The 57671-nt window shown below is 51.4% G+C and carries 48 protein-coding genes and 2 pseudogenes; 31 read left to right on the forward strand and 19 right to left on the reverse strand.

Features of this window, described 5'->3' with window-relative positions; translation table 11 throughout:
• Window positions 1-367: 367 nt before the first annotated feature.
• A pseudogene (locus VIJ98_RS24730) lies at window positions 368-1003 on the reverse strand (transposase); the annotation flags it as partial.
• A gap of 623 nt (window positions 1004-1626) precedes the next feature.
• Complete coding sequence (locus VIJ98_RS24735) at window positions 1627-2700, reverse strand: RepB family plasmid replication initiator protein (protein WP_323275992.1); 1074 nt, start codon at window positions 2698-2700, stop codon at window positions 1627-1629.
• A 1255-nt stretch (window positions 2701-3955) separates the two neighbouring features.
• Here VIJ98_RS24735 and VIJ98_RS24740 point away from each other — a divergent pair.
• The 3 genes from VIJ98_RS24740 (at window position 3956) to VIJ98_RS24750 (ending at window position 6922) form a co-directional block, all read left to right on the forward strand.
• Entirely contained in the window at window positions 3956-4561 is a 606-nt protein-coding gene (locus tag VIJ98_RS24740) for a hypothetical protein (RefSeq protein WP_323275994.1), read from the forward strand.
• Between the two features lie 238 nt (window positions 4562-4799).
• A complete protein-coding gene (gene sopA / locus VIJ98_RS24745; protein WP_323275996.1) occupies window positions 4800-5966 on the forward strand; it encodes a plasmid-partitioning protein SopA in 1167 nt (388 codons plus the stop codon).
• Window positions 5966-6922, forward strand: coding sequence for a ParB/RepB/Spo0J family plasmid partition protein (locus VIJ98_RS24750; protein ID WP_323275998.1), 957 nt, complete (start codon window positions 5966-5968; stop codon window positions 6920-6922). Before sopA ends, VIJ98_RS24750 begins: the two co-directional genes overlap by 1 nt.
• Before the next feature lie 1011 nt (window positions 6923-7933).
• Here the strand turns inward: VIJ98_RS24750 and umuC are convergent.
• Window positions 7934-9205, reverse strand: coding sequence for a translesion error-prone DNA polymerase V subunit UmuC (umuC, locus tag VIJ98_RS24755; RefSeq protein ID WP_323276000.1), 1272 nt, complete (start codon window positions 9203-9205; stop codon window positions 7934-7936).
• A gap of 1 nt (window position 9206) precedes the next feature.
• On the reverse strand, window positions 9207-9647 hold the full coding sequence (gene umuD / locus VIJ98_RS24760; protein WP_323276002.1) for a translesion error-prone DNA polymerase V autoproteolytic subunit: 441 nt from the start codon (window positions 9645-9647) through the stop codon (window positions 9207-9209).
• Between the two features lie 902 nt (window positions 9648-10549).
• Between umuD and ssb the strand changes: the two genes are divergently transcribed.
• The gene (gene ssb / locus VIJ98_RS24765) at window positions 10550-11119 is read left to right on the forward strand and encodes a single-stranded DNA-binding protein (RefSeq protein WP_323276004.1); all 570 of its coding nucleotides are present in this window, start codon (window positions 10550-10552) and stop codon (window positions 11117-11119) included.
• Between the two features lie 116 nt (window positions 11120-11235).
• Window positions 11236-11775 (forward strand): conjugation system SOS inhibitor PsiB family protein, encoded by a 540-nt coding sequence (locus tag VIJ98_RS24770; protein ID WP_323276006.1) that lies wholly within the window; start codon window positions 11236-11238, stop codon window positions 11773-11775.
• 632 nt (window positions 11776-12407) lie between these two features.
• On the opposite strand, the gene VIJ98_RS24775 is transcribed toward VIJ98_RS24770, so the two are convergent.
• Entirely contained in the window at window positions 12408-13283 is an 876-nt protein-coding gene (locus VIJ98_RS24775; RefSeq protein WP_323276007.1) for a transposase, read from the reverse strand.
• A 290-nt stretch (window positions 13284-13573) separates the two neighbouring features.
• Window positions 13574-17413 (reverse strand): anti-phage defense-associated sirtuin Dsr1, encoded by a 3840-nt coding sequence (dsr1, locus tag VIJ98_RS24780; protein ID WP_323276008.1) that lies wholly within the window; start codon window positions 17411-17413, stop codon window positions 13574-13576.
• 692 nt (window positions 17414-18105) lie between these two features.
• Here dsr1 and VIJ98_RS24785 point away from each other — a divergent pair.
• The 4 genes from VIJ98_RS24785 (at window position 18106) to VIJ98_RS24800 (ending at window position 20883) form a co-directional block, all read left to right on the forward strand.
• A complete protein-coding gene (locus VIJ98_RS24785; RefSeq protein ID WP_323276010.1) occupies window positions 18106-20103 on the forward strand; it encodes a ParB N-terminal domain-containing protein in 1998 nt (665 codons plus the stop codon).
• 48 nt (window positions 20104-20151) lie between these two features.
• Entirely contained in the window at window positions 20152-20301 is a 150-nt protein-coding gene (locus VIJ98_RS24790) for a hypothetical protein (protein WP_323276013.1), read from the forward strand.
• 93 nt (window positions 20302-20394) lie between these two features.
• Window positions 20395-20667 carry a plasmid SOS inhibition protein A gene (locus VIJ98_RS24795; protein WP_323276014.1) on the forward strand — a complete coding sequence of 91 codons (273 nt, stop codon included), beginning with the start codon at window positions 20395-20397 and terminating at the stop codon, window positions 20665-20667.
• Window positions 20668-20709: 42 nt separating this feature from the next.
• Entirely contained in the window at window positions 20710-20883 is a 174-nt protein-coding gene (locus VIJ98_RS24800) for a hypothetical protein (RefSeq protein ID WP_323276016.1), read from the forward strand.
• Window positions 20884-21706: 823 nt separating this feature from the next.
• Here the strand turns inward: VIJ98_RS24800 and VIJ98_RS24805 are convergent.
• Complete coding sequence (locus VIJ98_RS24805; protein WP_323276018.1) at window positions 21707-21940, reverse strand: hypothetical protein; 234 nt, start codon at window positions 21938-21940, stop codon at window positions 21707-21709.
• Between the two features lie 162 nt (window positions 21941-22102).
• Between VIJ98_RS24805 and VIJ98_RS24810 the strand changes: the two genes are divergently transcribed.
• Entirely contained in the window at window positions 22103-22756 is a 654-nt protein-coding gene (locus VIJ98_RS24810; RefSeq protein ID WP_323276020.1) for a hypothetical protein, read from the forward strand.
• 55 nt (window positions 22757-22811) lie between these two features.
• On the opposite strand, the pseudogene VIJ98_RS24815 reads toward VIJ98_RS24810, so the two are convergent.
• A pseudogene (locus tag VIJ98_RS24815) lies at window positions 22812-23492 on the reverse strand (SOS response-associated peptidase family protein).
• A gap of 546 nt (window positions 23493-24038) precedes the next feature.
• Between VIJ98_RS24815 and VIJ98_RS24820 the strand changes: the two are divergent.
• Window positions 24039-24608, forward strand: coding sequence for a JAB domain-containing protein (locus tag VIJ98_RS24820; RefSeq protein ID WP_323276022.1), 570 nt, complete (start codon window positions 24039-24041; stop codon window positions 24606-24608).
• 833 nt (window positions 24609-25441) lie between these two features.
• On the opposite strand, the gene VIJ98_RS24825 is transcribed toward VIJ98_RS24820, so the two are convergent.
• From VIJ98_RS24825 to VIJ98_RS24845, 5 genes are all read right to left on the reverse strand, one after another.
• Entirely contained in the window at window positions 25442-26668 is a 1227-nt protein-coding gene (locus VIJ98_RS24825) for a Shedu anti-phage system protein SduA domain-containing protein (protein WP_323276024.1), read from the reverse strand.
• Between the two features lie 595 nt (window positions 26669-27263).
• Entirely contained in the window at window positions 27264-27461 is a 198-nt protein-coding gene (locus tag VIJ98_RS24830) for a general stress protein (RefSeq protein WP_323276026.1), read from the reverse strand.
• A gap of 470 nt (window positions 27462-27931) precedes the next feature.
• Window positions 27932-28642 (reverse strand): helix-turn-helix transcriptional regulator, encoded by a 711-nt coding sequence (locus tag VIJ98_RS24835; RefSeq protein WP_323276028.1) that lies wholly within the window; start codon window positions 28640-28642, stop codon window positions 27932-27934.
• Entirely contained in the window at window positions 28639-29031 is a 393-nt protein-coding gene (locus VIJ98_RS24840) for an amino acid-binding protein (RefSeq protein WP_323276030.1), read from the reverse strand. Before VIJ98_RS24840 ends, VIJ98_RS24835 begins: the two co-directional genes overlap by 4 nt.
• Window positions 29024-29347, reverse strand: coding sequence for an antibiotic biosynthesis monooxygenase (locus VIJ98_RS24845; protein ID WP_323276032.1), 324 nt, complete (start codon window positions 29345-29347; stop codon window positions 29024-29026). The genes VIJ98_RS24840 and VIJ98_RS24845 overlap by 8 nt, the downstream gene beginning before the upstream one ends.
• Window positions 29348-30031: 684 nt before the next feature.
• Here VIJ98_RS24845 and VIJ98_RS24850 point away from each other — a divergent pair.
• From VIJ98_RS24850 to VIJ98_RS24860, 3 genes are all read left to right on the forward strand, one after another.
• A complete protein-coding gene (locus VIJ98_RS24850; protein WP_323276034.1) occupies window positions 30032-31732 on the forward strand; it encodes a DUF4942 domain-containing protein in 1701 nt (566 codons plus the stop codon).
• A gap of 104 nt (window positions 31733-31836) precedes the next feature.
• Window positions 31837-32208, forward strand: coding sequence for a hypothetical protein (locus VIJ98_RS24855; protein ID WP_323276036.1), 372 nt, complete (start codon window positions 31837-31839; stop codon window positions 32206-32208).
• A gap of 542 nt (window positions 32209-32750) precedes the next feature.
• Entirely contained in the window at window positions 32751-34082 is a 1332-nt protein-coding gene (locus VIJ98_RS24860; RefSeq protein WP_323276037.1) for a DUF1173 family protein, read from the forward strand.
• Between the two features lie 448 nt (window positions 34083-34530).
• Here the strand turns inward: VIJ98_RS24860 and VIJ98_RS24865 are convergent, their stop codons facing one another.
• The gene (locus VIJ98_RS24865; protein ID WP_323276039.1) at window positions 34531-35634 is read right to left on the reverse strand and encodes a membrane-associated sensor domain-containing protein; all 1104 of its coding nucleotides are present in this window, start codon (window positions 35632-35634) and stop codon (window positions 34531-34533) included.
• Between the two features lie 628 nt (window positions 35635-36262).
• Here VIJ98_RS24865 and VIJ98_RS24870 point away from each other — a divergent pair.
• The 7 genes from VIJ98_RS24870 to VIJ98_RS24900 all read left to right on the forward strand — a co-directional run bounded on the left by VIJ98_RS24870 (window position 36263) and on the right by VIJ98_RS24900 (window position 43578).
• Window positions 36263-38239, forward strand: coding sequence for an alkyl sulfatase dimerization domain-containing protein (locus VIJ98_RS24870; RefSeq protein WP_323276041.1), 1977 nt, complete (start codon window positions 36263-36265; stop codon window positions 38237-38239).
• 82 nt (window positions 38240-38321) lie between these two features.
• Window positions 38322-39107, forward strand: coding sequence for a hypothetical protein (locus tag VIJ98_RS24875; RefSeq protein ID WP_323276043.1), 786 nt, complete (start codon window positions 38322-38324; stop codon window positions 39105-39107).
• A 30-nt stretch (window positions 39108-39137) separates the two neighbouring features.
• Entirely contained in the window at window positions 39138-39440 is a 303-nt protein-coding gene (locus VIJ98_RS24880; protein WP_323276045.1) for a YicS family protein, read from the forward strand.
• A complete protein-coding gene (locus VIJ98_RS24885; RefSeq protein WP_407330513.1) occupies window positions 39440-40651 on the forward strand; it encodes an OmpP1/FadL family transporter in 1212 nt (403 codons plus the stop codon). Before VIJ98_RS24880 ends, VIJ98_RS24885 begins: the two co-directional genes overlap by 1 nt.
• Before the next feature lie 87 nt (window positions 40652-40738).
• A complete protein-coding gene (locus VIJ98_RS24890; protein ID WP_323276048.1) occupies window positions 40739-41014 on the forward strand; it encodes a YdgH/BhsA/McbA-like domain containing protein in 276 nt (91 codons plus the stop codon).
• Window positions 41015-41113: 99 nt separating this feature from the next.
• Window positions 41114-41917 (forward strand): hypothetical protein, encoded by an 804-nt coding sequence (locus tag VIJ98_RS24895; protein ID WP_323276051.1) that lies wholly within the window; start codon window positions 41114-41116, stop codon window positions 41915-41917.
• Between the two features lie 65 nt (window positions 41918-41982).
• Window positions 41983-43578, forward strand: coding sequence for a mechanosensitive ion channel domain-containing protein (locus tag VIJ98_RS24900; protein ID WP_323276053.1), 1596 nt, complete (start codon window positions 41983-41985; stop codon window positions 43576-43578).
• 294 nt (window positions 43579-43872) lie between these two features.
• On the opposite strand, the gene VIJ98_RS24905 is transcribed toward VIJ98_RS24900, so the two are convergent.
• Entirely contained in the window at window positions 43873-44094 is a 222-nt protein-coding gene (locus VIJ98_RS24905; protein ID WP_323276055.1) for a general stress protein, read from the reverse strand.
• 589 nt (window positions 44095-44683) lie between these two features.
• On the opposite strand from VIJ98_RS24905, the gene VIJ98_RS24910 reads away from it, so the two are divergent.
• Window positions 44684-45031 (forward strand): cupin domain-containing protein, encoded by a 348-nt coding sequence (locus VIJ98_RS24910; RefSeq protein WP_323276154.1) that lies wholly within the window; start codon window positions 44684-44686, stop codon window positions 45029-45031.
• A gap of 133 nt (window positions 45032-45164) precedes the next feature.
• Here the strand turns inward: VIJ98_RS24910 and VIJ98_RS24915 are convergent, their stop codons facing one another.
• Entirely contained in the window at window positions 45165-45896 is a 732-nt protein-coding gene (locus VIJ98_RS24915; protein ID WP_323276056.1) for an aspartate/glutamate racemase family protein, read from the reverse strand.
• Between the two features lie 308 nt (window positions 45897-46204).
• On the opposite strand from VIJ98_RS24915, the gene VIJ98_RS24920 reads away from it, so the two are divergent.
• On the forward strand, window positions 46205-47107 hold the full coding sequence (locus VIJ98_RS24920) for a pyridoxal-phosphate dependent enzyme (protein WP_323276059.1): 903 nt from the start codon (window positions 46205-46207) through the stop codon (window positions 47105-47107).
• Window positions 47108-47402: 295 nt separating this feature from the next.
• Here VIJ98_RS24920 and VIJ98_RS24925 read toward each other — a convergent pair whose 3' ends face one another.
• The 3 genes from VIJ98_RS24925 to VIJ98_RS24935 are packed head-to-tail and all read right to left on the reverse strand — an operon-like array spanning window position 47403 to window position 49323.
• The gene (locus VIJ98_RS24925; protein WP_323276061.1) at window positions 47403-47948 is read right to left on the reverse strand and encodes a CpmK protein; all 546 of its coding nucleotides are present in this window, start codon (window positions 47946-47948) and stop codon (window positions 47403-47405) included.
• Window positions 47945-48493, reverse strand: coding sequence for a carbapenem self-resistance protein CarG family protein (locus VIJ98_RS24930; RefSeq protein WP_323276063.1), 549 nt, complete (start codon window positions 48491-48493; stop codon window positions 47945-47947). The genes VIJ98_RS24925 and VIJ98_RS24930 overlap by 4 nt, the downstream gene beginning before the upstream one ends.
• Complete coding sequence (locus VIJ98_RS24935) at window positions 48490-49323, reverse strand: SUMF1/EgtB/PvdO family nonheme iron enzyme (protein ID WP_323276065.1); 834 nt, start codon at window positions 49321-49323, stop codon at window positions 48490-48492. Before VIJ98_RS24935 ends, VIJ98_RS24930 begins: the two co-directional genes overlap by 4 nt.
• Window positions 49324-49755: 432 nt before the next feature.
• Here VIJ98_RS24935 and VIJ98_RS24940 point away from each other — a divergent pair, with 432 nt between their 5' ends.
• From VIJ98_RS24940 to VIJ98_RS24975, 8 genes are all read left to right on the forward strand, one after another.
• Entirely contained in the window at window positions 49756-50619 is an 864-nt protein-coding gene (locus tag VIJ98_RS24940) for an alpha/beta hydrolase (RefSeq protein ID WP_323276068.1), read from the forward strand.
• Between the two features lie 204 nt (window positions 50620-50823).
• Complete coding sequence (locus tag VIJ98_RS24945) at window positions 50824-51234, forward strand: ASCH domain-containing protein (protein ID WP_323276157.1); 411 nt, start codon at window positions 50824-50826, stop codon at window positions 51232-51234.
• A gap of 1138 nt (window positions 51235-52372) precedes the next feature.
• On the forward strand, window positions 52373-52876 hold the full coding sequence (locus VIJ98_RS24950) for a hypothetical protein (protein WP_323276070.1): 504 nt from the start codon (window positions 52373-52375) through the stop codon (window positions 52874-52876).
• 84 nt (window positions 52877-52960) lie between these two features.
• The gene (locus VIJ98_RS24955) at window positions 52961-53284 is read left to right on the forward strand and encodes a hypothetical protein (RefSeq protein WP_323276072.1); all 324 of its coding nucleotides are present in this window, start codon (window positions 52961-52963) and stop codon (window positions 53282-53284) included.
• Between the two features lie 42 nt (window positions 53285-53326).
• Entirely contained in the window at window positions 53327-53887 is a 561-nt protein-coding gene (locus VIJ98_RS24960) for a hypothetical protein (RefSeq protein WP_323276074.1), read from the forward strand.
• A gap of 46 nt (window positions 53888-53933) precedes the next feature.
• Entirely contained in the window at window positions 53934-54164 is a 231-nt protein-coding gene (locus tag VIJ98_RS24965; RefSeq protein WP_323276076.1) for a hypothetical protein, read from the forward strand.
• Between the two features lie 869 nt (window positions 54165-55033).
• A complete protein-coding gene (locus VIJ98_RS24970; RefSeq protein WP_323276078.1) occupies window positions 55034-56338 on the forward strand; it encodes a hypothetical protein in 1305 nt (434 codons plus the stop codon).
• Between the two features lie 693 nt (window positions 56339-57031).
• Complete coding sequence (locus VIJ98_RS24975) at window positions 57032-57622, forward strand: hypothetical protein (protein WP_323276081.1); 591 nt, start codon at window positions 57032-57034, stop codon at window positions 57620-57622.
• Window positions 57623-57671: the final 49 nt, after the last annotated feature.

Raw genomic sequence — 57671 nt, forward strand, 5'->3', positions numbered from 1 at the left:
CGCCAGGGCCTCGCGGATGTTCCGGTGTAGGGCCGGACCTCATCGCATCCCGGCCTTTTATACATCTCTTCAGCCCTGTCAGCACGTCCTCCCGGGTCAGCTGTACAACGAAAGGGTATTATTGACGCCAGTGGTGGTTTATTCAGAAGTCTTACACCAGGACTCGTATGCCTACATCCCATCCACACCGTATTGACACGCTTTTAAGTCGCTTCAGTTTCAACTTTGCAAAGAGACAGGGAAAATGAAGTGCTGCCGCTGAAGTCGCGCTCAAAAGAAGTCTTTAAACAGGACATTTATGCTGCCGTTTTCGTTAATCAGCCGCTACAGGACAGGCTCAATAAGCCGGGCCTGCTTGCGCATGATAGTTAGGAGTGATTACTGACGGACGTCTCCATGTTCCTCGCAGGATTTGATAGGCATGCACGGCCTTTCTTCTGTTATCCCGCATAATTTTCGCTACCCTGTTTTTACTGCATATCTCTCCGATTTCTCGCAGGTCACTGTAAACCCGCCGGGATCCATAAACGCCGCCACTCAGGGTATAAGAGTCGCATATAAGCGTGAGCAAGCGCTTATTATCCTGCTCTCCAGCTGATACCGAGCAGTGTAGTCAGACGTACAAATCGAAAAGTGCAACCTTCAAAACCCGTATCATCAGTGTGATCAACCAGACCTGACGGTGATCGTTAATGAAGTGGTACTTTAGTCTGGGCCCCTTTCAAAGTAACGCGCCTCCTTTTTCAGGATATCCCGCTCCTCCTCAGTTCGCTTGAGCTGTGTTTTCGGTCGGAGGGTCTGCGTCCAGACATCCAGCAGATCCTGAGCCTGGTGCCCGCCGGCAGCAGGTTTTATGGAACGAACACATGTGTAAAGGGTATGTTGCGAGACGCCAGGACGTTCAGCAACGTCAGCGACGGAATAAGCCCCGCTCGGTGATCTGGTGGACAACTTCTTCTCTAAACTCAGGGGTAAATCGTGGTGGGCCATAGACTCCGACGATGCTCAAAATATTGAGTAGAGTTGTCTATGGGACCAGGGTGACTCCACTTGTGAGTAGTAACTCGTAATTAGCATTGACCGCTATAGAGAGTAACGACTGCTGTAGTGAGTAGTTGGAACGGAGATCTACGATGACCGCTATAGCGAGTAAGTGGTAATGACTGCTGTGATGAGTATTAGTAGAATATAAAGACTCGATTCCAAATAGATAGCTGTATATCAACTGAAGTCCCTGATGGAAATATAAAAAGTTAGTGATCACTAACACCCATTGTAACAAGGGATTGAAGGTTAGTGATCACCAGGGTGCTGTGCAAAACGTTAACCATACGATGTAATGCCTACTCGCTACAGCAGTCATACCCAACCATACATTTATCGGCGTTTCCTCACTATAGCGGTTGGTGTTGATGCGAGATAAAAGACTGCTATAGAGAGAGGAGTTCAATTCAACCCTCCGACAATTCGATCAAATGACCGCTGTAGTGAGAGTGATGACGGTCACAGTTATGGCGCACATAAAGACCGCTATAGCGAGTGAGCTTCTCACTACAGCGGTCATTGTTATCTAGAATATAAAAAAGGCACTCATGGTTGAGTGCCCTCTCCTGTCATTTTTTGACGTTACTTCTTCTTGCTCTTCCTGATGGTTTCCAGCATAGCCAGCTCTTCCTCTGACAACATGACCATCTTGCCGGCAGCTTCCTTCTTGGCTTTAGGAGCTGCTCTCGGCTTCACGGGCTTCTTAGCCGGAGCAATTTCATTGTCATTATCCAATTCATCATCTTCAAGTTCCGGAAGACTGATTGGGATGTTTGCAGGCCTAAGCTTAGGTTGCCGATAGTGGATCGAGAAGTAGATCGTTGATCCTCGTTTGAACTCTGTGTAATCGAGATACCCAATCTCTTTAAGCTGCTCCATTGCCCTTCTGACGGTGGCATATTGGGTATTAGGCCGCGAGGTCAAATTTAAGCGCGCCTGAAGGCGCTGCATGGACACCGGGGCGGGATCTGGGGGTAAGCTCTCGATGAAGGTGTAAAGTGCCTGTGCAGACTCCTTACGCGCTAATTCGTTGATAGCTCGGAGCTGAAGCAACACCTTGCGATCAAATTGATAGAGTTCAAAGATCTTAGGATCGGCTTGCAGGGTCACAGTGTCATTCTTAACACTGTATTTTGCTGACTGAACCAGGTGCGTCACGTAGTACTCACCCTCTTTGTTGGCAAAGTGGATGGTATTCGTTGCGATGCGTGTCAGAGAGGCCTCCAGACGCGCTCTAAGCTTCGCAGACGAGCGTAATGATGGAATACCGCAGAGTTTAGCGAAATCAACGAAGGGAAGCGTTACGCTATCTCCCAGCACTTTATATTTCGCAAAGGCATGAATGATCCCGACCCATGCTTTGAAGTCGTTATCCATATCAAGACGTGCACCGGTGATCTTGATATTTTCATACCCTTCCGCCTTTACGATCGTTAGCTGTTTCAGCTCATCGGTGACGTCCATGGAAGACATCTGATTTTTACGACCGTTTGCGGTTGATTTTAATGTGGGGACGAACAGCCCCAGCCTCATCAACGCAACAGGCTGAACAGTATTATTACTGTTAGGCGTGAGGTGAACAACTTCACCAGTTCGTTTGTCCGTTTCACTGAATGCTTCAGCTATCAGATTGATTTCTTGTTCTTTTTTCGGCATTTGGAAAATCCGTGATTTGAACAAGCGATAGTCGCCGTTACTCGTTACAGTGGATACTATCACTCACTACAGCGGTTATTCTACTCACTATAGCGGTTTAATTACTCTCTATAGTAGTCTTTTTACTCTCTATAGCAGTCAGCGATCATAGTTAGAACCAATACTATCAAGGCTTCACAGGGTGAAGGGATCTGTTAGGAACATTTAGGGCCTAGTAAGGATCTGTTACTGAATCTATCCAGTTGATAACTTCAAAACCAATTTACTGCTCATTTCGGATGCTATTTTCGGTGCATAACTATTTTAAACCTCAGGCACAGGCAATCTAACTATTGAGTAAGGGCCAGTGGCGACAAAGGATTGTTCTAAATAAAAACAAAATGACTTATTAACAAGCAAATCAGCCCGTTACTCACTATAGCGGTCATCACCCGCTCTCTTCATGAGTCATTGGTACTCTCCATAGCGGTCAAGTTGCTTGCTATAAAGGTCATTATGCTCACTACAGCAGTCACTGATAGGCGTTTTATCCAATAGCAGCAAGGGTTGCGGCGCTACCGGGATCTATTTAGGATCTCAATGGGATCATACTAGGATCAAGTTATTGGATCTGACCTGTGGATAATGTGGAAAAACGCACAAAAAAGTGTTCTTAGAGCATCATGTCAAATATGCGCAATACGATATCTAAATCCTTGAAAATAGCCCCGCTAGAAGTACGATCATCGTATTAAACTTGCGATTACTGACGAGTGAACTGTGAATTGGAACTTTTTACCCTGTAAAAGCGTACCCACTGAACTGTTGCTGATCTGTCAGCAAAGCTGGAGAGAGCCAAGGTTACAAGTTCTTAATTCAGATGTGAACATAGCGGTTTGATACACAGAAGGGTCAGACTAACGTTTAGCCTAGACACCTTCTGACCGCTATAGTGAGAGACTGACCATTATGGCGAGAAAATAATTTGATTCCATTGGCTTAGATGGCGCAGCATCCGTTGTTCAAACGAGCCACTACGCGCCATAAGACTGCTGTAGTGAGTAGGTTACTCACCATAGTAGTCATTGAGATTAAACTAATAGATCTTTTTTTTCTTTTCTAATCGCTTCTAAAACTAATGTGTATCCCAAATTTCGTTGTCAGGCGGGACTTACTCCATGATTTACATAAAAGTGGTGGAGTATGTAGCATAAATTGGCTAGCCAAAATCACGAATAAGTAAAGTATAAAGTTCGTTCATGGCTGCTCATTACCAATGGCTAAAGCCTTGTCTTCAGGCAGGACCGTCGACGGAGACAACTACTATCTGCTTCATGTCAAAGTCGTGTGTAATAAAGGTCTTGATGAATCGACCTATCTTCAACTCATCTTTAATATTAAGATCAACAAGCACCGTCAAGACGAAACGTCGCTACGTGAATTCTGGGAAAGTATCGGGGCCATTCCCCTGCAGAATTCACGCACCGTCGTCAGACATACACCGAGTCTTATAACGCTTCCCACCCTGAGCACCCTCGCCGCCACGGCCCCGTTGACCGCACTGCCGGACTTCGGGTGGACGCTGGCGCGACTTTCGGCTCAACAAGACCATCCCCCGCACGTGGTGATCCGCACCGCCAGGCAGCGGCGGGGGAAGAGCGCCAACCGCGTGGTGCCTCTCTCCGATCCGGCCTACGTTGACGAGATGAGAACGCTGTTTCCGTGCACCAGGAAGGAGTTGGAAGCGGACACGGAGATCGGCGAGCGCTGCGCCCTGCCCGTCTGGACCGTCTCCGACCGCACGGTGCGTAACTGGCTGACCCAGCTGTGGACTGCCCAGCGCATAGTGGTATTCGGCTCAGCACCGAGGTGTATAGGATAGTTTTTACGCTGGACATGGCCGCCGGGCAGCAGGTGCGGTTCTGGATACCGGTGCGGCAGCTGCTATGCGCGACGCCCGCGCCCTAACGGGCGATGCCGTAGTGAGGCAGACATACGGCACCGGTCTGGGGGTAAATTTAGAAACTTTGCACTCAGTGCCGCTATTTGCAAGTTTGGTATTGCTTTGCAATAAACATCAAGATTTAATGTGTTGATGCAAAGTTAATAAGGAGAAGTGTGTGGGACTGATGAATACGCTCGACCAGTGTATCGCCGCCGGACATGAAATGACCCGGGCGATTGCCGTAGCGCAGTTTAACGACGACAGCCCGGAGGCACGGAAGATCACGCGTCGCTGGCGCGTCGGCGAAGCGGCCGATCTGATTGGCGTATCGCCTCAGGCTATCCGCGACGCCGAAAAGGCCGGGCGGCTGCCCTACCCCGATCTGGAGATGCGCGGACGGGTGGAGCAGCGCGTGGGCTATACCATCGAGCAGATCAATCATATGAGGGATGTTTTCGGGACCCGCCTGCGCCGGCCCGATGAAAGTATCCCTCCCGTAATTGGCGTGGCCGCGCACAAAGGCGGCGTCTATAAAACCTCCGTGTCGGTTCACTTGGCGCAGGATCTCGCGCTAAAGGGCCTGCGGGTGCTGCTGGTTGAAGGGAACGATCCTCAGGGAACGGCTTCCATGTATCACGGCTGGGTGCCCGACCTGCACATTCACGCCGAAGATACGCTGCTGCCCTTTTACCTCGGTGAGCGTGATGACGCCTTCTATGCCATCCGGCCGACCTGCTGGCCGGGGCTGGATATAATTCCGTCCTGCCTGGCGCTGCACCGTATTGAAACCGAACTCATGGGACGCTACGACGAGGGCAAGCTGCCCACCGAGCCCCACATGATGCTCCGGCTCGCCATCGAGTCGGTGGCACAGGACTATGACGTGGTCGTTATCGACAGCGCACCAAACCTCGGGATCGGGACCATCAACGTGGTGTGCGCGGCCGACGTGCTTATCGTGCCTACGCCTGCCGAGCTCTTTGACTACACCTCTGCCCTGCAGTTCTTTGACATGCTCCGCGACCTGCTGAAAAACGTCGACCTGCAGGGGTTTGAGCCGGACGTCAGGATCCTGCTCACCAAATACAGCAACAATAACGGCTCGCAGTCGCCGTGGATGGAAGAGCAGATCCGTGACGCTTGGGGCGGCATGGTGCTCAAAAACGTCGTTCGCGAAACCGATGAGGTAGGTAAAGGACAAATAAGGATGCGCACAGTGTTTGAGCAGGCCATCGACCAGCGCTCTTCCACTGGCGCGTGGCGAAACGCGCTGGCCATCTGGGAGCCCGTCTGCAACGAAATCTTTGACCGTCTGATTAAGCCGCGCTGGGAGATCCGCTGATGAAACGTGCACCCATTATTCCAAAAACATCGCCCTCTTCTTCTGCGGCAGTTCCGTCCGCCGCGCCTGCTGCCCCGATGGTGGATTCGCTGATAGCCCGCGTTGGCAGTATGACCAAAGGAAATTCGATTGTCCTGCCCGTGTGCGGACGGGACGTTAAGTTTACCCTGGAAACCGTGCCAGCCGGTCAAGTCGAAGAGTCCACCCGAGTCTGGGGCGGAAACGAGCGTGTGCAGGCGTTTCTGACGGAAGACGCCCTTGACGATCTCATCCCCTCCTTCCAGCTGAACGGCCAGCAGAACCCGGCGTTTGGTCGTCAGGTGAAGGACGGGATAGAAGTGGCCGACGGCAGCCGCCGCCGTATGACGGCCATCCTGACGTCGTCTGAATATCGCGTGCTGACGGGCGATCTGGACGATGAACAGATGGACGCACTGTGCAAGCTCGGCAATGATTACCGGCCCACCAGCGCGTATGAACGCGGCAGGCGCTACGCGATGCGGCTGGAAAAAGAGTTTGCGAATAACATCTCGGCGCTCGCCAATGCGGAAGGCATTTCCCGTAAAGTCATTACACGCTGCGTCAACACATCAAAGCTGCCTCATGACGTGCTCTCGCTTTTCTCGCATCCGGGTGAGCTTTCAGCCAGAGCGGGTGATCAGTTATTTAAGGCATTTGAGGGCAAAGAAGCTTTGCTGGATGAACAGGCGCAGACCCTGATGGCAGGCCGCAAAAACGGCCTGCTTTATGATTCAGAAGAGATCCTGCAGGAACTGAATAAGGCGCTGTCGAAAAACGCCCCTTTAGTTCGGGAGCCTGCCATTAAGAAAGATTTTGCGCCTGGTGCCTCGGCCCAGTATAAGGGGAATAAGGTGTTATTCAGTCTTGATAAAACCAAGGTCCCTGAGTCACTTATTGCCCGGTTTGAAGAACTGCTGACACAACTGCAGCCCTGATGATTTTGCTGGGACCACGGTCCCAGCACAGGAACGTCGTTTACACCTGGGACCGTGGTCCCAGCCTCTTTAAGCATGCAATCCACTGCTCCGGATAATATTCGGCGCTGTACAGTCAGTGGCGACATACCTCTTCCCTCCCTGGGACCGCGGTCCCAGTCTGCATTCCGGCCGCCCTTCTCATGCCCCGGCACCCGCTTCAGACTTTCTTTTCATGTTCCTGCTGCTGAGCACAACACGTTATTGTTCAGGTCACCGTTACCCTGATCCAAATTATTGCCCTTCTTTGTGAATCCCGGAACATGATCGGCGCCTGGCTGGGACCACGGTCCCAGCCAGGCATCGCGCATTTTTCCCTGCCGTGGATGGATACCCGACATATCCCCGATAAGGATAATTATCTTAGCGTCTGTATTGTGATCGAATCATCACTTGGGCATCAACATGTCAGTCATGCTTGATTGTGTCTGGGACCGTGGTCCCAGTTCGCAGGTAGGCTTCACGGTAAGTCTTTCCGGCTAGTAAAAAGAGGTTTTTTGACCGAGGGGCCGGGATATAACTTTTCCCCGCTGCGGCGACGGAGTCCGGGTTCCCACATGCGGATTATTTGGATATACCATTCAGCCTGCATGTCGATCATAGCCGGGGAACGATTCACATAATGGAGCAGCCATCACCTGTTGCCATTGGTCTGCGACACAACGTACGACGGATGGTTAAGCCGTCAGTTATCCAGTGACAGAGCCATGTCTTGTTGGTGAACGCGGCGACAGTATGTAACGGCTCTCTTGCTGGGACCGCGGTCCCAGATAAATAAAAGCCGATCTCATTTCCGGATGCCGCTCTCCAGTTCAACAATTCTGGAGGAATATATGCTGAATCGTCCCGGCACCTGATGTTTGCCCAGGTGGTAAACGGTGGTGTCAACCCGTGACAGCCCGCCTGGGACCGCGGTCCCAGTTACCAGAGCACGGTGACTTTGGTTGATCGATTCGTCAGGAGGCTCGCTACCTAACAGACTTTTGCCACAGGGATCTGCTCCCAGTTTGTTGTCCATGCCTGACTGAGCATCTCCCGCTTCATCCTCCATTCTGGCTGGATACCTTTACCGGCAAACCCAATGTTGTATCGTCCTTTCCTGTTCATTTTATCCATCAGATTCATCAGCGCCTCACTGCCGGGACGCGGTGTTTCTTCATCGAAAAGATTGAGTTGTGCAATGCCGTTCGGTCTCAGCTCATCTAGCATGATGCCAGCTTTTGCGTAACGTAAGCCGGGCCGCCAGATAGTATCGAGCGACTTTACGGCGGCCTCAATAATGTCACGAGTGTCCTGAGTGCCGACCCGCAGCCTGACATACGCCGTGCTGGCGTAAGCGGGCTGCCCGGTATCAAAGGGTGACGTGCGGATAAAAACTGACACGTGATGGCAGAACTGCCGATCAGCACGCAGCTTTTCGCCAACGCGTTCTGCGTAGGTACATATAGCCTGGCGCATCGCATCATAGGTTGTAATACGTTCTCCGAAACTGCGGCTGACAACGATTTGCTGCTTTGGCGGAGGGGCATCCTCCATCTCAATGCAGGCTTCGCCTTTGAGTTCCCGCACGGTCCTTTCCATCACGACGCTGAAGTTTTTACGGATGAAAACAGGGGAGGTGCGGGCGAGATCGAGCGCGGTTTTAATGCCTAGAAGATTAAGTCGCTTGCTTATCCTGGAGCCAACACCCCAGACTTCTTCAACCGGCTGTCGGGAAAGCATCGCCTCTATGCGCCCGGGGTTATCGGGCGTTAATGCCAGCACGCCGTGAAACTGAGGCCATTCCTTGCTCGCCCACTGGGCAGATTTTGCGAGCGTTTTCGTTGGCGCCAGCCCACATCCCACCGTCAGGCCGGTGCACTGAAGGACGTGGGCACGGATCATTCTGCCAAAGTTTTCATAGGTCATTGTCAGATCTATCCCCCGGCAGTCACAGAATCCTTCGTCGACGGAGTAAACCTCCAGCCGGGGAACCATCTCCTCAATACAGGACATCACGCGCGTGCTCATGGAATGATAAAGGGCGTAATTACTGGAGAAAAAGTGGATCTTCTCGGGGTACTGCTGGTTCTTAATTTTGAACCAAGGTTCGCCCATCTTAATGTATTTCTTAGCCTCTTTACTGCGAGCGATTACGCAACCGTCGTTATTTGAAAGAATGCAGACAGGTGCATTCCTCAGTGATGGCTGGAATGCTTTCTCTACGCTCGCGTAAAACGAGTTCACATCGATCAGGCCAAACACGTCAGTTTCTCCGACGCGTCGTATGAACAAAATGGATCACGACGCCAAAGATCTGAAGCGTCTCAGGGTCAGGAGTAATGACCGGATAGGCAGGATTCATGGGCTGAAGGACCGGGCCGTGCGACTTTATGAGCAGGCGCTTGACGGTAAACTCACCAAAGACCTCCGCAATAACAACGTCGCCGTGCTCTGGTTTCAGTGAACGATCAACGATAAGCAGGTCGCCATCGTACAGTCCGATATCCTGCATGCTGTTACCCTCAGCCCGCAGAAAGAAAGTGCTTGAGCGATGGGCTATCAGATGTTCATTGAGGTCCAGCTCCTGTTCAGCATAATCCTGGCAGGGGGACGGGAACCCGCAGGGCACGCGCTCCAGAAAAAGTGGACGGAAGCTGGGGGGCGGATTTTGTGCCGGATTAATAAGCCTGAGGGTGTGAAACATAATCAAATTTCCTGCCAGTGTGCTGTATATAATTACAGTAGTATTAACTGACTTTAACCACGGCGCAAGATGCTGCGGGCAGGGGAGGGGGGATAATTTTCACGAGCCCTGAAATGTCTCATGTTATTGCGCACTGAGTGTTCAAAAAATCACCATGATGCTTCGGCCTTCCGTCAGCGGACGATGCAGCAGATTATCCACAGCTTTCTTAGCTGTATGTGCAGCGCAGATGTGGATAATCCTCCTCTTTAATTCGACTCCGGATTGGTTGACTCCTTTTACCGGCTGCATATTCGGTGAGCTTCTGCGGTGTATTGTTAAAGGTTTTGCATAAGGGGCAGGTTTGTAGCCCGCCTCTCTCGATTATCTCACTTCACGTATCCCTGCACGGCACTGTCGGGCGCATATAAACCTGAACCCTGACGGCTGACTTTACTCACAGTTGGCCGGAGGCGCGCACGCCTTCCGGTTCACTACCGCGTCACCCCGGTTCCCAGATAACCGCGGCGGCCAGACTTCCCACCGCTCTGAGGTGCAACGTCGTTTGGCTGCCGCTCAGCCACCGTTGCCGCTGCATCATGCTGTTCATTCCTTCAGTCATCACCGTTTAAGTCCTTTCTCAGGGGCTGAGACAAGCACAGGCGACCTGGTCGTCCAGGATGGGATGAACGCCGGGAAAATTTTTGTCCGGCCACTGCGTTAGACCAGAAAAAAATGTCCCCGGCGCCCCGGACGCCTGCCATCCCCCGCGCTGGTTGACGCCCTCGCGGCGAAGGATCTCAAACGGGTGAAGTGAATACCGGGGGATTGAACCAGTCGAGTTCCACAAAAACGTCAACACCGCGGCTCCCGAAACTCAACGGGTGATGGGGTGAACAACTCAGTTCAAGAGGAGAAGAAGTATGGCAGCACGAGGCGTCAATAAAGTCATTCTGGTCGGCAATCTGGGACAGGCTCCTGAGGTGCGCTACATGCCAGACGGTGGGGCTGTGGCAAACATCACGCTGGCAACGTCTGAAAACTGGCGGGATAAGCAGACCGGTGAAAATAAGGAGATCACGGAGTGGCATCGCGTGGTGCTATTCGGAAAGCTCGCTGAAGTGGCAGGAGAATATCTGCGCAAAGGCGCGCAGGTCTACATTGAGGGGCAGCTGCGCACCCGTAAATGGCAGGGCACTGACGGACAGGATAAATACACCACGGAAGTGGTCGTCAACGCAGCCGGTACTCTACAGATGCTGGGCGGACGCGGTGGTAATGCCGACGCGAGGCAAGCGCCGGCTAATCAGATTCAGCCCCCGGCTGCGAAGCCTGAACGTTCAGAATCCATGGGGGGTGAAAGAGGCCAGGGCAGAGGGGGTAAGGGCGCGTCGCGGCCAGTAAAGCCGCAGACAACACCGCAGGCTATATGGCCAGAGCTCGGGAACTATCCGCCACCTCCCGAAGACTTTGACGACTCGATACCTTTTTAAACATGGCAGGGTCCACGGAAGCGGGACCGTTAAGAACCGCGACTACTCGAAGAGAGCGCCCTGGCGGAGCTGCAACTCCGCACAGGGCGTGACAATCAAATTAAAAGGAACCCGATATGTCAGTTATTCAGTCTAAAGAAAATATTCGTGGCGGCAAGCTATCCCGCTATTACGGTCGGCTGGCTGGCGGTGACATGAGCAGCCACAGCGGTGAGATGACCCGAGATGAGCCGTTGACGCTTGCCCGGCTACGGGCGTTATCTCCCTGTGAGTACGAATCCTATTGCGCGCGAGGCGAAGAGTTTCGTCAGCGTATGACTGGTGCCGTCCTGCACGCGCTTAAGCCCGGTGATGCCTGGCGTACGGAGTGTGAAATCCGGGGAGAGTGGGGCGGCGTGTTTCCGGTCCACCTGCGGCTGACGCACCGCAAATGCCGGCACGTCACCCTTGATATTCTGAGCCCAGGCGGAGAGTCGCCTTTCTGGCACGGATTAATGTGGCTGAACCCCGATCACACGGGTTTGTACTTCTGGATCAGCGAGCAGCTGGCAACCGACATCATCCGGAAACTGCTGCAGCGTATCGATGAGATGGTGAGAGCGGGATATACGCCAGGGCAGATTGCCGTTGTTTTGCGCCGCGGGGGGATCAACTGATGCATACCCGGTTTATTCCCAGTATTTCCAGCGCCACGAAACTGCCTGTGGGGCTAAGTATGATGGCTTAGGTGGCCGACCTTAAGTGCTCTCACTACCATCCGGTGACGTCAGAAGTGCAGGGAGCTTCATATGCACCCGGAGATAAAAGCCCTCGCACCGCGCAGTTAAGTGTTAAATCAGTGACAGATAATGAAGTAACCCGTGTGTGCGAAGTAAAGACGCCATTGGCGTTAATACTGACTCAGCCGGAGGTTGCCTGGTGCAAAGCCGCCACACATATGGAGACGCTCATCTGCGAAGCGGAAGTCTCGCTAGCCTGGCAGACACCGTCTTCGTACAGACGATGGTTCTCCTGCTGGCGGGGAAGGGGAGTGCGGGTAAACGATCTGCTGAATATGACATGGATCTGGCGCGTGCGTGCATCGTACTGATACTGTGAATGCAGTTTCAGTGAACGTTGTTGATGGTTCAGCCCGGCAGGTCTATGTTCGGGCATTCTGGGCCCGGAGCTGATTTAGAGTCAATCCCGGAAGACATGTATCTGAGATGCTGACGCAGGGTACCTTCATCGGGGTACCCCGTGCTTTAGGCGTTACGGCTTCAAACATTTAGCTTCCAGAAAACCCGGCTCACAGCACAAAGACCCTCACGCTGACTTCACCCTCTTTAGAAGTATGTTCTCCCTGAAGATCAGCGATCAATCCGGACGGATTGGTGATGAATTTGTTTGGATCATAGATAACACACCACAGGTTTTTACAGTCCCCGTGTTTACGGTAATGCGCTATATCGATCGTAAGTTCATCTCCAATTTTTTTGGAGTGGTGGCGGTCACGTACAATTTTTGTTTCAAGCACCAGGTTGTGCGCTGGTAACAGAAAGTCCATTCGGGTGCTTACACCAGCGTAGCTGGGTGTGAACTCCTCCGGGCGTATATCCTGAACCCACGGTCTGAGCAGTGAGTGAAGGAGATCCTGAACATCGTATTCACTCTCGAACGACAGGCGTTGGCTGCCTTTCCTGCGGTTTGTGAGGGGATGCATTGCACGTTGCAGGCCTTTTACGAGTCGTTCTAACAGGGCCTCTACTTTCTCAGGGATGACGGGCTGATGAAAACTACTGACGTTTTCTTCTGCTGCTATATCAGTGACGGGAATATGCCCAACGGGCAATATTTGACCAAACCGATAATAGCGCAGACTATTATCGTGCAAAACGGACTCGATCCGTTTCCTTTTTTCGCTCCATTCCACAAATTCAGGGCTGCCCGCAGGAGGAGAAATGTCCATAAATTCTTCAATGATTCCCCCTAAAGCAGCCAGACTGTCCGTCCCGGGATCCTGACCGATTAAATAAAGCCAGTCTTTCCAACGGGTACTGTGGGGACCCGTCGGTGCAACTCCAGGCGCGCCAGCAGAGTGGAAGAGTGACTCAAGTGATGCATGTGATCCGGTCGTAGAGATGATATCCCCGACTACCTTGCATAATGATCTTGATAATCTCATTCAAGCTCCTTTTGAAACGAGCTATTACGTTCTTGCCATTATCGTTGATATGACAGAGGGAACAATCATCAGTGCGAATAAAAATTACGGGTAAGCGTGGTACAGAAGAAAGACATCGAACGTCGGATCCTGCCAACTAATCGGATCGTCATCAGTTTGTGGCTGGCATTGCCAGGGGAGTGACCGTACGGGTCATCACCCTGACCTTACTGGACAGCCATGACATTGCCGATGGACTGCAATACAACACTGGCCTCGGCAGGAAGTGAATAATTTGCTGAGGCCTAAGTTTATGGGCGCTTACGACGTAAATATGTATTCAGGCGGGCATATTGTGGGTTTCTTTCAAGGCTGGGATCGCTGGCGATTATCTCTCTGAGGCCAGTCTGAAGCTGCTCCGGTGGGAAAGGCTGATCGGTGACGAGAGCAGCTAGCAAGTCGAGAGATTCTTGTGGGAATGCAGAGCACACACCGGAGCGCTCCATTTCGTTCAACAAGTAATGGAGAAATTCTACGGGACGTACCCACCCTTTTACGAGCCTATAACCCGATGGAAAGGCATCTCCAGCAGACAAAATCATCTGTACCAACAGTTCGGAAATACGAGGAGTGATTCTGTCTTTTGATTTTGGCCACAGGTTATTCCAGAAGGGCTCAATTCGATTTCTCCAGTATGCCTCACGCTGCTCACCAGCAGCATCGAGCGCTTGTGTCAGTGCCTGAAGAACGGTTTCAAGTTCCTCATTAGACAGAGCATTGAACGCATCCCTTAGTTCAGCATCAGTAAAATCTTTAGCCATATCAAGGGCAACATAAGTCAGCACACTAATGTACTGATTCTGATGCTCACCCAGCATATCCAGGTGCACAACCGTGCGAAGGAAATCCTGCCTGAAAAGGTCAAACAGGGGTTTGTACAAACGGGGGGACCATAAAAAGCCCGCCCACACCGATCTTGCCTCTTCTGCGTTGCTCCAGTTAAAGAGTGGCAGGAGGTTTATCGTCGTCCAGACGGGATCAATGCGTAACAGTGCGATGACGTTTGCCGCCAGGATTACACGCCCGTGCCGGAACCTGAGTGTTTGGGCATCACAAAGAGTGGTAAACGACGTTTCAGCCCAAGCAGGAAGCAGATCGTTATCCTTCATATCATTGCTGAAAAGATGGTTCATTAAAGCTTGAGTTACGTACCCTACAGGATGGTTTATGGCTTCGCTGACGGGATTATCAATCGGCTTGCCATTAACCAATGTGCCTGACTTCACCTCAAAGGATATTGCCAGCATGCGCGAGCATAAGCTCTTAAAGATGTCCTGATGGGTTGACAGAACTTTTGAGCAGGACTCCAGCCACCAGCCAAAAGTATGGGATAGGGCATGCAGAAGACTTTCTGACATATCCTTAATCAGAGGGGCAGCAGCATCCCAGCTTTTAAGAGGCATATCGTCCTGACTCCAGGTCTGCAGTGCCTCCCGCCATCGTTGCTCTGGCCAGAACCCATTTTCAGAAAGATGCCAGAGCGCTTCAAGGCTAACGTCAAAATGGCTTCTGCACACTTCTCTCCAGCCATCATCACCCGGTGTCCATTGTTTTCTGGGGTCTTTCCTGAGCCACTTAATCAGAGCCATTAATTGTTTAGGTGCTCGATTGTTGCTGTAGCGCGCTTCGAATTCACTGTCACCCACAGCACCCGTCCACATGCTGAATTCGTCTCGTTCATCAGATGCCAGCTTGAGTTTTGGATATTTCGCAGAAATCGCCTGTAAGCGAGAAGAAGCGGCTTCTCCCAGTTGAAGTCCCGATGATTCAAGCTTAGCGAGTGCGCGCCAAATTTTATTGCTGAGGTATCCCTGTCGTTGTTCATCGGTTTCAAAACTACCGTATCGAGGAAGGGGAGGGCCGGCCAGTATCGCGTCTTCAAGCTGTTGTTGTGCGCCCTTGTGGAGGTTATTTCCCCTCAAAACGAGCAATCTGTAAACTTCGCGAGCGGTTTCAACTGACCATAGCCAGTGTGCGCCGTCATCCGTTAGCCAGGAGACCCATGTTTTCCCGTGGATATCGTCGTCCTGGCTCGCGGCAAACAGCGCAAGCCTTTTGAATAGTGGATAAGGCAGTTGGTACCAGCCGATTGCAGCCTGGGTCGCGCGGATTCTCTCGGTATTTAAGATCGCCAGCCATGCATCCCGCAACAGTTCGATAAGCAGCGTCCAGTCTCTGTGTCCGCGATTCTGCGGATGATGTGAAATTGACGGCTGGTACCAGTGAGAGTGGTCAGAATCGTCTGCTTCCTCAGACATCATTTTCAACAAGTCGAGAGCATCCCTGAGTAAGAGCTGAAAATCGTCAAACAGCGCAGGCAGAACCTGTCGGAGGTGTTTATCCGAGGCGGGGTTTAGCATGGAACGCGCATGGCTTAGTGAGAGCACAAGATCCCATTGCACAAGCTGTTTCATGGTAGGCGGAGTATTGTCTGTTGAGTCGCCATAAAGTGAAGAGATGTCGTAAGGTTCAGTGAGGCGAATATGTGGTGCCAGCAATTCACGCAGCTCAAAGCGTAATGTTGGAGAGAGTTGCCCGGATCCTAACCGGCGTTTCCATGAGATAATGTCACCGTTCATATATGAAGGCTGAACCCGGCTGCTCAGAAATAACTGCCATAGCACCTGCATCTGCGGGCCGGGAATGGCTGTAGGGGAGTTCTCCCTGATGGCATCGAGTTCTGAAGTTTTACCCTCCCTATCAAGCCTTGCATATAACGCGATCTTTTCAGCGATCATGTTCCTGAAAGAGGGATGCAACCGGGTGCCTCCCTTTGCAAAACTCACCAGCAACTTAGGGTCATCCAGATACCTCAAAAGCCATCGTGCCAGGTGCAGCATGACCTCATCCCACTGTGTGGGATAATGTTCGCCCGCGAAGAGCATCATAAACGGCGATAAATGATAAGGAGAAGGCCGGCTGAGTAAGCTGAAGTTTAGTTTTTCATCGCCGCTGTCGCGAGGAGTAATGCCAAACCGTCTCAGGTCCGCTTGCCTGAAACGGTTCTCATTTAGCCCTGTGAAATACCATTCAAGGGGTGGTGCGGGGTTGTGCTCTGCCAGACGCCGGGCTGGCAACCCTGATTTATCAGACAGCGCCCACAACATTCTTCCGATAAAGTCGTCCTGCACCGTACTTTTGGATGGTAAGGATGAAGCATTGTCCAGCACAATGCGCTCTTTACCTGTTACCCCATCCCGATATGTATTCGCCCAGGCGATAAGGGTTTTATGCAGCAGGGAGTGATCTTGGTCCTTATTCTTTAATATTTCGACCTGGTAAAGGAGTGGTGTCACGCCTTTTGCCTGCCACTCCGTGCGTTTATCTTCCATTTCCCCGCTTTTGTAGCTGGCGAAGGCCCAGGTCGGCTGCGTAGTTTCACCCTGAAGTTTATCGGCCGCCAGCGCATCCATCATGTAGCGAAGCACCGGGTCATTAATACCGTACCCGACAAAACAGACAACATAGTTTCTGAACAACTCGCTGACAAAACGTGCTGCCCAGCGTTCCGTCAGATAGGCCTGACCAAAATCGCCAGAGGTCACAACCAGCCGGTTCAGGGCGGTGTCATCCATTTTCCGGGTTATGGCTCCGTGTAAATACACGAGGCCATTCCAGCGGCTGTTTTTGGGGACAGGCAGCATGGGGGCACAGAACACCGGAAATTTGTAGCTGTCTCGTTTGCCCGCCAGCTCAAACAGCGAATCAAAGTTGGTTGTGACCAGTCGCATCCTTTCGTCATGTGTTCTGGATAAGCACAGCAAGGCGGAATGTGTTTCTGTTGCAGAATGAGGAAATGAACGACGTGTCAATGCCGAGACCAGCGCTCGCCTGATGGTTATTCGCCCATCCGGCAGTCGATGTTCCAGTAAATTGAGGGTGGCGTCATACTGACAAGCATTAAAGGTGGCCTCCTCTTGTGGCGTTTTACGGGGATCTGTCTGTTTAAAAATATCCTGAACGAGTTTTTTGAAGTCAGGCAATTTCGCAGGAACAGAAACGCCGGCACCGCAGAAAAATACGACTCGTCCTTCTTCATGTGCCTGCAGCAATGAATCAGGAATGTCCGGTCCGTTGGTTACAAACTGCATTGCATCAGTCTCCTGTCAAATTTAATGCGGCGCGTGAGATAACAGGTGACATATACCAGATTTCCTCCTGCTTACAATTACATATAACGTTGTTATCGATATTATTTTATCGGTCATTTTATTCATGCAGAGGGGGCTTCAACTTTATAAGCGATCGTCTTGTGCCATTATTGCCAGCTGAAAAATGATCCTGAAACTGCCACAGTTGTAAGACATCTCATACTTGAGAGCGGGCCTCCTTCGGCTCCCCGGTATATCGGGTCGTCAGCCCGACTGCGCTAACCGGCCTTGCCAGTAAGCTCCGCCGAATCGCGCGAAGATGCGTTTCGGGCCTGACGGCTGGGGTCTGAATGCGAATGCCAACCCTGCAGCTGGCTGAGCGCCAGCGCGTCCACTGGCCACAGAATGACATGGCCGCTAAGGACCGGGCCGGCGTAAAGCTGCCGTCCGGGGCTGTGCCCTGTTCACTACCTGTTGTCCTGTTTCGTTCTCCTGAGCCCCTTCGCCGTGCAGAAACCTGCCACACGGGCGGCCTCAGGCAAGGGCCGCTTTGCTAACCGTCTGCACCCGGTCCCTCCGGGCTGCGGCTTTGTCGTTTTCTCCTGCGTTCTGCCTGATGCCCGCGCGCCAGTTCTGCCCTCACGGCGAGGAACTCAGAGAAACATCACTTAAACGCAAACAGGAGAAACAACATGTCACAGCAGAACGTCAACACCCCGGCTTCAGAATCTAAAGAATCATCGGTTTTAAAGACAAAACCCGTTCGTTGTCCCGCGAAAGCGAAGGCTGATAAGGCGGCAGCGGTGGCGGTTGAACAGGCGCTGGAGAAAGTAGAAATCGAGATGATCCCGCTGTCGCGACTGGCGGTGTCACCGCTCAATGTGCGCAGTAAGGTTTACGTGCAGTCGCGCATTGAGTCACTGGCGGCGACAATCAAAAACGTAGGTTTGCTGCATAACCTGATCGCGCATGATATGCCTGACGGCCTGCTGGGCGTTGCCTGCGGCGGTCGTCGCCTGACAGCGTTGCAGTTGCTGCTGGCACAGGGCGTTTATCAGCCCGATCAGCCTATTCCCGTTAAGCGCGTGTCTGAGGATCTGGCCCGTGCGGCTTCAATGGTTGAAAACGGCGAGCGCGAGAGCATGCATCCTGCCGAGCAGATTGCAGGATTCCAGGCGCTGGCTGACGAAGGTAAGACGCCTGCGCAGATTGGAGATCTAATGGGCTATGGCTGGCGCCACGTGCAGCGCTGCCTGAAACTCTCCGGCCTGGCGCCTGCCATTCTTGACGAGCTGGCCGCCGATAAGATTACGATTGAGCAGTGTCAGGCGCTGACACTCGCCGACTCGCACGAGCGCCAGATTGAGGTGTGGGATCAGGCTTCCAGCTATTACAACCCGTCAGCCGACACCATTCGTAACCTGGTCACCTCGTCAGAGACTGAAATCAGCCGTTCCCATAAGTTCGCTTTCGTGGGCAAAGATGCCTACCTGGCGGCAGGCGGCACTATTCGTGCCGATCTGTTCAGCGGTGAGGAGGATGGCTACATCGACACCGCGCTTGTAGAAAGCCTGACGCTTGAAAAGCTGCAGCAGATAGCGGAAGCCGTGGCGAAAGAGGAGGGGTTTGCCTGGACGGAGGTCAGGGCAGACGGGCGCATGCATTCCTGGGACAGTAAGGTGAAACGCTCCTATGCGGTGCCACAGGAACGCTGCCCGGACTATACCCCGGAAGAAGATGCGCAGGTGAGCGATCTGCGTGCGCAGTGGCGTCTCACCGACGATGAAGCGCTCAAGCCGCAGCTGAAAAAGCAGATTGCCGCGCTGGAAAACGCCGCAGACAAACGTCACTGGTCGGCGCTCGATAAAGACAAAACGGGCGCGGTGGTCTGCTATGAGTCCGGCGTGTGCTTCATTCAGCGCGGCGTACAAAGAGTGGCGGACCTGCCGAAGAAAAACAAACCTGAAAACAAAGATTACGTGCAGGCGATGTCTGAAGGCTATTCCACCGCGCTGGTGCGCTCGATGTCCTGCGAGCGATCGCTTGCGGTACAGGCCGCACTCTGTTCAAAACCGGATATATCGGTCGCGATGCTGACCTGGACGCTGTGCCGTTCAACGTTCAGCCATAGCAGTTATGACAACACCCCAATGAAAGTCAGCCTGACCGACAACAGCTCTTCGCTGGTTTCTGACTCCGCTTCTAAGGAGGAGGGCAAAGCCTGGCAGTTTATGCAGCAGCAGAAAGCGGAGTGGCAGGCGAGATTGCCGGATCGTTGGGCGCAGGACTTCCGCTGGCTGCTGGAATGGAGCACTGAAGATGTGCTCGGTATTCTGGGGTTCTGCAGCGCCGCAACTGTCTGCTGCTTTCAGGACAGGGTCTATGGCAAAAGCCAGACCAGCAACCTCGATATGCTGGAGACGGCGATGGGCTTTGATCTCGCTGACTGGTGGCAGCCTTCAGCCGAAGGGTTCTTCAAGCGCATGAGCAAAGATCAGATTGTGGGCGCACTGACGGAGGCAGGTAAGACAGGTAACGCCAGCGATGCGGAGAAAATGAAAAAAGGTGACGCCGCCGAGTTTGCGGAGGAAGCGCTCAAAGACGCCCGCTGGGTTCCTGCGTGGATGCAACCACTTAAAGACGATGCGGCAGAAAGCGACAGGGAAAGTACTCAGGACAGCGAAGACTGACAGCAGTAGACCGCCCGAATGGGCGGTCATTACATAAGGAGAAAAGCCATGAACACGATCTCCCGTCACCTCTCGCTCGTGCCTGCCTGTCCCTATACGCTCGCTGTCAGCCTCGCCATTGCCGACGTTGAAAAGCGCCAGCAGGACAGGGCGGCACGCGGTGCGCATCCTTACGCCAGCGCCGTTGTGCGCCATTAATGCGATATCCGGACGATCAAAGCAGACCATTTGCGCCGGGTAATGCCAGAATATTCCCTGCGTGACCGCTTTGCGCCTACAGCAGTAGAGTACATGACAGCGCTCAATACGCTGATTGCTTCCCGGGGGGAGCGCTGTCCGTCGCCGCTTTCGCAGGACACCGGATACAGGCTGTTTCCGGTGACTGCGTTAAGGCTGCGCGAGCGCCTCGATAAGCGCAGTTCTCACCGGGTTAACCCCCAAATTAATCAGGAAGTAAGGCTGCATGATCAGAAGCTCAGGCGTTATCAGCAGCGTCTGGCGCAGGCGAAAATCGATCTGACGTTTCACACGCCGCTGACTGTTTGTGTATGGTACACACAGTAGCAGGAACAGGAGTTCTTCGAATTCGACATTCTGCACATGGTGATGGCGTGGCTGCCGCAGTTTGCATCCTGCCAGTATCTCGATCCTGCCTGGTACTGGGAGGAGCCGCTCTGGCGGCTCATGCTGGACATTCAGGTCGAGGTAAAAGGCGCGACGGTGGAGGCGCTGAATGCTGACAGGCTGGCGCTGCCGAACCGACTGACGTTTAAACGCTGAATCCGAATGTCCTGCGAGCTTTCGGCCTGCGGGGCATTCTGTTGTAATAGCTGAAAGGTACCGTACGTCATTATGACGCTTGGTATCATGTTGCTTGTCACGGGCTACCGGATACTGAGGCGTTAAACCCGGCAGCCCTTCGGGCCGTGATAAAACGGTGCTGACGCACCGTTCATCCCACTTCGCCTGCGCTTTGTTTCTATGGTACGCCGTCTCAAGTCCTTCTCTTTCTGATTCCTGCAGCTGTTGATGCCTCTGCTGTGGCACTGCTGATTGTCCCGAGTTCGTCTTCTAAAAACTAAAAGCCTTAACAGCTTGATGGCCCCCTCCGGCTCCCCAGCGTTGCCGGGTCGTCAAGCCCTACTCCGCTAACCGGCAAAGCCGGCAAGCTTCGCCGGATCGCATGGCGTCCCGGGCCATTCGGCTAGGGTCTGATTGCTGAGGTATCACATTCAACCCAGATACGGGCCAAAGAGCGAACTGGTCGATAGTTAATTTTTTGAGGGATCATTAAGTTTTTCAACAGTCGTGACAGCAATCTGACAGCGTGAAAATTAACGAGGAAACTGAGAGATGGCAAAGTCAGATGAGATTTTCAGCATTTGGGTCCGCAGAGATGTCGCATCTCGGACTGCAAGTGATGTAGTTGAACTAGCGGACGATGCGTGGCGTTTGGGGTTCAAACTGAGTGATAACCCCGCAATACATTATCAACAGGTGATGCAGCTACTACGCTTCTCAATCATCGAAAGAAGATAACTGGGATGAAACTAAGGCCGCTTATGCGGCCTTTAACTTACTTTTGGTCTCTATCTTCCGTGAACTAAAGGTTTTCAAATTCACCTGGACGACAGAAGCTAACCAGGATGTTGGGATGCTTGCGTTTAAAGCTGTCGCTGGTCGCCGCTTGCGCTTCGGTAAACTCAAGCAGAAGCTCATTATCTCCCCAGCGTTTAAAGCGGTAAAAAGTCAGGCCGCCAGCGAAACTGATCTCTGTATCATCATCCACGCCGGACAGCTGCCGTTTCAAATCGCCAACAGTCATCTTAAGTGACATATCTTGTCTCCAGATGTTTAAAGGATGAGGATCCATTCTAACTGAACTGAAATGGAATATTTCAAAAAGTCTCATTAAAGTAGACAGTTAAGAGAAGGTTGAATTATCGCATCCTCTTTTTTATAACAAGCACAGTAAGAGCTACATTGCGGAGATTGGCCAGTGACAATTAGGTATTTGTATGGGAAAAAGAAATTCCTCGCGCCCGTAATCGAAGGAAAAAAAGGTCTGCGACTCAGCGATCTCAGTCATTATTCCCGGATGGAAAACGAAAAAATGCGGGATAATGAGATGGAGAAAATTTTCACTCTCGACAGGAGACAGGTAAACATCGTCATAGCAGGGCGGGTTATGAATCCGGATGAAATGGCGGCTGATCCATTCTTTACCCTTACTCCGCGCCACTGCTACTGTGTTTGCTTCACAAGCAGAAAAAACGATCCTGAGCTGTATGGAACGTTCAACGCGGATATCTGCATCGGTTTTGATGTCGAGATGCTTCAGGAACGCCTTGAAATTGCTTCTGAACGGTTCCCCGGTATGGACATTAAGGGGCAGGATGTCACGTACTATCACCTCGGTACATTCCCTGGAACCTTCACGCCTGAAGAGCTTGTGTTCTGCAAGCCTTCTCAATTCAGCCATGAAACCGAATATCGCATAGCTCTGTTTTATCCTGAGAGTAAGTCAGGTTTCAAAACCAGTGACGGAACGGTAATCCCCTTCCGAATTGAGGGAGAGTCAATGCACATGGAAATCAGTCACCTGGAGAAGCGTTTTATTAGTGATTGTGTGACCGAAGTCTTTTATCCCTAACGCGAATGCATTGACAAATAACATGCAAAAGAGGAGGCGATATTGAATTGCGGGATTAAAGAATCGGATCCTTCTCCTCAATAATCAATTCTTTACCTTGGTTTTTAGGGCTGCCAACCTTTTTCGAAACGGGATGCCAGCTGAAATCGCTTTCCAGAAGTGCTGCTTCTTTCGCTATTTCCTCTGCACGTTCCGACGAGGTGTCTTCACTCAACCATTCGGCGACGGATGACGCCTTAAGCACCAGCGGCCTGCGGTCATGTATGTCTACCATGCCTTTGCTGCTGGCAGCAGTGACGATCAGGAAACCTTCTTTCCCGTGAGGGTCGTCATAGGGGGCTTTGCCGATCGCTGCAAAGAACAGCGGCTCATGGCTTTTCTGGTAAATAAAGTAAGGCTGCTTTTTGTCACCGCTTCGCTGCCACTCGTACCAGCCGTCTGCAAACACAACGGCGCGGCCATGGTTCCAGAGTGGCTTAAACATCCGGCTGGAGGCGGCGGTTTCACCGCGTGCGTTAATCAGCGGCTGTTTATCCCACCATTCAGGCCCATAACCCCAGTACACCGGGTCTAGTTTCAGTTCGCCGTCACGCTGGTTCAGCAGTAACACATTCGTCCCTGGCGCGACGTTCTAGCGACCGATGGGTTCCGGATCGTGAACATAGTCGCTGTCGGCTATGCCGAGTGCGTCTAAGTACACGTCCCGACTCTGGTACTGCGCAAATCGTCCGCACATAGTTTGTTCCTCCTCCATTAAGGATAGTGGCTCCTGCAGCGGCGTCCTCATGATGTTATTCAGGATTAATCGCCCTTAACTCATGGCCCCCTCCGGCTCCCCGGCGCTGCCGGGTCGTCAAGCCCGACTCCGCTAACTGGCAAAGCCGGCAAGCTCCGCCGGACCGCGTTGCGTTCCGGGCCATTCGGCTGAGGTCTGATGGTAATAGCCAAATCAACTCCTGCAGCTGGCTGACACCAGCGCGTTCACTGGCCACACACTGACGTGGCCGCTGAGGACCGGACCGGCGATACGTCGTGCCGTCCGGGGCTGCGTCCTGTTCATCAATTGCTGTTCTGTTTCGTTTCCCGATGTCCTCTGCCGTGCTGAAACCTGGCACACGGGCGTCCTCACACAAGGGCCGCTCGCTAAACGTCTGCACCCGGTCCCTTTGGGCTGCGGCCTTGCCGTTTCCCCTGCGTTCAGCCTGGTTCCCGCGCGCCGGTTATGCGCTTACGGCGACGGAACTCGGAGAAACATCACATGAAACTGAACGGGAGAAACAACATGTCACAGCAGAACGTCAACACCTCGGCTCCAGAATCTGAAGAATCATCACTGGAAAATGTCACGGATAACGTGCGCTTTTTCAGTCGACTTCACGTGCGCGATACGCAGGGTAATTACGTGATGGCAACTGACACCCAGATCCTGGCCGAAGCGGTGCTGGCGATTGACTATCGTTATCCCACGGGCACCACCTTTGACTCATCTTCAGTGTCTGGCGAGTTTTTCCGGGCCAAGCTTGCGGGGCGTGACCGTGAGGTGTTTGCGGTGGGATTTCTGAATAACCAGCATCAGCTGCTGGCCTATGAGGAGATATTTGAAGGATCCATTGCGAGTGTCGAAATCCATCCTCGCGAGGTCGTTCGTCGGGCGCTTCAGTTAAACGCCGCCGCCGTCATTCTGAGCCACAATCATCCCTCCTTCTCGCCTGAGCCGTCCAGAGCAGACATCACTATCACCGCACGTCTTAAAACTGCGCTTGAACTCGTGGCGGTGAGGGTTATCGATCACATTATCGTGGCTGGCAACGACACGGTATCACTGGCGGAGCGGGGGCACCTTAACGGCTAAGTCATCGCCTGGTCATTCCAGCAGGGCGGGGCCACTCCGCCTGCTTTTGGCGCACTGAACGGCGGGCGGCACTGCGTGCCGGGGAGAGTCGGTGCTGACGCACCGGTCATTCCCCTTCGCGAGTGCTTTTTCATCCGGGGAAGTGGTCATCCTCTATTTTATCTTTGCTGCATGTGGCTGTTTTATCTCGCTGAGGGACGACATCTGCTTATCTTGTATTAAGTCACATAAAGGCATTCGCATTAACAGCCTGATGGCCCCCTCCGGCTCCCCGTCAGGCCGGGTCGTCAGCCCAACTGCGCTAACCGGCTCGCCGGCAAGCTTCGCCGAACCGCAAAGATTGTGTTTCGGGCCTGCGGCTTGGGTCTGATAGCTAATTCAATAATCAAAGTCACCATAATCAATGCGAAAAAGTTAATGCTTTTTTCATCCGAGTTGTATGGGGTATTTATTGCAGTACAAATGGCCGCTTTGAGCGAAGAGCGGACCTCCATGTTTCTAGAAAGTTAATGCCTATTTAATATTAAAAATAATTTCAGGGTGGACGTTAAAAATCACCCATAATATATTCGTTTCGTTTGCGAATAGTAATAAACCGTTTCCATGAAATTTTAAAATGCGCTATCATAACTTAAGATATTTTCCTTACCATATAATCATACTTGTCTTGCAAGTGTGACTCTTTAAAAAGCACACTATCATAATGACAGAAGTAAAGACTGGGTTAATGTACTTCCCAAATTATTTAAGCAGCAATATTAAATGATATGCGGGCAGAAGCCCGCTTATCTAATTATGAAGTTGTAAACCTCCAAATTAACACTTCAATATTATCACTTATAGAATTGCGCTACCGTTCCGTCAATCAGATCATCAAAGGTTAATATTTCCAAGCTTTGATAATCTGACATTATTTCACGCCAAACATCGGAATCAAAATCATAACGCCGTCCAACCACTATCCATCTCCGAGGTTTAAAAACTTTGAATCCATACTTATCTTCAAACCATTTCCTGTTATTGGGGTCATCAAAATAAGTACTATAAACACGTGTTTGGGAGATGTAGGAATTTAACCAAGAGCTAAATGTTTCTCTATTATCCTTTCCAACCACAAACGTTTTATCAATGATTGGTAATTTAAATTCAACTATATCAGCGAATCCATTCGGTTGAACTACAAAAAAGTCCGGACGGATATCAGGTCGATTTTCACTTTGCCATTCACAGGTAAGTTCAGAGTGTATGCTTATTGCCCCAAATTTCATGGACAATATGAATTCATATTCAGGATCCGATAAGAAAGAAGTTATCTCAGGTTCAGATGTTTCAATATTACCCCATTTTTCAATAAAATTATTAATTTTTGGTAATTGTTTATATTTATAATCATAAGGTAGAGGATAACAATAGTGCGCATCACTTTCTACTACCTCCTCAATGCCATCTAGAGAAAAACCTATTATGTCTTTATCTTCACTAGTCCCATCAAATGTAATTGGAAAGAAATCAATCCATTTAATCCTTCTGGTTCTGAGACCGGAATCGTCAGCATCAAAAAACATTCCATTGACTATACGTGTAAAACTCCCCTCAGCAACGACTGGTGTTGGAGTATTGAATCCCATAATACTGTTTTGAGCACTGAAATTCCATCCTAGTTCTCTAAGCTTATCATAACCTCTATTTGTTGGAAACAGAAGGTCCTCGCTGAATGCCGGTAGAGCGAAGGTAAAATCAACCGTAGAGTCATAATCAAAGCCTATTATCATTTCAAATAGATTGCATTCTTTTACCGAATAATCAAAATATTGAACCTCCATCTTATAGCCACTTGGGAGTTCTTCTAAAAGTTCAGAGTTATTGTATTCAATCGCAATATGAGTTCGACCAACATATACTATTATTTTTTGATGGTGAATAAGAAAGCCAGGCATTGTTTTAATTAGCTGAGGGTTGTCTTTGACGTAGTGATATAAAGGGGTCCAATAGCGATTAGCTAATTCTTGCAAAAATGCAGAAATTAAAGGTTGTATCGTTGAATGAGTTATTTCAGTCATAAAAGGCCTTCCCTAATCCAAGAGTGATAAAACTCCATCCGTGATTAAATTCGAATGGTTAAATAATAATATACAGAACCACCTAGTCTTTCAATAAGTTAAACGAAATTATCAATAAAGTTCAAAGCTATCTTTGTTTACGCTTAAGCTAAAATATAAAGCTAATTTAGTTAAATCTGTGGCGATTCATTCTGTCAGCACTGCCAATCGTCAAAATCCCCTTCGCGAAATTTAACGAGTGGCTCCTCCTTGTAGTCATTCCTTTGAGCAAGGTGGACTTTGGTGATTTCAGCGGTCAGATCTGGGCACACCATCCTTAGATAATCAAAAAGCTTCAATATCGCTCCTTAATGATAGAGTTAAGTTATTGACTCTTTAAAATGACTTTATGTCACATGCTTGCATTCCTATGATTTATTGTCCGTAAATTTGTATGGATCGATGTTAGCAACGTCCGCTTCTGGCACGTAGCGGACATTAGCAGGGTAATCCTGATGGAATCTTGATGTTACTTTCAGGCCTGGTCGTTAGCCTTATACCGGTAACCGATAAGTTGGTATTAAGAGCTGATAACTCAGGCCTGTGAGTTATAAAACTACCCAGTAGATGACGGGCTGTTAACCTTTCCTCTTCGGCTTACTTGACCTCCTTTGCGACCCGCCTCTCGGGCTCGAGCAGGATCATTCCGAAAATTCCCCCCGCTCAACTTACCATCTTTACTGCCTGCCTCGGCCGCACATTCTGGATTAACCGCGAAGTTGCCTGAACCACCTCTCAAGATTTTTGTCGTCATAACGTAACCTTATTTGTGTTAAGCGCAGCTAAAAATATAGCAGGCTAATCACAAACGTCTGGCAAGAAACGGGGGGAGGAAGCTGAGTGTTATGAAGTTAAGAACGGACTTTTACGTTTCTTTGCACTAAATCTGGACATGTGAAAACCGGAGAATCATAACTGCTGCTAAAGTTTATTCAGACGTGCAGTCACGGTAGCTTCTGTGATGCGTTAACAAACCGAATTTCCCTGGTGTGGTCACTACCATGTGACACCCGCTTCGGCGGGCTTTTTTTTACCTGCTTCATGCCATGACCAGCTAGATAGAAGACAAAAAAAACCCGCTTTAAGCGGGTGAAATTCGATACAGAGAATCTTCTCCATGTATATTCCGACAGGGACATGCTGAATTTGTTCAATCATTTCTCGGTTAAGACATTTAAGAAAATCTGAAAGATCCAGAACGTACTGCGATTCTAACAATCTGATTCAGTCAAATTTCATATTGAACTGACGGCCCAGGGCAATTCTGCCCCTGGCAGTCACGTTCACTTCACGATACCCCTGGATGCGGGTTATCCATTCTTTTTGCAAAAAAAGCGTCATCATTGCTGAGCCCGCATCTCCCCCAAGATGGAAACGTCTTTCGCTCCAGTCAAGGCAGGCAGAGCAGGATTTGCGGCGTGATTGCGGGTTCAGAACTGCGCCAATATGTTGAAAATGGGATTGACCTGTTTTTGTCAGTGCGGTGCCGCCTGCTTCAAACCATCCTTCCTGCAGCATAAATGCATAAATATTTACAGCCAGTTCGCCTGCCAGATGGTCATAACAGGTACGGGCAAATCGTAAATTTACCGGCGTTCGTGGCTCAGGGGATTTGAAGGTATGCATCGATACCCCCATCAGGTTCTCCAGCAATTCGGCGATATGATGACCCGCCAAGCTGTAATAACGGTGGCGTCCCTGCGTCAGGCATATAACCAGTCCGTTGCTGAGAAGCCGGTGAAGGTGCCCGCTGGTCGTGGATGCGGCAATGTCTGCAACTACACTGAGTTCTGTTGCTGTCCACGCGCGTCCATCCATCAGGGCGCAGAGTATACTGACCCTTGAAGGGTCAGCGATGGAAGAAGCAATCAGAGACATCGATTTTTCGAGAGAATCATCCGACTCACTGACATATTCAGTTTTCAGAAAGTTCATTCAGGGGGTACTGTCCATTTTTGCGTCACTTCCGCTGCCAGGGTATCGTCATCTGTCAGTAGGATGAGTCGGTTACGGTGATCGCTGTACTGTACCAGAATGTTAATGCCATTCCTGGCGATTGTTTCTGCTATCTCTCCCAGTTCCCCCGGGCGCTCCTGAGGTAACTTTCTTATTACAGGGCGGGATATTTTTTGCACATAAAATCCAGCTTCACACAAAACCTTGCGGGCCTTCTCGCCATTCTCAACCAGAAAATGGGCATGTCCCGCTTCAGGTGTTGAAAATACACCGCCCCCTTCAAGTCCAACACCGTTTTTACCCAACACGCTACCAAGTTGTCCAAGCGCACCCGGAGTATTATCGAGGATTATGTGTACGTTATACATGCTGATGCGTTTCCTTATCAGAAGAATAGTCGCGGAATACGTTTGCAACGCGGATTCTGTAAAATGAAAAAATCGATTTTTTTCCTTCCTTCTGTGCCGCCAGATGCATGATATTCTGCTTCCATCCAGCTACCGATTTCTCATCCTCCCACCATGAAAGAGAAAGTATTTTCCCGGACGAACTCATACTCTGGAATCGTTCAATAGAGATAAAGCCCGGCGTGTCTGACAATAAAGGTTTGAGCTCTGAAGCAAGTTGAAGGTAGCGTTCCTGCGCTTCAGGTAAAGCATCTGCTTCAAAAAGAACTGCAATCATTGATCTGCTCCTCAGTTAATTTTCAGAAAGCTTATACCCCACTAAAAGCTGATACTTCGGTCCGCACCGAAATATGCCAATTTGAGGAAACTATAGTTTTGGGACTGAAGAAAAATTACTAAGGGGCGTGAGGAACACTAAATCAAATGTTAGATAAAACTGCGGATGCTCTTGTCATAACAAACCATTTGCAAGTCCGCTTTTGGCACTTACCAGCCCTATGGCCCCCTCCGAGCTCCCCGGTATACCGGGTCGTCAGCCCTACCACGCTAACCAGCTTAGCCGGTAATCTCCGCCGAACCGTGCGGGGCGTTTCGGGCCTGCGGCTAGGGTCTGATGGCAACGCCCAAATCAACCCCTGCAGCTGGCTTACGCCCGCGCGTTCACTGGCCACGAGAATCCGTGGCCGCTGAGGACCGGACCGGCGTCAACCTGCCGTCCGGGGCTGTGCCCTGTTCATCACCTGCCTTCCTGTTTCGTTCTCTTAAGCTCCTTCGCCGTGCAGAAACCTGCCACACGGGCGGCCTCACGCAAGGGTCGCCTGGCTAAACGTCTGCACCCGGTCCCTGCGGGCTGCGGCTTTGTCGTTTTCCCCTGCGTTCTGCCTGATGCCCGCGCGCCAGTTCTGCCCCCACGGCGAGGAACTCAGAGAAACATCACTTAAACGCAAACAGGAGAAACAACATGTCACAGCAGAACATCAACTTCACGGCTTCAGAATCTAAAGAATCATCTCTTTTTAAAGGCCAGGGCGATCTGAGTCAGGCGGGTGAGGTCCTAGGGGAGGGCTTTTTTGCGCCGGTTGAGTCCGATCTGGTGGATTCTCTGCTGGGGCGTTACCAGCACACGCGCGCCATCATCAGGGAAATCGCAGGCGCTGTTACAAGCCATGAGAACTCGCCAGCCGTGGCGCACTTTATCAGCGGTAACCTGAGCGGACGTCGGGGCGGTTACGGTTTTTCCGTGGGGGAGGTGTTTAACGTTACAGGCGCTGTCGCGTCGCTGAATGCGGCATACTGGAAGGAGGCGTTAAACCTGACGGACGTGTACGAGTACATGCCCAACGATCGCCGCAACGAGTGGAACGAGCAGATCCGCGAGATGAAAGCGCCGGACTTTCAAGAGGCGACCGTGCGTTCCACGCTCTCCGAGCTGCTGTTTTCGCGTGAGAAGTTTTTCTCTGAGCGTGTGGATAGCATCTTTCGCAACCTGTCAGGGGAGCACGCCACCAACCGCCCGGAAGGCTTCGGCAAGCGCATGATCATGGCACGCGTTTATGACGAGTGGGGCGGCAATAACTACCAGCGCACCGGCTACATTGATGACCTGCGTCAGGTGATCGCCAAATTCATGGGCCGCGACCCCACCAGCTACCGCACCACCGACAAAATTTTGCAGATTGCACGCCAGCGCGCCGGGGAGTGGCTCACGCTCGATGGCGGCGCGCTGCGCGTCAAAGCCTTTCTCAAGGGCACGGCTCATCTGGAAATTCATCCCGACATGGCCTGGCGCCTCAATGACATTCTGGCCTTCCTGCATCCGGCGGCCATTCCGGCGGAGCACCGTCAGAAGCCGCGAAGCAAGGCAAAATCCTTTGCGCTGCAATCCAATCTCCTGCCTTTCTCCGTGCTGGCAGAACTGAGCGAGCTTGAAATAGAGCGCACAACGCCTTTTCAGGCTAACCGCTGGGACGAACCGCGCGAGCCGATTACAACGAATCCGTTTAACCGCCGTTTTAAGGGTTACCGGGACGGAGACAAGGCCGCACGCGCCGAAGCTGAGAAAGTGCTGATGAGCCTGGGCGGCGTGAAGAAGAACATCAATGCGCTGACCTGGTATGAGTTCGACTACGACCCGACCACGGCGATCCAGGATATTCAGCTGAGTGGGGCGCTGCCGGATCAGAAAACACATCAGTTTTACCCGACGCCCGAGGTGCTCGCCTCGCTGCTGCTCGATGAGGTGGCCATCCAGGAGGGTGACAAGTGCCTGGAGCCAAGCGCAGGCATGGGCGGACTTGCTGACCTGATGCCGATGGCGCAGACCACCTGCGTGGAGATTTCGCCGCTGCACTGCCGTGTGCTGGAGGCCAAGGGCTTTAGTGTTATCGAAGGAGATTTTTTGCAGTGGGCGCAGGAGACGCGCGAACGCTTTGACGTGGTGGTGATGAATCCGCCCTACAGCGAAGGCCGCGCACTGGCGCATCTGAATACGGCGGCTGAACTGGTGAAACCCGGTGGGCGACTGGCCGCGATCCTGCCTGCGGGCCTGCTGTTTAAAGATGTGCTTAAGGACTGGAGCTGTAGCTGGTCGGGTAGTCACAAGAACATGTTTGCGGGAACGGGGGTAAGCGTGGTGCGCCTGGTGGCCTATAAGCCCGAGTAAAGGACAGAAAAAAGCAGGGTTTAAGCCCTGCCATTCTCCGCCCCTGATTTCGACGGCAAAGCCGGGGCCTAACGGAAACATCGAACAACCACGAGACGATCATTATGGCTATTTCGCAGACCTTACCACTGGATAACGAGACACACCCCGCCCTGACCGATACCCGCGAGCCGGTTCGCATGGACGTCATCGAGCAGATTGCCGCAATGGCGGAAGGCACCGAACGCCCGGCGCTTATCTGGGGCAACACCGACCGGGCCACGGTTGCCGCTGAAGCGCTCTGGGTCTTTGCCCGGCGCGTCGGGCTTGATGGCCGGGGCGATGATGCGTTTACCGCAGTTCAGGATCTGATTGCCAACCTGATGCACCTGTGTGAGCAGGAGGAAATCACCGGCGGGGAGGTGTCGTTTGTCTCGCTGGTGGGTATGGCGGAAATGCATTATCTCGCAGAACTGGATGAGAACGTCGGACTGTAAGGCGGCGGGGCCGGGTCTGGCCCCGTAGCGACCTGCGAGCGCGCCGGAAAGGCGGCCGGCCCTGCGGGCCCGGGAGAGTGCCCGGTGCTGACGCACCGGCCGTTTCCTTACGCCGTTCTGTAGTCTGCTGAGTCTCTATCCACTATAGAGAGCTAGCGCTCATTTCAGTGGTTAGCTGAACCGGCAGCACGGACCCTTGAGAGGTTGAGGGAATGCAGCAGGTGGTCTGTTTACCCGTTTTTTGCCTGTCTTTTTGCGGGCAGGGCGTGATGAGCGTGTGTGGACGGATGGCATGGTTGGCCCCCTCCGGCTCCCCGGCAGGCCGGGTCGTCAGCCCGACTGCGCTAACCGGTAAACCGGCAAGCTTCGCCGAACCGCAAGGGGCTGCGTTTCGGGCCTGACGGCTGGGGTCTGATGGCGACAGGCAACGTGACGGTGGTGGGGCAGTCATGTGGTCTGCCTGAGCATTAACGTTTGCGTCTGGCCCACTTAAAACATAAAACAGGTTAACCTTATCAGGGCATTAATGAAGGAGGGATAGGATGGCCAGAGGAACAACGTTCAGCGCGCAGATAACCGGGTTGCCTCAGGGCGGGATTTTTCAGCCTCATGAGCAGCTCGATTACGACAGCGACTGGCGCAAGAAGCTCGGGGATGCTTACGCGAATAAAGTAGAAGCCAGAGTGACCTGCCTCTGCAAAGGCAAGCCAGACGATCTGACCCTTCGCAGGCTGGTTGTGCGCTACCTGAAAGAATCTGACCGCTTCAGCCTTTCAGGCTGGAAACACAGTGGCGGCCAGCACCGGCATGACTGTCGCTTTTACTCGGTCTGGCCCGATGAAGCTTCAGCAGGTGCTTACTCATCGAGCGTAGTCAGGGTGAATGATGACGGCACGTTCAGCATCACGCTGCCGGTCGGGCTTTCGCGGCAAAACGGTACCGACAAACCCCTATCTGATGTGAATCCGGCAAGACACCCGCGCACGGGCAAAGCCAAACCCTCCATGCGCCTGCTGGGGCTGGGGCACTTTATCTGGCAGCAGGCTGAAATCAACACCTGGAAGCCGCAGTACGTGAAAAACCGGCCGCGCAATGCGCTGTGGCTGGCCAGCCGGATCATCGGCATGGCGCAGAACATCCGCGTCAGCAGGCTGACGCTTGCCGACGTGCTGCTCGTCAGCGCCGCGGGTGAAGGGACCCAGAAGCAGGCAAACCAGCAGCGGGTACGCTATGCGACGGAGAACAAAAAGCGTCTGATGGCCATCGCCCTGCTGAAAGCGGACGCGAAAGATGGCTACACCGCGCTGCAGGAGGGGCGCCTGAGCCTTTCAAGTCCGATCGGGTTCCCCACGCTTAACGTGTCCCCCAATACCTTGAGAGCCTGTGAGCGCAGTTTCGGATCCGAACTCAATGCCTGGAAGGCGGGGCATAAGGTGGTGGCCATCGTTGAAACGGAGCCTCCCACGCTGCGCTTTGAGAGGATAAACGGCCATAATGTTCCCATCAGGGAACCGGAGGTCATCGGGATCGCGCTGATGCGTGTTACGCCGCGCTTTATCCCGGTGGACTCAGGTTATGAGGCGATTATCGAAGCCCGCCTGTGTGAAGAGGAACGAAGCTTTATTAAGCCTCTACGCTTTGATGCTGAGGAAGACACCTTGCCGGATTTTGTCCTGACGGACGTGGATGGCAAAGAGTCAGTGCCGATGGAAGTGTTTGGCATGAACACGGATGAATACAGTGCGCGGCGGGCTGAGAAAATCGAGGTATATAACAAGGAGTACGGCGCCGACGGATGGTGGTCATGGGACGCTACCGTAAAAAACGCAGAGGACAGCATACCGTCATTTCCGGCACAGAATTCGTCATCCTAAATCGTCTGCAGTGTATAGTGGGTATTTGCATTCACTAGACTACCCATTTGCATTTTACTTCCTGGTCATCTCCAATAGAAAATAGAAACAATTTCCTTCCTAGTTGACCGGCAGCTTTGAGCGAAATCGGATGTTCGAATTTATTCCCAAAATGGTTAATGTAATAAAAAATTGGGATGTATTAATTATCGGGTGACAAGATACTATAATTTCAGTAGAAACAATCATGTAACTACTTTAAAATAATAATGTAATGTAATGTAATGTAATGTAATATATGTAAACCACAATTGTGGTTGAAACACACAGCATGCGTTACATAAGAGAGATTTGGATAGCTATCGCTACCATGCCCGCTTTTAGTGGGCGTTTTTTTATTTAGTTAAAACTGGCCTGCTTCTTTGTAGCCAGGATTAATGCTTTGGCTTGCAGTGTGGGCTAAAACGGATTATCTCTCGGAAATATGAATGCGATTTCTCCCTGTCTTTTTAGAAAGGTAAAGTTGCTCATCTGCATTACTAATAAGCTCATCGAGTGATTCTCCAGGATGCAACTGGGCTGCTCCCTGACTGACCGTGACATGGCTGGAAATGGACGATCCCCCATGCTCAATTGCCGCTAACCGAATCTTCTGCTGGATTCGCTCACATACAGTGAGAACGCCGTCCCTGTCTGAAGCCAGCAACAGGACGCAAAACTCCTCACCGCCAAAGCGTGCAGCCAGATCGGAAGCATTCCTCACTGCATCCTTAATACATTTCGCTACCTGCATCAAGCATTCATCACCGGCAAGATGACCATATAAGTCGTTAAAGTATTTGAAGAAATCAACATCAATCATAATAAGATAAACAGGGTTGTGTTCAGATACAGGGCTTTTGGTTCGGGCGTGAAAATATTCCCGCAGGTAACGCTTATTTGCCATTCCGGTCAAACTATCCCGGTCAGCAAGGCGTGTAAGTTTCTGAACCAGGCGGGCATTTTGTTTTTCGCTCTCTTCAGATTTCCGAAACCATTCCATCAGCACGATTCGCGAGGAGAAAATGACGGCCAAAGCCATGAAATAAGAGAACAGGACGAAATAATTTGCTTCTGTACCAGCAACAATTGTTTCACCTATCGTTACAAGCAATACGGGAAAACAAAAAGCAATAATCATCGCACCTGATAGATGGAAAGCAATAACGGCTGGGAAAATGATTAATAAAGATAGCAGAATTGTGAGTTCATTCTTAGCGTGCGAAAAGTTTAGAGCGTGTATTATCATCGCCCACAAAACCCCGTATAAGAAAACATTAGCCAGTAACAGATGCCGCTTAACAAAATAACCTGACCTGCGTATAACTTCCGTTAATGCAAGATTCCATATTGAAAAAATAGAAATGAACAGACATAGCCAAAACACTACACTAATGCGCGATTCTGAACGCGACTGAAAAAATATATGCATCACAAGATATAAAGATAAGACGACGTTAATAATCAGGAACCAGATAACCCCAGTACGCGTCACCAAAAATTCTTTTCGGGCTTCACTTGCATCAATCAGCATACTGAATGCTCCAGTGATAATTTGACAAGATTTCTTCACATCAGACTTGACCTTTAGCATGCTAAATGTTGATAACTTAACGCACATAAAAATAAGAGAGTGATGACTAAATTTATATACCCAGCAGGTTAGAAAGCTTAACATGCATTTTTTGATAAAGATTGAACTGGCCCTGCAAGCTTCACTTATTTAGCACATAAATATCAGACAACAAGCGCTTATATATGATTTATGTGAAATTGCTCCGCTATTATTTAAAAGTAACATACCATCCGAAAGTTTTTTTCAGAGTGAACGAAAAAACATAGTTTGCTTTTTGCTGGCTTCGATAAAGCCATCAACCTCCTGTTAAATCGACTGTTTTTTTCAAAAATATGCATAGAACATCATGCTGCCATACCAGTTATGAATGCTGCACTAAAGGAACTTTCTGGTATTTAGATCTAATGTTTAGCTTTGCAAGCTTGCTAAGAGTAAAACTTCAACTAGCTTTATATCGAAATGTTTCAGAACTCACCCATTTCGCCATGTACCACCTGCCAGCAGAAAGGATTGCCTTCTGGCAGGATCGATTGCACCTCGGTTTTATTTAGATTCAATAATTTAAGTGACACATTTGAGGACCATCATGAAACTGAAGCCACTAATAGTATGCATGGCGCTAGCTGCTTCGCTAAGTTCACTCTCCGTTTCTTATGCTGCTGATGACGCCAGAAAAGACGCTGCTTCCGCGACCAAAAGCGCGAATGATGCGCTTTATAATCAGCTGCCGTTTTCCGATAAAACTGACTTTGATAACGCACACAAGGGCTTTATTGCGGCCTTACCTCAGGACGTTATCAAAGGTGAAGCAGGGAATGTCATCTGGAATCCACAGCAGTACGCCTTTATCAAGGAAGGCGAGAAATCGCCCGATAGCGTTAACCCCAGCCTCTGGCGCCAGTCGCAGTTAATTAATATCAGCGGCCTGTTTGAAGTCACAGATGGCGTATATCAGATACGTAACCTTGATCTGTCAAATATGACCATCATTGAAGGCACGCATGGAATTACCATAGTTGATCCGCTTGTTTCGGCTGAAACAGCGAAGGTTGGTCTGGAACTGTATTATAAAAATCGCGGTAAAAAGCCGGTGGTCGCGGTTATTTATACCCACAGCCACGTTGACCATTATGGCGGCGTGCGCGGCGTAGTCGATGAGGCTGACGTTAAAGCCGGTAAAGTGAAAATTTATGCTCCCGCCGGATTTATGGAAGAAGCCGTATCAGAAAATATTATGGCCGGAAACGTCATGAGCCGCCGTGCCAGTTACATGTACGGTAACCTGCTGAAAGCCGATCCTAAGGGTCAGGTTGGTGCAGGTCTTGGTACTACAACATCAGCCGGAACGGTGACGCTGATTGCGCCTACAGATTACATTACAAAAACCGGTGAGAAGCGCACCATTGACGGCCTCACCTATGACTTCATGATGGCACCGGGTTCGGAAGCGCCCTCTGAAATGCTGTGGTATATCGAAGAGAAGAAAATCATCGAAACCGCAGAGGATGTGACCCACACCCTCCACAATACCTACTCGCTGCGCGGCGCCAAAATCCGCCAGCCGCTGCCGTGGTCCAAATACATCAACGACGCTATAAACCTGTGGGGCGATAAAGCCGAGATCATTCTTGCGCAGCACCACTGGCCGACGTGGGGCAATGACAACGTCAACAAGCTGCTGCGTACCCAGCGCGACCTGTATCGCTATATAAACGATCAGACGCTGCGTATGGCGAATAAGGGGCTGACGCGCGACGAGATTGCTGCAAACTTCAAACTCCCGGATGGTCTGTCTAAAACGTGGGCCAACCGCGGTTATTATGGCTCAGTAAGCCATGACGTTAAGGCAACCTATGTGCTGTATCTCGGCTGGTTTGACGGCAATCCAGCCACGCTGGACGAGCTGCCACCGGAAGAAGCCGCGAAGAAATTTGTAGAGTATATGGGCGGTGCTGACAATATCCTCAAAAAAGCCAAAACCGACTATGACCAGGGAAATTACCGCTGGGTAGCGCAGGTAGTCAGCAAAGTGGTGTTTGCGGATCCGCAGAATAAAGCGGCTCGCGAGCTGGAGGCGGATGCGCTTGAGCAGATGGGCTACCAGGCCGAATCCGGTCCGTGGCGTAACTTCTATCTTACTGGCGCCCAGGAGTTGCGTAACGGCGTGCAGAAACTGCCAACACCGAATACCGCAAGCCCGGACACCGTGCGCGCGATGACGCCGGAAATGTTCTTTGACTTCCTGGCGGTACATATCGATGGCGAAAAAGCCGGTAATGCCAAAGCGGTGATCAATGTTGATCTCGGTGAGGATGGCGGCAAATACAAGCTGGAACTGGAGAACGGCGTACTCAACCATTCTGCCAACCAGCAGGCTGACAAGGCCGATGCCACTCTGACGCTTAACCGCGATACGCTGAACAAAATCATCCTGAAGGATGAAACGCTGAAGCAGGCCGAAGATAAAGGCGAAGTGAAAGTTACCGGCGATGCCGGAAAAGTCGATGAGTTACTCGGGTATATGGACAAATTCGAGTTCTGGTTCAACATCGTCACGCCATAAGCGGGAACCCTGTGTTGTCTCTGACACAGGGTGTTTTTTCTGATGACAGGTCTCGTGTCCTGTAACCGCTTTGGAGCAACCCATGAACCTCAGGCATTCTGCGCTGGCAGTCTTATTTCTTGGCTCTGCTTTCAGTTCTTTTGCTGATGCAGCTTCAGATTCCGCGCAGGCTAATAACCCGTTAGCGAATATGACTGCATTTAACATGCAGAATTATTACATCGGAAATATGAGCGGCAGCGATAAAACCGCTAATCAATTCTGGCTTCGCTATGCCCAACCCTTCACGCTGGGCGAAAGCCAGTGGTTATTGCGCGCTTCGCTACCACTTAATACTTATCCATCACCTCCGACCGGCGGACGCCAGACTGGGCTGGGCGATATGAACCTGTTCACCGCCTGGCTGATTGATACCGGCAATCCTGCCGTCAGTTTCGGTTTTGGCCCGCAGATCACCGCTCCCACCGCCAGTAAAAACGCGCTGGGTTCAGAGAAATGGTCAGCAGGTCTGGTCAACGTTCTTTTTGATGCCAGCTCCCCCACGTTCCAGTACGGATATCTCGCCTCATGGCAGCACAGCTTTGCCGGAGAGAGTAACCGAAGCGATGTGAACGTTGCCGCATTTCAGCCTTTCCTGTTTCTCCAGCTTGGCGGAGGAACCTACCTGCGTTCAGCCCCTATCTGGAATTACAACTTCCAGAATGATGGCTACGGCGTACCGCTCGGGCTGGGTATTGGGCAGGTGATAAAGAGTAAAAATACCGTCTACAACTTCTTTATCGAACCGCAGGGTTCGGTGGCGGACAACGGCCCTGGACAACCGCGCTGGCAGATATTTGCCGGTCTTAATCTGCAATTTCCCAACTAAATAGTAGAATCAGTGTAGGGAGAAATCACTATGTTTCGCTTGGTTACAGGCGCTCTGTCACTCATGGTTTTTTGTGCAAACGCAGCACCTTACGACAATCTTGCCGCCGCCCTGACTCAACAGAAAATTGTCAGCGATCTGCGTACTCAGTGTGATATCAGATCTGACATACCCGATGAAAAGGTCCGGGCAGTCTTCACCGCCAGCAAAGTAAATCATCATGCTTTGAGTGCGGCTGCCAGCGCGTTGCAGGAAGGAAAAAAAGCCCAGTATCAGCAGCAGCTGAATACCATACGTTGCCCTGATTTCAGCAAACCTGCAGGAAATGAATAATGCTGCAGATCTCATCCGTTAGTTCCAGGTTGGCGATGATATTACTGGGCAGTCTTTGCGTCAGCTCAGCCAGTGCCAGCGGGCTTTATTTGTATGAAATCGCCACGGAAGACACCGGGCTTGCGGGCGCAGGACAGGCTGCCCGCGCGCAGGACGCATCTACCATAATGACCAATCCCGCAGGCATGACGCGTTTGCCAGAACACATGATTACTGGCGGCCTTCAGGCACTGTATGGCGACACGCCATACCATCTTAACAATGATGCAGCACTTCAGGGAAAGAGCCCGGGTAACACCATAGGATGGTTTCCGGGCGCCAGTCTGTTTTATCACCAGCGCCTGACAGAAAACATTTCTGCTGGTATTGGCCTGTATGGCAATTACGGGCTGGGACTGGATTTTGGTGAATGGGCTGGCGACAGGTTAATTAAAAAAAGTACGTTGATTGGACTGACGCTGAGCCCTGCTTTTGCCTGGAAGATAAATGAACGCTTGTCGTGGGGAGTCGGACTAGGCATTAACTATGGCTTCTTGTCTCTTACGCGCAATGTGGATGGGCAGGATGAAAAAGCCAGCGATCACGACTGGGCAATGAATTTCAGAACCGGTTTACTTTTTCAACTCACTGATGCCACGCGCGTAGGCCTCAGTTACGCCAGTAAAACGGAATATCATTTCAACATTGATGGAAAAGCACGCTTTCCCGCATTCCCTAATGCTGAATTTACGCTGCCGCTGTCCGCTCAGATTAATGCACCCGATCAGCTCATGCTGAGTGCCGTGCATGACATAAATGAGCGCTGGTCTCTCCTGGGGGATCTTGGCTGGCAGAACTGGAGCATGTATGGAGGCAATCAGATCTCTTTATCCGGGGAGAACGTACAGCGTCAGAACCGGTTAAAAGATACATGGCATACCGCACTCGGTGTTCAGTTCCGGCCAGACGATCGCTGGCGGCTTAATACCGGTGTGGCTTATGACAGCAGTTTTTACCGCGATCAGAATGATACGGCGATGACGATGCCTTCAGGTGATGCATGGCGATTTGGTGTGGGCGCGCAATATCAGCTCACTGAGTCGGGCAATATTGGTGCGGCATTTGAATACCTTAAAATGGAAACATCGCAGGTCTCATCACCTCTGCTCAGCGGCGCATACAAAAATCCTGAACTGTACTTTTTCAGCATGAATTACAGCTACACGTTTTGATGTTTAAAACTGGCAAGTACCTGCTTCATAACTGAATGGCTCTGCCGTTAAGACGTGTTGTCACCCTGGAAATAATAAACCACTGGAGTGTTAATGATGAAAAATATGATGATAAAATCCCTCGTTATGGCAAGCGCCTTTTTTATCTCAGCTGGCGCGATGGCTGCGCAGGAAATCAGTAAAGATGAAGCCAAAAATTATACTGAAGTCGGAACCGTATCGACTTCCGGTACGTTCACCGATCCAAAAGATGCCAAAGATGAATTATCAAAGCTGGCAGATGAAAAAGGTGGAAAATACTATGTGATTACCTCGGCCCGAGTGGAAGGTAAAGTACAGGGTACGGCAACAGTTTATAAATGATGCCACATGCCGCCGCCCTAAGTTGCGGCGGCATTTCCCTATCGTCTTTAATCACATCAAAGCGTTTATCTCCCCCAAATACGTATTTGGAGAGCATTCATGTCACGCTATCTAGGGAATAAATGGAGTTTAGCTTTAGGGCTGCTGGCATCGAGTTATGGGGCCTGTGGTGCTGAAGCTAATAATAATCGCGATAAGCTTGATGATGATCCGACTAAAGTGACGACCAAAGTAGGCGTCTCTTGGTCAGACACCTATGACATGGATGACAGTAATCTTTCTTTCTCCGGTTCGGTCGCGCTGGACCCGGCAAAAAAACTGAATGCACGCGTTAACAGTGATGCCAGCGAGTGGCGTGTGGGCGGGTCATGGCTGTTTCCGGTAGGCATCGTTAACTTTAATTTTGGTAAAAATCAATATACCAATGGCGCCTCCCAGACTAACTATTCCGTCGGAACTTTTGTCCCTCTCAGTTATTTTGGCTTCGCGCCAGCCGGTTTCCAGATATTCCCCATGGCCGGATATACCTACAACACTGGCGAGATAACCGGCTGCAGCACCGGAAATCCTGCGGACTGTAATGCGCCCCAGTTCGCCGATGGAACGCCCTCCGAGTATGGATTCAGCACCATCACCACCTCCGGCAGCAGTGGCTATCTGGGTGCCTTCACGCTTCGTCCTCTTACACCTGAACTCACAATACTTGGGTTTGCGGCGGGCTCTTATGGGTCTAAAAATGATGAGGGTGAAAATTACCGGGGTTATTTTGGCGGGATCGGCGCTGGTTACAAATTTGATAAACATAGTTCAGTGAACCTTATGACGTTCATTATGGACAACAACACCTATCTGGACGATCCCGACACGCGCTTCCTTATTTCGTATACCTGGCAATTTCAATAATACGCTTTGACGGCTGCCTTCCGGACGGATTTACCGCCAGGCAAAGCACGGTTTCTGGAGGCAAAATGATTAAAGCGGTGATGTTTCTATGCGGTTGCCTGTTGTTCTTCGCCTTCCAAAACGCTCTGGGCGCGGAGCCGCGTCAGGCTCCTTCGGCACAGGAAAAAGCGCGTACCTTATATCTGCTTAATCAGCCCGTGGTAATGCTCCAGGCTAAATTTGGCCTGACCACGCCAGAGGAACGGGTCCAGCGCATTGTGACGATATTGCGCTCGCTCGATGATAAGGACCTCGCGCAGTCGGTAGAGATGCATACATTGACGCGCTACCAACAGTCAGCGGTGCTTTTTTCCATTAACGGCAAACCCTTTATGTTACTGGCGCAGGGCGATCTGGATGAAGGCGATGATCTGACGCTGGCGCAGGCCGCGGAGCGCGTCAGGCTCCGCCTGGATACACTGCGAAAATCACTGTCTGAACAGTACTCATCGCGATATCTATTGCTCTCAGCGGGTAAAAGCCTTGTGGGAGCGCTGTTACTGATCGCGTTTATCCTGTTTGCCCTGCGCTCTTATGCTTGGCTGAAGCGGATATATGCCGCAAGGCGCGCTCAGCGGAAAAGCCTCATTCCGGGTGCACTGCGCGCTTTTCTCGGTCCCATTGAGGTACGGCTGTATGCCATTGTGCTTACCGTGGCCTTCCTCGTGGCATTTTACATCTGGATCAGCTGGGTGTTGCGGCTGTTTCCCTGGACGCGGATTTGGGGCATGGAGCTGGGAGGTTATGCGGTAGGGTTGCTGCAACGTCTCGGGCTGGCAATCCTTTCCGCGCTGCCGGGCATGCTGATTGTTGTCGTCATCTTCCTGATCACGGCGCTGGTGACACGATTGCTCCGGCTGGTGCTCAGGCGGGTTGAGACCGGGCAGTTACACCTGCCGGGCCTGCATCCGGATACCGTTGGCGTCACCCGGAAACTCATCAGCGTTGTTATCTGGCTATTCGCCTTATCGGCGGCGTATCCGTTTTTACCCGGCGCTAATTCGCTCGCCTTCAAAGGAATAAGCGTTTTCTTCGGACTGATGCTGACGCTGGGATCGGCAGGCGTGATGAACCATGCCATGAGCGGCCTGGTGCTGACCTATTCCCGTGCGCTGCGAAAAGGCGAAGTGATCAGGATTGTCGATCATGAAGGCGTCGTCAGCGAAGTGGGTATGCTGGCAACGAAAATTCTGACCCGCGAGAATTACGAGGTAACGGTTCCTAACGCGGTGGTCGTCAGCGGCAGAATAGTAAACCTGAGCGCTACGTTGAAAGGCGACGGCGTCAACATGACGACCAGCGTCACCATTGGTTATGACACGCCCTGGCGGCAGGTTGAAGCGATGCTGGAGCTGGCCGCCAGTCGCACGGCGGGGATTAATCGCAGTATTACTCCGCTGGTGCGCCAGCTGGCGCTGCAGGACTGGTATGTGGCATATGAACTTCAGGTCCGGCTTCAGGCGGGAGAATCGCTGGCCGGGGTAAGAAGTATTCTTCACGGCCATATACAGGATGTATTCAATGAATTCGGCGTGCAGATCATGTCGCCTAACTTCATCAGTCAGCCCGAGCAGCCGGTTATCGTGACAAAGTCGAACTGGTTTACGCCTCCTGCGAACTAGGATACCCGCGATGAAGCTTAAGCCGGGTTTGCTTTACCCACCGGATACGACCCTGCTGCTTTGCCCGATATACCGCTTCATCAGCGCGCGCAACAATGCCGACAGCGTTATTGCTGGTTTGAGGGGGGCTGTGATGATGACACCAACTGTTCGGGCTGAAGAGCTATGCCATAAATAGCTCATCGCTTCCCTAAGCCGTTATAAAATTGAGAGGAAGGCAATGAACGCTTTGAGTGAAATGCGGGCCTTCAGCTTGAGACAACTACGTATTGTGATTCCGTTGAACATACCATCTCATTTGCGATATGAATCGTAAGTGAGATGGTAATGCTGAGACGACAGGCTTTCTGTCTTTCCTCTTCGGCTGACCTGCCCACCTTTGCGGCCTGCCTCAGCAGCACGTTCGGGATTATTTCTGAAGTTACCGCCGCTTACCTGACCGCCTTTTCTACCAGCATCAGCCGCGCGCGCTGGATTTTCGGCAAAATTACCAGCACCACCTCTATGTTCTGCCATAGCCTCTCCGGTTTGAGTTAAGTAAAGCCATTTAAAGCATAGCCATAATTTTTCATACCGTTTCGGATCATGCCCAGACAGCGATTCATTTTGGATTAAATCAAAAACAACGTCGAACTGGTTAAGCCACAGCTTCCTGGTGACGTTGGTATAAAGTTTTTTGAATATGTCATGAAAGTCAGTCTCTTCCCGGCGATACAGGATAATCGGGCTATTCTGACTTGAATGAAATATCGAGGCTGACGGAAGAGCGTTAATTTTTCAGTCTAACAGTGCTCGGCAGTCTTAAACGAACTGCGTATGCCGCAGCAAAAGCTGACCTGATTAGCTTTACTCGTAGCTGAGCACTGGAACTGGCACGGAGTTGAACTGTCCGTTCGACAAAGTCTGCTGTGAGCGAAAAGCGGACATTATGGCCCGATAAAATTCTGCTATCCCAATACACTGATAACTACTGGATATGTTGAACGATGCACTTCAGATCTTTAGGTAAATAACCAAAGCATAACCTGTTGCGAATCGACAGCATTTCTCGGTATAACTTTCTTAAGGTCTTTATAGATGGGCGCATGTAAACTGGAGAAGGATGATGATTTCAAAGGAAAATGCAGAGCATTATTTCTGGGGCGACGATTGCGATGGTTGGTATCTGGTAAACCGTCAGGACATGCTGGTTATTCATGAAAAAATGCCTGCCGGCACTTATGAAAAGCGACACTTTCACTCCGTTTCCAGACAGTTTTTCTTTGTTCTAAATGGTGTTCTTTCGATGGAGTTGGAAGGTCAATTGCATAATATCAAAGCCCTGCAGGGGCTGGAAATTCCACCGGGAACAAAGCATCAAGCCAGAAACGACACAGGGTCTTCCGTAGAATTTATTGTAATTTCACATCCGACGACTCGGGGAGATCGTACTGACCTCCCTTCATCCTGCTGACGACTAAAGAACAATTGCTATGGTTTGTCTTAACGTAAGGCCAGCGCACTGTGTATTAACCTACCTGTGTGCTTATAACACCTGCTTCTGGCACAAAGCAGCTCAATTCAGGGCCTTCGAAGCTGACCTCAGGTTAGCCGGTAATATGGATTTCGCCTGTAGTTTTCCCGGACAGTCTCCTGTAGTTTTTAATGGTCGCGCTGGAAAGGCTGGCTGCCGTATCCACGATGACAAAGCTGAAAGCATTTTCAGTTATCAGGGGACCCAGATCTGTACAGGCAATAAGAAGAGCCTCCACCTTAAGATTTTCCACTACAGACATTAAATTGTTCCACTCTGCCTGTGCATCAGGGTCATGAAAACCTTTCGTTTTAACCCGCTCAATCAACGATGTGGTCATTTCACGAAGTAGAGATGAATCAATAATCTCTTTGCCAGAAGCTTCTATCCGCGCCTGATAGAAACCCGCATCCAGCGTAGGTTCTGTAGCCAGTACAGCTACCCTGGTGACTTCTGCAGGCAGTGACTTAAGTGCGCTGTCTGCAATATGCAGAAGTGGAATACCAGCGCTCGCCGCTTTCATTTCAGCAAAATAGCAGTGTGCAAGATTACAGGGAACAGCGATCAGACTCACTTTTGCCTTGACGAGTTCTGAAATACCCTGTTGCAGGGTTGCGATCATCGCATCATCATCAATTTTTTTGCCCGGCCAGAAAGGCGTTGGCAACGAGATGATATGCATTTTAGGAAAATCCATATCATATTTCGCTCCGTACCCGACGTGGCAGTCTGTCACCAGCATATCTATGAAGGGAGCTGTGGATCGGGGTCCCATACCTGCAAGCACACCTATAGAAACAGTCATCGCCAGTGCCTCCTTTCGACATTCTTTTTACGATTGACCAATTATCGCTGAGTGGCTTCAAGAATTACAGATTTATGATTTTTCTGATTATTTACCTGAGTTAATTATAATTATCGTTTTGCTTCCCGTCAGTGAGAGTATCACAGGTAAGAAGACATCCGTGGAATATGCATGTGTAACTGTAACCAGCACAACCATTCAGATGTGTATCCACCGCGTTCTGCTGATAAACCTTATGATGTCATCCTGGACAGGCTTCGGGCAGAACAGCAACTATGCTGTGAAATAAATTCATAGGATTTAGATTAATGGAAATAGGTATCCGTACCCCTCTCATCCACTCGCTCCCTTTAAGCCAGCACAGCGGATGCCATGTCTGGCTGAAGATGGAGTCTTCCCAGCCCACCGGCTCTTTTAAGCTCCGCAGCGCGGGACATGCCTGTTGCTATTATGCCAGTAAGGGCGCTACAGCATTTGTCAGTTCATCGGGTGGAAATGCCGGAATTGCAGTGGCACACAGCGGTCGCAGGCTGGGGCTGCCGGTAACTGTGGTTGTGCCGGAAACCACGTCAGCCAGAGCAAGACAGCTTATTGAGCAGGAAGGTGCCTGCCTCATTGTGCACGGGAAAGTATGGAGTGAGGCTAACGATTACGCCCTGTCCCTGGCGACAGAGGACATCATCTATATCCATCCCTTTGATAACCCGCTTTTGTGGGAAGGAATCAGCACAATCGTGGATGAAGTCATCAGTGAGGGTGTAAAACCTGATGCCGTTATTCTGTCCGTCGGCGGCGGAAGCATGCTGTCCGGCATAGCGCTGGGACTGGAAAAACATCAGTTTGGCCACATTCCGGTGTATGCCGTTGAAACCCACGGTACCGCCTCGCTTAATGCCTCGCTTAATGCCAATAAGCTGATGCGTCTTGAGAAGGTCAGCGGCATAGCCACAACGCTGGCCGCAAGCCAGGTGTGCGAAAATGCTTTTAACGTGGCCAGCCGACTGGATGTAAGAAGTATGCTGGTTTCTGATGCGGAAGCACTGCATGCCTGCCGGCGCTTTCTCGATGATCATCGCGTACTCACTGAGCCGGCATGCGGAGTGTCATTGTCACTCCTTTATGACAACAAAATCAGGTTCACTCCTGCCGACAATGTACTGGTCATTGTTTGCGGCGGGGCATCGATCACGCTGGAAGATATAGCGTGCTGACAAAAGAATGGAATGATTGCTCTGTATTCAATTCCTGAGAAATGCTGGTGAGCTGCCCGGTTGACCGGCGTATGGTGATGTGAGGTAAGTCTGCTTTTGGCGCCAGACGACCAGGAGCGTGCGGCTTACTCTTAGCTAACAGCAGACACTGGCTTTGTGAACATATCCGATGCTGAAGCTGTTAAGGACAGACGGTTCCGGCGTGATAGTTTATTGCTGGAGTGTCAGTCTTTACGCCGTTAAACGAAGTGGATTGCTAAGCTTTAACCCCCAAAAATTTTTTCAGGCCCGTCTGCTAATACAGTAAATCAAGCTGTTCAGGTTCACTGATAAGACGGACATTTCCCTGGTTGTCCGTATCAAAGAGGGCCTGGTAGCGCACTGAATCAATACCCATGACCAGATTATCGAGATCAGTATTGGCAACGCGTACTGATTGATTTTTAGCCCATTCTGGCAGGGCATGAATATAATAAGTAAATGTCACATCAGTCATGCCTCTGTTATCTGTCGAGACAGCCTTTATGCTTCTGACGCGCATGGTTCCATAGCAGAAATCATGATATTTCGTGAATGAAGCCCGGCCGTACGGGGTTAACTGCCAGATTTTACTGCCTGCTTTCACATGAGCGGTGATAAGGCCGGCATCGACAAGTGCCTCCATTTTTGCATTAATCCAACGGTCAGTGCCTGTTCTTATTGCAACCGGCCACTGCTTTTCACCCAGACAAAGAGACTGCCGATTAAGTGACTGCTGTATAAGCTCACGGTAATGACTTTTGTACCCCGCACAACAGCAGAACGACAGGAAAAAAAGCAAAATCCCTGTGATACATTTCAACGAAATTTCTCCATATCCAGAATCTGAAAAGCTTCATTCACTTCATCAAACGTTTGTTCAGTAAGATAAACCCCTGCTGGATCCCAGTAAAAAACAGACGTCCCGGGATCGTCGTTATTTTGCTCCAGCCGAAATCGTGAAAACCTTACTCGCGATTTATCGGTAAGATCTCCCTCGCCACCGCTGCCGCCATATTTGGCCGCCCTGATAAGGTATACCCGCCCTTTATAGCGGTGAAGTTCTGTGCCGCTTATCTTAAGGGTAGATGCTGATAGCCTTAAATCGGTCCAGGTAAAGCCATCGTCATCCGGGACCGGTACGATAAGCCAGTTTTTTTCCTGGCTAATAAAGATGCTGAGAGTTTCACTGGGATGAGAAGTATTATTGTCGTAAGTCGCAGAAAAGACGGTGTCTGGTATGCCATCACCATTCAAATCAATGCTGTTCAGCCCCTTTTTCAGATAAATATGGGTATCTGCCTGTAATGAAGCCGGAAGGCTTATCAGAATGGCTGTCAGTATTATAAAAGGCATTTTCAGGTTCAAAATTTCCGCACCAGTCTGAAGCCAGTGTCCGGCAGGGCATAGCCGGCACTGTGCGTGTCGCAGCTGGTCAGACTGCCCGTATGCAGCAAGAAGCTGCCGCCGCAAAAATAGTACATTTTCACACCGGAAAGGGTGTCGAAAGCATCAACCCATTCCGAAACGTTACCGCTCATGTCATACAGACCGAGCGCGTTGGGCCGCAGGCTTTTCACACGGACAGTGCCGAAATTCGGATCGTTGAAGTCAGGGAACCAGGCGACAGCATTTGCCTTGTTGCTGCCAGCAAATCTGAAACCATACGAGCCATTTTCCAGTCCGGCCTTTCCTCCACGGGCGGCAACCTGCCATTCGTCGGCCGTAGGCAGGCGGTAACCATTAGCCCGGGCATCCTGGGTAAATTCGTAACGGGAACTGTCACGTGCCGGGACGCCCTTATTATTGAGATAGACCGGTCTCAGCCCTGCCTTTTCACTCAGGGCGTTTGCAAAAATCCCCGCATCTGACCATTCAACACTGGTAACCGGATGTGCACCGTTGTCTGTATCCGCCGACCGGCAGTCCTCGTAAGCGGCCCCATTACATCCGACACCGAATACATAACCACGCTCAACAGCCCATTCGTGAACATCTGAATAAAGCCGGTAGGTGATTTCAGTACGCATGATCCAGAAGGTACTAAGCGTGATGTTGGCGTGTGCTGCATAGTCATGTTGGCCAAAAACGCTACCGACATAATATTTCCCACCGGCAACCATGACTTCATCAGGAGACTGTGTTGCAGCGGCAAAGGCGGAAAAGGCAGACAGCAGAAAGAGGATTTTATTTTTCACAGAGCCATCCTGGCTAATTGATATGGACATTCACATAGCTGGTTTCCACCGTCGCCAGACTATAGCAACGTTATATGCCCAAAGTTAAGAATATTTGGCAGGTAAGATCTGGAGCTTGTTTCAGCCCCCTTGTACTGACTGGCAAAGGTAGCACTCCGTATTTTAACAACGTCTTCGCCCACAACTTGAAATTGTCATGAAAGGTTTATCACAGACGTTCTGCTAACGTCCGCTTCTGGCACGAAGCGAACGCGCGCGGCAGGTCCGCGATGAGCGGACATTCATTTTAGAATTTTGTCCACAATGTCACCTTGCTTTGCATCATCAGTCTCGTCGTGAAAGATGAATTCTGCTCGGCCCCTTACGTAACAAAGTGCCCGATTAAACAGCAGCCTATAATTATCTCCACACTTTTGGCGTGGGAGGTAGCAAATGTTTGAGGGATTTACACATACACGAGTCATTCTTTCAGAAGCAGAGCTTAATGTGCGCTATGGGGGTAATGGACCACCTGTTCTGTTATTACATGGACACCCTCGTACCCATGTAACCTGGTCAAAAGTAGCTCCCGAGCTGGCCAAATCATTTACCGTCGTATGTCCTGATTTGCGGGGGTTCGGCCAATCATCAAAGCCGGCTGATCAGCGCGATCATGCTGGTTCTTCTAAAAGAGCTAAAGCAAGAGATTGCATTGAGTTGATGAGTCATCTGGGTTTTGAGAAATTTGCGCTTGTTGGGCATGACAGAGGGAGTTACACAGCTTACAGAGCTGCTCTTGACTATCCAGAGCGAATCACACGGCTTGCCGTACTGGATTGCATTCCAATACTTGAAGCCCTCAATAGGTGTAATGAGAAGTTTGCCCGGCAGTGGTATCACTGGTTCTTCTTTGCGCAACCAGAAAAACCGGAGCGGGCAATACTTACTGATCCTGATAAGTGGTATGGAGGCCAGCCTGAAACGATGGGAAATGAAGAGTACCTTGAGTTCAGAAAAGCTATTCACGACCCGGAAACTATACATGGGATGCTCGAAGACTATCGTGCCGGATTTTATATAGACAAAGAGCATGAGCTTAATGATCGTCAGAATGGGCGGATGATTGAATGCCCTACACTCTGTTTATGGTCAAAATTTGATGATCTGGAAGATATTTACGGCGACATCTTGGGTATCTGGAAAAGATGGGCGCCACATGTCCGGGGAAAAGCGATAGCCAGCGGTCACCACATGGCCGAAGAGGCACCAGAAGTAGTCGCCGCTGAGCTTCAAAATTTTCTTTTACAACACAACTAGCAGTTCTCCTGTACCCGGTTTATTAGCACCTGGAAGTAGCAGAAAGGTCCGCTTCTGGCACAGAGCGGACGCGCGCGTCAGGTCCGCTATGAGCGATAAGCGGACCACATTATCTGAAGAAAGGCATCACTGATAATGTCGGGACAGCCCATACATAAAAAATGTATAACTTTTCTTTTCATCGACGATTCAGAGGGGATTTTAATGGTTTCGGTTGAGAAAATAAAAATGAAGTATCCAGGCGCAGATGCCTGGCAAATGGGTGACAGCCCGGAACTGGCTAGCGAGCTTGCGGACTTAATCAAAAAAGGGATCAAAACGGCCTCTTGCGGATCTTTTGCCTCTTACCAGCAGGAGGAATCTGCCCCGAGGATTGGGAGTTATAACATTATCCTTGATGGACAGAATGTTCCGGTCTGCGTGATCAGACTGGTTTCAATGCGACTGGTGCGTTTTTGTGATGTGACTGAGGCGTTCGCCCGCAAAGAAGGTGAAGGCGATTTAAGCCTTGAATACTGGCAGAAAGAGCATCAGCGGTTTTTCACCCGCGAAGGTCATTTTTCTGAAGATATGGAGTTGATCGCAGAAGAGTTTGAAGTGGTTGAGATGCTGTAAGTCGAGATAAACGGCTGACGTTTTATCAATTGCCATTTATAACAATGTCCGCTTCTGGCACACAGCAGTCGTTCAGATGTAAGGCCTTATGCCAACTAAATCTGCCCCATTAGATGTAGTTGGCGATGGTCAAGTGATCTGCAAACGGTCGCCAAGTAAAATGTAAATGCGTAGTCAAGTCAGATGTAATGACGCATTTAGACGGTTCAGCACGTATTCTGCTGCTGCGCTTCAGAACGGGCAGGGCTCAGATGGGCACGTATTGAGAACGGCTATGCTGAACACATTCAGGTTGGTTTTGAGCTGGTGGTGCAGTTATATCACCATGCAATACGGGCACATTGATACATCCTGAGAGTAACGTCTTGCCAGGCTTAGCGCCTGGTAGGATTTGTACACGGATCCCAGGAAAACACGAGGATCATTATTGTCGAGTTTTGCGCATCCCTTCAAGTGAAGCATGGCTGCTCCCGAGCTGGTGGATACCAGATAGCAGTAATAGGAAGGTTCCATGCTTGCTCTCTCTGTAAAGGACGTCGGTTGGATCATCTTTATTAACTATAGAGGCTGCTGACGGTTATGCCCGTGACTGTATAGCCGTTATCGTGAGTACAAAATTATCGCGTGCTGACTTCACTTCTTTTTTTACCTTTCTTTCCGTCTCTCTTCTTTCACTCTTTGCCTGGTCTGATTCACCGATGATTAAACCTGCCAAGTTGTATGGCCCCCTCCGGCTCCCCGGCAGGCCGGGTCGTCAACCCGACTGCGCTAACCGGCAGGCCGGAAAGCTTCGCCGAACCGCACAGGCGCGTTTCGGGCCTGGCGGCTGGGGTCTGATGGCAACGGCCAGAACAACCCCTGCAGCGGGCGTGCGCCCGCGCGTTCACTGGCCACAAAAGGCCGTGGCCGCTGAGGACGCCCGCGTTGCGGTCGGGTGTGTGCCTGCTCATCTTTGATCCGGTGGTCATGTTGCGGTCGGTCCACGCGGCGGGCGAATCCAAGCACAGTCATTCGTCAGTGACCAGGGTGAAATGCACGCCGGAGGCGCCCTGGTCACAGCCGCCTGCCCATGCTTCTCAGCCCTTTGCCGCGAGGAACTCACCGAAACATGAATTAACCACCTGAAAGGAGCACCAGCATGCACACACAGAAGATCAACACCGCCGCTTCAGAATCTTCCAAAACATGGGTTAAGGGCAGGAGCACACAGTCTGAGGAGCGGGTGTTCGTGCGCATCGATACCGGCAAAATTTTCAGCGAGGCAATCACGCTGAAAGACGGGAGCACCGTGTCCATGTTCAGTTTTGAAACGCTGGAGGAGTTGCAGGTGCAGTACGCCGACATGGCGCTGATGACTGAATCCGAGGCGGATGCCCTGTTCTGTACGCGTCTGTTCAGACCGTGGGAGGAAATCTCAGAGGCGCGCTGGATGGATCAGCTGACCGTGTTGCCGCCGCTGGACTGGCAGTCCTCACCCGCAGGCGAAACGTTCAAATGTTGTGAGATGTACTCCGGGAAGGTGACTCATATTTTTGCGCGTATTCGCGGACGCTATTTCGAGTGCCGGGACTATGCCTGGAAAAAACACGCGGATCTGGTGCTGGATGCCGTGCTGGCGATGGCGGCGGAAAACGCGCATTAAAAAAGCAGGCAAAAGCCTGCTCTCTTAACGACCGGTTCGAGCGGCAACTCTTATCGGTCACATCAATCACGAAGGAGTAACGACATGTTTGATAACCGAATCGTCGCACAGCCGACACAGGATGTAAACCTGTCCGCCAGTGGAGCAGGGCAGGAGCCGTTGCATGGTCTGACAGCGCCGCAGTTTGCGGATTTGTATGCCTACATCTGCGAAGCGGGAACCTTTGCCGGATTCAGCGCCGTGCCGTGGGAAGAGCTGGGCATGTGCAGTGTTATCCATGAACCCACCGACGAGCCGGAAGGGCTGCGGATTTACCTGCGCGATAAATGGCCCGTCGCGGTGCTGGAGTACGACGTGGGATACCGACTGATTCCAGGCATGATCACCCATCGCTGGCAGCAGAACTGAACGCAGCAGGGGCGCGGTTGCGCCCTTTATTGAGCAAACTACATGAAGGATTTCACCATGACAGCTCCCGCTATACCTGTTAAAGACGCTCAACGTTCCGGTGTTGATTTTGATGCCATTCGTCGCAGCCTGCGCCGCCATCTTTTCGTTATCAATCGGCCCGATTTCAACGTCAACAGCGCCGCGCTGCGCACCGATTTTACTATGCACCTTGAATACCTGGCGGCTGCCACGTTTACGCGTGACAAAGCGATTTTTGACACGGGCAAGTATGCGTCCTCAACCGATCTACTGCTGATTAAGCCGCTGGAGCAGCTACAGGTCACCGTCACGGTTTTCGCATCCAAGGCGGGAGCCGCACCCGATAACTATCAAACGCGGATCGTGCATTCAGCCAATCCCCTCGGCGATGAGGCATACCCTGAAAACCGCGAGTTTCAGACCACCAATGTCTATCAGGTCAGTGGCGTGTTAACCGTGAGCGCGTTGGAGCTGTTCTGGTCAGAACATGATGGTTTGAAAAAATATGCGCAGGCGAATCTGCCGGAAGCGGGTGAACAAAGCTCGTTCTGCCACTGGCAGTATTCACGCCTGCAAAGATAAACAGCGATCCCCCTGCAGTGTGCTGCAGGGGCAACGGGAGACAGCCATGACTACACATGAACGACTGGAAGAGGCACTAAAGAATCCGCTCAAAGCAGGCTATGTGACCTGGACCGGTCATGTCATGACCGAAGCGGAATGCCATTCATACAACCTTTATACCGCAGAAGCGGCGCGACCGTGGATAAGCGAACAGGCGCGTGAATACCTGCTGGATCAGCGACACCGTTTTTTTGTGCTTATCAGTGAAGAGCAGGAAAACATGCCTTTGCATTGATGGCGTTCATTATGTGATGCCGCCCGCGCGTACGGGAAATCGTCCCCGGCAAAATAGATCCTTACAGGGGAGTGGGCAGCTTTTTCAGACAATGAACACAGGCTATCACTGGCCGATGAGCGGACTTAGCCTTAGCAGGTACGAATGATTAAGCCATTATGCTTGACTGTATGGCGCTGAGTGTTTGCCTGCTAATGGTCTGATGGCTGTGCACATGTTCCGCCGCCGTTGAAACCCTGCGGGCCTTCGGCCCCAGAGAAAGGCGGTGCTGACGCACCGCGCATCCCTCTCCGCAACTTCCTTATCCCGACAGCCTGTCTTTTCATATTTGTTCTTTTTTCCTTATTACCGATTCACCGCCGTTTTAAGCGATATCGCTGGCGCATTCCCCTTGTTCTGGTTATGCCTTCCTGTCTCATTGTCAGTCATAACTCAAGACACATGGCCCCCTTCGGCTCCCCGGCAAGCCGGGTCGTCAGCCCGACTGCGCTAACCGGCAGGCCGGTAAGCTTCGCCGAACCGCGAAAAGATGCGTTTCGGGCCTGGCGGCTTGGGTCTGATGGCAACGGCCAAATCAAACCCTGCAGCGGGCGTGCGCCCGCGCGTTCACTGGCCACAGACAGACGTGGCCGCTAAGGCCCGGTCCGGCAAAGCCGTCCGGGGTGTGTTCATGTCCGCTTCCCGTTTGGTGAGGCTGCTCCGGTCAACCCAGGCGCGGAGGGCTTTTCGTAGCACTGCCATTCATTCAGTACAAGGGTGAAATGCACGCCAGAGGCGCCCTTGTACTGCCTGCCTGTCATTGCTCCTTTGCCCTTCGCCGCGACTGGATCGACCGAAACATGAACCCTCACAAAGACAGGAGAAATGCCATGAACACACACAACGTCAACGTCAAAACCGCCACGCCAGAATCTCCCAAAACATGGGTGAAAAGCCCTGAAAACCTCTGGCTTGCGCGCAAAAGTGACCTGCTGGTGGCTCTGGCAAAAATTGAGGGTGATTTGATGATGTACCAGGCCCTGGACCGCATCGATGCCAGAATGGATATTGAGCAAATCGAAGAGCAGTTTTTCTGTCCACAAACTGCCGCCGAAATTGTCCAGAGCCTTGAAAGCATGGGCGCGATCACCACCCAGCCTGTGCTCGATATGGTGTGCTCGGTTGAGGTGCTGGCGAGTAGCAGTGAATTCTGGCAGGAAATCTTTTCAGGCGCGCTTCCTGAGTTAACGGTGTTCACAAACCGTGCGGCGGCGAATCGCGAGCGTTTTCTGGCATCAGCCACCGAAGGTCTGAAACCGTTCAGCGTGATGGTTGAAGGCCGAACTGAATACCCGGAAGACGATCCGATCTACGGCACCTACTGGCAGGACGGCACGATTTCGCTCGGGCGCGCTTGGACGATTGCGGAAGCGATGGATCTTGCCGCCAGCGCCTGGCTCAGGGATGAGTGGGATCTACGGGAGCAAGGTGAAGACTATTACGACAGTGATTTTGGCCGGGATATGGGGCCGCTTCGTTTTTATCCGCAGACCTTCATCATCTGTGACGAAAACTACCGCAGGGTGCTGACGGGTGAGGTGGACCGCATGATATGGCATGCACACGTTACCGATCCGGCGGAGCTGGCGCGCATCAACGCGGAAATGGAAGCGCTGTACGCGGAAGCTGCGCTGGAGGGTGGCTGGGACAATTATGAAACCGCAAGGCAGTTGCGGGTTAAAGCAAGAAAATCAGGTGCCTCCATTGTCGACAGCGCGTGGATGGGGCATCCGGAGGTGGCGGCTGCCATCGCGTCTTTTGTCCGGCCTGAGCTCAGGGAGTGGGCTGATAAGGTTAACGTTGATCGGCTTCCAGAGGCGCTGACGCAGGCTCTGATGCAAATGGCAACGCTGTGCGATCGTCGTCGTACGATGCCCCTCGTGGCGTTTTATGACGCACTGACCGCATGCACCAATAAGATCACCCATGCTGTGGTGGCCTCGGTCTCAGACTGGTCCGTCATACGCCCGAAAGTGCCTGCACCGGTTGTGGGGGCGTGGATGCAGACAAGGGATATGCTCTTATCCGTCTATGGTGAGGAGTATGGGGCGGACGTCTGGCGGGATGCCAGGCACGGCCTCAGCGAATTTTTCCATATGCACCGGCAGATGTTCTTAACGGGTCTGGCGATGTAACTATAAAGTTGAACAAACCAGGCGGTGCAGGGGAGATCCTGCCCGCTTCAGGCGCGGCTTAAAAGCGGGCGGCCCTGCGGGCCGGAGACAGCCGGTGCTGGCGCACCGGTCTTTTCCCCTCGCCTGCGTTTTCTATCTCTGGGCGCTGTCTCTATGTCATCTCATATCTGTCACTTACTTTTCTGCGTCCTTTAGAAGCTAAGCCTTGCTGTGGGCAGCAGCTGTTTCCCCGGTTTTGTAGTAATCCAGCCTGAAAGCGTCAGGAACTTAATGGCCCCCTTCGGCTCCCCGGCTTTGCCGGGTCGTCAGCCCGACTGCGCTAACCGGCCAGCCGGTAAGCTCCGCCGAACCGCCAGAAGCGGCGTTTCGGGCCTGGCGGCTGGGGTCTGATGGCAACGGCAAGGTCAACCCCTGCAGCGGGCGTGCGCCCGCGCCTTCACTGGCCACAAAAGGCCGTGGCCGCTGAGGACGCCCGCGTTGCGGTCGGGTGTGTGCCTGCTCATTTCCGGGAGAGGTGGTCATGTTGCGGTTGGTCCCACGCGACGGGCGAATCCAAGCACAGCCATTCGTCAGAGACCAGGGTGAAATGCACGCCGGAGGCGCCCTGGTCACAGCCGCCTGCCCGTGCTTCTCAGCCCTTTGCCGCGAGGAACTCATCGAAACATGAATCAATCACCTGACAGGAGCACCAGCATGCACACACAAAACATCAACGTCGCCGCTTCAGAATCTTCCAAAACATGGGTTAACGGCCAAAAAATCTGCGTCAGTGCAAACGACCTGCGCATGCGCTGGCATGCCAGAGGGGAAAACGGCGTAAACGTCACGCCTGCTGAAGGGAAGCACTTCCCGGCACGTAACGGCAGCTATGGCGTTGATGTTCTGCTGCTTGATGAAAACGAGGTGAACGGGCTGATTGAGAAGGGACACAGGGAGCTGCCACGTCTGGCGAGTTCAGAGGGCGGCATGACGGCGCTGTACGACATGGGAGAGAACGCAGCCGGGCGTTATCTCATTGCCAGTCGTGGGCAGGTCTTTTATCGCACGGACTCTTTTCAGAAGGTCTGCCGGGATTATATCCGTCGGGCTGCTGAGGTGCGGAATGAGGAGGTGCAGAAGTTTCTGGCGGCCTTCGATGCGGCGATGGAGGCAGGGTTGGATCATTACCAGGCCAGTGACGTTGCACGCGGTTTTATCACGCTTGAAAAAGCCCTGAATCCTGAGCGTGCAAATCAGGAAACTGCCAGCTGCGATGATGCCGGACTTAACGAGATCCCTTTCTGAAACCGTGCGGCGGCCTGCCAGTGCGGGTCGCGCTTTCATCTTTACCGAC

Source organism: Pantoea sp. S18 (assembly GCF_045689705.1).
Classification (GTDB): domain Bacteria; phylum Pseudomonadota; class Gammaproteobacteria; order Enterobacterales; family Enterobacteriaceae; genus Pantoea; species Pantoea symbiotica.

Coding starts and splice junctions, on each gene's coding strand:
- VIJ98_RS24805 (WP_323276018.1), bottom strand. CDS start 21,940: ATGTCACTTAAGATGACTGTTGGCGATTTGAAACGGCAGCTGTCCGGC.
- VIJ98_RS24950 (WP_323276070.1), top strand. CDS start 52,373: ATGCACACACAGAAGATCAACACCGCCGCTTCAGAATCTTCCAAAACA.
- VIJ98_RS24915 (WP_323276056.1), bottom strand. CDS start 45,896: ATGACTGTTTCTATAGGTGTGCTTGCAGGTATGGGACCCCGATCCACA.
- VIJ98_RS24800 (WP_323276016.1), top strand. CDS start 20,710: ATGGCGTGGCTGCCGCAGTTTGCATCCTGCCAGTATCTCGATCCTGCC.
- VIJ98_RS24860 (WP_323276037.1), top strand. CDS start 32,751: ATGGCCAGAGGAACAACGTTCAGCGCGCAGATAACCGGGTTGCCTCAG.
- VIJ98_RS24975 (WP_323276081.1), top strand. CDS start 57,032: ATGCACACACAAAACATCAACGTCGCCGCTTCAGAATCTTCCAAAACA.
- VIJ98_RS24855 (WP_323276036.1), top strand. CDS start 31,837: ATGGCTATTTCGCAGACCTTACCACTGGATAACGAGACACACCCCGCC.
- VIJ98_RS24910 (WP_323276154.1), top strand. CDS start 44,684: ATGATTTCAAAGGAAAATGCAGAGCATTATTTCTGGGGCGACGATTGC.
- VIJ98_RS24905 (WP_323276055.1), bottom strand. CDS start 44,094: ATGGCAGAACATAGAGGTGGTGCTGGTAATTTTGCCGAAAATCCAGCG.
- VIJ98_RS24840 (WP_323276030.1), bottom strand. CDS start 29,031: ATGTATAACGTACACATAATCCTCGATAATACTCCGGGTGCGCTTGGA.
- VIJ98_RS24820 (WP_323276022.1), top strand. CDS start 24,039: ATGTCACAGCAGAACGTCAACACCTCGGCTCCAGAATCTGAAGAATCA.
- VIJ98_RS24875 (WP_323276043.1), top strand. CDS start 38,322: ATGAACCTCAGGCATTCTGCGCTGGCAGTCTTATTTCTTGGCTCTGCT.
- VIJ98_RS24945 (WP_323276157.1), top strand. CDS start 50,824: ATGGTTTCGGTTGAGAAAATAAAAATGAAGTATCCAGGCGCAGATGCC.
- umuD (WP_323276002.1), bottom strand. CDS start 9,647: ATGTTTCACACCCTCAGGCTTATTAATCCGGCACAAAATCCGCCCCCC.
- VIJ98_RS24830 (WP_323276026.1), bottom strand. CDS start 27,461: ATGACGACAAAAATCTTGAGAGGTGGTTCAGGCAACTTCGCGGTTAAT.
- VIJ98_RS24965 (WP_323276076.1), top strand. CDS start 53,934: ATGACTACACATGAACGACTGGAAGAGGCACTAAAGAATCCGCTCAAA.
- VIJ98_RS24770 (WP_323276006.1), top strand. CDS start 11,236: ATGTCAGTTATTCAGTCTAAAGAAAATATTCGTGGCGGCAAGCTATCC.
- VIJ98_RS24880 (WP_323276045.1), top strand. CDS start 39,138: ATGTTTCGCTTGGTTACAGGCGCTCTGTCACTCATGGTTTTTTGTGCA.
- VIJ98_RS24955 (WP_323276072.1), top strand. CDS start 52,961: ATGTTTGATAACCGAATCGTCGCACAGCCGACACAGGATGTAAACCTG.
- VIJ98_RS24970 (WP_323276078.1), top strand. CDS start 55,034: ATGAACACACACAACGTCAACGTCAAAACCGCCACGCCAGAATCTCCC.
- VIJ98_RS24835 (WP_323276028.1), bottom strand. CDS start 28,642: ATGAACTTTCTGAAAACTGAATATGTCAGTGAGTCGGATGATTCTCTC.
- VIJ98_RS24920 (WP_323276059.1), top strand. CDS start 46,205: ATGGAAATAGGTATCCGTACCCCTCTCATCCACTCGCTCCCTTTAAGC.
- VIJ98_RS24795 (WP_323276014.1), top strand. CDS start 20,395: ATGACAGCGCTCAATACGCTGATTGCTTCCCGGGGGGAGCGCTGTCCG.
- VIJ98_RS24845 (WP_323276032.1), bottom strand. CDS start 29,347: ATGATTGCAGTTCTTTTTGAAGCAGATGCTTTACCTGAAGCGCAGGAA.
- dsr1 (WP_323276008.1), bottom strand. CDS start 17,413: ATGCAGTTTGTAACCAACGGACCGGACATTCCTGATTCATTGCTGCAG.
- VIJ98_RS24850 (WP_323276034.1), top strand. CDS start 30,032: ATGTCACAGCAGAACATCAACTTCACGGCTTCAGAATCTAAAGAATCA.
- VIJ98_RS24865 (WP_323276039.1), bottom strand. CDS start 35,634: ATGCTGATTGATGCAAGTGAAGCCCGAAAAGAATTTTTGGTGACGCGT.
- VIJ98_RS24895 (WP_323276051.1), top strand. CDS start 41,114: ATGTCACGCTATCTAGGGAATAAATGGAGTTTAGCTTTAGGGCTGCTG.
- VIJ98_RS24750 (WP_323275998.1), top strand. CDS start 5,966: ATGAAACGTGCACCCATTATTCCAAAAACATCGCCCTCTTCTTCTGCG.
- VIJ98_RS24885 (WP_407330513.1), top strand. CDS start 39,440: ATGCTGCAGATCTCATCCGTTAGTTCCAGGTTGGCGATGATATTACTG.
- VIJ98_RS24900 (WP_323276053.1), top strand. CDS start 41,983: ATGATTAAAGCGGTGATGTTTCTATGCGGTTGCCTGTTGTTCTTCGCC.
- ssb (WP_323276004.1), top strand. CDS start 10,550: ATGGCAGCACGAGGCGTCAATAAAGTCATTCTGGTCGGCAATCTGGGA.
- VIJ98_RS24940 (WP_323276068.1), top strand. CDS start 49,756: ATGTTTGAGGGATTTACACATACACGAGTCATTCTTTCAGAAGCAGAG.
- VIJ98_RS24785 (WP_323276010.1), top strand. CDS start 18,106: ATGTCACAGCAGAACGTCAACACCCCGGCTTCAGAATCTAAAGAATCA.
- VIJ98_RS24740 (WP_323275994.1), top strand. CDS start 3,956: ATGGCTAAAGCCTTGTCTTCAGGCAGGACCGTCGACGGAGACAACTAC.
- VIJ98_RS24870 (WP_323276041.1), top strand. CDS start 36,263: ATGAAACTGAAGCCACTAATAGTATGCATGGCGCTAGCTGCTTCGCTA.
- VIJ98_RS24775 (WP_323276007.1), bottom strand. CDS start 13,283: ATGAGATTATCAAGATCATTATGCAAGGTAGTCGGGGATATCATCTCT.
- VIJ98_RS24790 (WP_323276013.1), top strand. CDS start 20,152: ATGAACACGATCTCCCGTCACCTCTCGCTCGTGCCTGCCTGTCCCTAT.
- VIJ98_RS24735 (WP_323275992.1), bottom strand. CDS start 2,700: ATGCCGAAAAAAGAACAAGAAATCAATCTGATAGCTGAAGCATTCAGT.
- VIJ98_RS24960 (WP_323276074.1), top strand. CDS start 53,327: ATGAAGGATTTCACCATGACAGCTCCCGCTATACCTGTTAAAGACGCT.
- VIJ98_RS24825 (WP_323276024.1), bottom strand. CDS start 26,668: ATGACTGAAATAACTCATTCAACGATACAACCTTTAATTTCTGCATTT.